Annotated in this window: 36 protein-coding genes and 1 tRNA gene; 11 read left to right on the plus strand and 26 right to left on the minus strand. The window is 64.7% G+C overall.

Annotated features, from left to right (window positions below; translation table 11 throughout):
* Positions 1–379, plus strand: a 379-nt coding sequence (locus JC607_RS21735) for a hypothetical protein (protein ID WP_233093074.1), incomplete at its 5' end; no start/stop codon positions are given.
* Positions 380–471: 92 nt separating this feature from the next.
* On the opposite strand, the gene JC607_RS21740 is transcribed toward JC607_RS21735, so the two are convergent.
* The 3 genes from JC607_RS21740 to JC607_RS21750 form a co-directional block, all read right to left on the minus strand.
* On the minus strand, positions 472–1,026 hold the full coding sequence (locus JC607_RS21740; RefSeq protein WP_198838873.1) for a hypothetical protein: 555 nt from the start codon (positions 1,024–1,026) through the stop codon (positions 472–474).
* 109 nt (positions 1,027–1,135) lie between these two features.
* Positions 1,136–3,064, minus strand: coding sequence for an acyl-CoA synthetase (locus JC607_RS21745; RefSeq protein ID WP_198838874.1), 1,929 nt, complete (start codon positions 3,062–3,064; stop codon positions 1,136–1,138).
* A gap of 146 nt (positions 3,065–3,210) precedes the next feature.
* Entirely contained in the window at positions 3,211–5,025 is a 1,815-nt protein-coding gene (locus JC607_RS21750; RefSeq protein WP_198838875.1) for an ABC transporter transmembrane domain-containing protein, read from the minus strand.
* A gap of 358 nt (positions 5,026–5,383) precedes the next feature.
* Between JC607_RS21750 and JC607_RS21755 the strand changes: the two genes are divergently transcribed.
* From JC607_RS21755 to JC607_RS21780, 6 genes are all read left to right on the plus strand, one after another.
* Complete coding sequence (locus tag JC607_RS21755; protein WP_198838876.1) at positions 5,384–6,262, plus strand: alpha/beta fold hydrolase; 879 nt, start codon at positions 5,384–5,386, stop codon at positions 6,260–6,262.
* Entirely contained in the window at positions 6,259–7,218 is a 960-nt protein-coding gene (locus tag JC607_RS21760) for a threonine/serine dehydratase (protein WP_198838877.1), read from the plus strand. The genes JC607_RS21755 and JC607_RS21760 overlap by 4 nt, the downstream gene beginning before the upstream one ends.
* A gap of 64 nt (positions 7,219–7,282) precedes the next feature.
* Positions 7,283–8,068, plus strand: coding sequence for a 3-oxoadipate enol-lactonase (pcaD, locus tag JC607_RS21765; protein WP_198838878.1), 786 nt, complete (start codon positions 7,283–7,285; stop codon positions 8,066–8,068).
* A complete protein-coding gene (locus JC607_RS21770; protein WP_198838879.1) occupies positions 8,061–8,756 on the plus strand; it encodes an alpha/beta fold hydrolase in 696 nt (231 codons plus the stop codon). Before pcaD ends, JC607_RS21770 begins: the two co-directional genes overlap by 8 nt.
* 132 nt (positions 8,757–8,888) lie before the next feature.
* Positions 8,889–10,124 carry a mandelate racemase/muconate lactonizing enzyme family protein gene (locus JC607_RS21775; protein WP_198838880.1) on the plus strand — a complete coding sequence of 412 codons (1,236 nt, stop codon included), beginning with the start codon at positions 8,889–8,891 and terminating at the stop codon, positions 10,122–10,124.
* A 112-nt stretch (positions 10,125–10,236) separates the two neighbouring features.
* A tRNA-Gly gene (locus JC607_RS21780) sits at positions 10,237–10,311 on the plus strand.
* 201 nt (positions 10,312–10,512) lie between these two features.
* Here the strand turns inward: JC607_RS21780 and JC607_RS21785 are convergent.
* From JC607_RS21785 to JC607_RS21795, 3 genes are all read right to left on the minus strand, one after another.
* Positions 10,513–11,166, minus strand: coding sequence for a methionine ABC transporter permease (locus JC607_RS21785; protein WP_092901793.1), 654 nt, complete (start codon positions 11,164–11,166; stop codon positions 10,513–10,515).
* 19 nt (positions 11,167–11,185) lie between these two features.
* On the minus strand, positions 11,186–12,247 hold the full coding sequence (locus JC607_RS21790; RefSeq protein WP_198838881.1) for a methionine ABC transporter ATP-binding protein: 1,062 nt from the start codon (positions 12,245–12,247) through the stop codon (positions 11,186–11,188).
* Between the two features lie 76 nt (positions 12,248–12,323).
* Positions 12,324–13,133, minus strand: coding sequence for a MetQ/NlpA family ABC transporter substrate-binding protein (locus tag JC607_RS21795; protein ID WP_198838882.1), 810 nt, complete (start codon positions 13,131–13,133; stop codon positions 12,324–12,326).
* 277 nt (positions 13,134–13,410) lie between these two features.
* Here JC607_RS21795 and JC607_RS21800 point away from each other — a divergent pair, with 277 nt between their 5' ends.
* The gene (locus JC607_RS21800) at positions 13,411–13,764 is read left to right on the plus strand and encodes a DMT family protein (RefSeq protein ID WP_198838883.1); all 354 of its coding nucleotides are present in this window, start codon (positions 13,411–13,413) and stop codon (positions 13,762–13,764) included.
* A 104-nt stretch (positions 13,765–13,868) separates the two neighbouring features.
* On the opposite strand, the gene JC607_RS21805 is transcribed toward JC607_RS21800, so the two are convergent.
* From JC607_RS21805 to JC607_RS21900, 20 genes are all read right to left on the minus strand, one after another.
* Positions 13,869–16,889, minus strand: a complete 3,021-nt coding sequence (locus JC607_RS21805) for a ribonuclease E/G (protein ID WP_198838884.1) — start codon at positions 16,887–16,889, stop codon at positions 13,869–13,871.
* A gap of 570 nt (positions 16,890–17,459) precedes the next feature.
* Positions 17,460–18,788 carry a sigma-54 dependent transcriptional regulator gene (locus JC607_RS21810; RefSeq protein WP_092901798.1) on the minus strand — a complete coding sequence of 443 codons (1,329 nt, stop codon included), beginning with the start codon at positions 18,786–18,788 and terminating at the stop codon, positions 17,460–17,462.
* 7 nt (positions 18,789–18,795) lie between these two features.
* Positions 18,796–20,571, minus strand: coding sequence for an ATP-binding protein (locus JC607_RS21815; protein ID WP_198838885.1), 1,776 nt, complete (start codon positions 20,569–20,571; stop codon positions 18,796–18,798).
* Between the two features lie 46 nt (positions 20,572–20,617).
* Positions 20,618–21,286, minus strand: a complete 669-nt coding sequence (gene purQ, locus JC607_RS21820) for a phosphoribosylformylglycinamidine synthase subunit PurQ (protein ID WP_198838886.1) — start codon at positions 21,284–21,286, stop codon at positions 20,618–20,620.
* A 340-nt stretch (positions 21,287–21,626) separates the two neighbouring features.
* Positions 21,627–23,270, minus strand: a complete 1,644-nt coding sequence (gene recN, locus JC607_RS21825) for a DNA repair protein RecN (RefSeq protein WP_198838887.1) — start codon at positions 23,268–23,270, stop codon at positions 21,627–21,629.
* 65 nt (positions 23,271–23,335) lie between these two features.
* On the minus strand, positions 23,336–24,196 hold the full coding sequence (locus JC607_RS21830) for an outer membrane protein assembly factor BamD (protein ID WP_198838888.1): 861 nt from the start codon (positions 24,194–24,196) through the stop codon (positions 23,336–23,338).
* Positions 24,197–24,442: 246 nt separating this feature from the next.
* A complete protein-coding gene (gene lpxC, locus JC607_RS21835) occupies positions 24,443–25,387 on the minus strand; it encodes a UDP-3-O-acyl-N-acetylglucosamine deacetylase (protein WP_198838889.1) in 945 nt (314 codons plus the stop codon).
* A gap of 242 nt (positions 25,388–25,629) precedes the next feature.
* On the minus strand, positions 25,630–27,429 hold the full coding sequence (ftsZ, locus tag JC607_RS21840; RefSeq protein ID WP_198838890.1) for a cell division protein FtsZ: 1,800 nt from the start codon (positions 27,427–27,429) through the stop codon (positions 25,630–25,632).
* 260 nt (positions 27,430–27,689) lie between these two features.
* A complete protein-coding gene (gene ftsA / locus JC607_RS21845; RefSeq protein WP_092898394.1) occupies positions 27,690–29,024 on the minus strand; it encodes a cell division protein FtsA in 1,335 nt (444 codons plus the stop codon).
* Positions 29,021–29,986: a cell division protein FtsQ/DivIB gene (locus tag JC607_RS21850; protein ID WP_198838891.1), complete on the minus strand. Its 966-nt coding sequence runs from the start codon at positions 29,984–29,986 to the stop codon at positions 29,021–29,023. The genes ftsA and JC607_RS21850 overlap by 4 nt, the downstream gene beginning before the upstream one ends.
* Positions 29,974–30,891: a D-alanine--D-alanine ligase gene (locus JC607_RS21855; protein ID WP_198838892.1), complete on the minus strand. Its 918-nt coding sequence runs from the start codon at positions 30,889–30,891 to the stop codon at positions 29,974–29,976. The genes JC607_RS21850 and JC607_RS21855 overlap by 13 nt, the downstream gene beginning before the upstream one ends.
* A 102-nt stretch (positions 30,892–30,993) precedes the next feature.
* On the minus strand, positions 30,994–31,926 hold the full coding sequence (gene murB / locus JC607_RS21860; protein WP_198838893.1) for a UDP-N-acetylmuramate dehydrogenase: 933 nt from the start codon (positions 31,924–31,926) through the stop codon (positions 30,994–30,996).
* A gap of 68 nt (positions 31,927–31,994) precedes the next feature.
* Positions 31,995–32,372, minus strand: a complete 378-nt coding sequence (locus JC607_RS21865) for a hypothetical protein (RefSeq protein ID WP_198838894.1) — start codon at positions 32,370–32,372, stop codon at positions 31,995–31,997.
* Positions 32,373–32,440: 68 nt separating this feature from the next.
* Entirely contained in the window at positions 32,441–32,686 is a 246-nt protein-coding gene (locus JC607_RS21870; protein WP_233093075.1) for a DUF2484 family protein, read from the minus strand.
* A gap of 67 nt (positions 32,687–32,753) precedes the next feature.
* Positions 32,754–33,110, minus strand: a complete 357-nt coding sequence (locus JC607_RS21875) for a hypothetical protein (protein ID WP_198838895.1) — start codon at positions 33,108–33,110, stop codon at positions 32,754–32,756.
* Complete coding sequence (gene murC / locus JC607_RS21880; protein ID WP_198838896.1) at positions 33,094–34,521, minus strand: UDP-N-acetylmuramate--L-alanine ligase; 1,428 nt, start codon at positions 34,519–34,521, stop codon at positions 33,094–33,096. The genes JC607_RS21875 and murC overlap by 17 nt, the downstream gene beginning before the upstream one ends.
* Entirely contained in the window at positions 34,518–35,609 is a 1,092-nt protein-coding gene (locus tag JC607_RS21885) for a glycosyltransferase (RefSeq protein ID WP_370584916.1), read from the minus strand. The genes murC and JC607_RS21885 overlap by 4 nt, the downstream gene beginning before the upstream one ends.
* A complete protein-coding gene (gene ftsW / locus JC607_RS21890; protein ID WP_198838897.1) occupies positions 35,609–36,772 on the minus strand; it encodes a putative lipid II flippase FtsW in 1,164 nt (387 codons plus the stop codon). The genes JC607_RS21885 and ftsW overlap by 1 nt, the downstream gene beginning before the upstream one ends.
* A 209-nt stretch (positions 36,773–36,981) precedes the next feature.
* Positions 36,982–38,055 (minus strand): glycosyltransferase family 2 protein, encoded by a 1,074-nt coding sequence (locus tag JC607_RS21895; protein WP_198838898.1) that lies wholly within the window; start codon positions 38,053–38,055, stop codon positions 36,982–36,984.
* Positions 38,056–38,115: 60 nt separating this feature from the next.
* Positions 38,116–38,679 carry a cytochrome b gene (locus tag JC607_RS21900; RefSeq protein WP_233093076.1) on the minus strand — a complete coding sequence of 188 codons (564 nt, stop codon included), beginning with the start codon at positions 38,677–38,679 and terminating at the stop codon, positions 38,116–38,118.
* A 222-nt stretch (positions 38,680–38,901) separates the two neighbouring features.
* Between JC607_RS21900 and JC607_RS21905 the strand changes: the two genes are divergently transcribed.
* The 3 genes from JC607_RS21905 to JC607_RS21915 all read left to right on the plus strand — a co-directional run.
* Positions 38,902–40,620 (plus strand): (2,3-dihydroxybenzoyl)adenylate synthase, encoded by a 1,719-nt coding sequence (locus JC607_RS21905; protein WP_233093077.1) that lies wholly within the window; start codon positions 38,902–38,904, stop codon positions 40,618–40,620.
* Entirely contained in the window at positions 40,617–40,868 is a 252-nt protein-coding gene (locus JC607_RS21910) for a phosphopantetheine-binding protein (protein ID WP_198838900.1), read from the plus strand. The genes JC607_RS21905 and JC607_RS21910 overlap by 4 nt, the downstream gene beginning before the upstream one ends.
* Position 40,869: 1 nt before the next feature.
* On the plus strand, positions 40,870–42,869 hold a 2,000-nt coding region (locus JC607_RS21915; protein WP_198838901.1), incomplete at its 3' end, for a condensation domain-containing protein.

Genomic DNA, 42,869 nt, shown 5'->3' on the forward strand with positions numbered 1-42,869 from the left:
AACAGACTGGATTCGTGAGGTGAATCCTACGCTGCATTTGCGCAACAAAGCCCCGCCGTCCACGAAACCGGCAGCAGCTCAGGGCGCCGATGTCTGCGGGAATTTGGTGATGAATAATCCGCAGGTATTTATGGCATTCATCAGCGAAGCAGATGCTGAGAATGCCGAGGCCGGAACCTTATCACAGCAGATGCCGGAAGCGCTGCTCAGGACCGGGCACAGTGCAGGTGATGCCGCGCTAATTCGGGATATCGTCGTTGACCACGCCCATGGCTACCGTCTGGCAAATGCGGCACAGAAAGACCAGTCCGTGTTAAGCGATCTGCGTGAAGGCTATGCCGCCGCAAGCCAATTGTTGATGGACAGGCTGATGGCATGACCGGGAAGTCCGCACAGCGCAAACAGCGATCCCGCCCCTGTCGGACCGGGATCGCTGATGGCGTCGCAAAGGTCTGCTCCCCCATCGCGGCATTACTGGAACGGGTTCGACGGTGCCGGAGGCGCGCTCTTGCCGGTGATTGCATCACCGCATTCCAAAAGCGACGTGATCGAGGCTTTCGACCCCGAAAGCGAGTAATTCTGCACCTCTTTGCCGTCTTTCGAGCGCAGGAACAGCTTGTTGCCCCCGGCGATCTCCATCACGAAACTTACCGCCGCATCGCTGTCGGGCAGGTTGAAGCTTACCGAATTCTGCTTGAGGCTGGCGGCGGTCAGATCCCAGCCCTCGCGCTTGTCGATCTGGACCCGCAGATCCGCGACCTGGCCTTCGGTGCCGAAATCCCAGGAGGTGGAAAAGAACTGCAGCTGGATCATCGCATCCTGAAAAATCCAGATCGCAAAGCTTTCCTTGTCGTCGCCGACAACGGCACGACAGCCGACCTCTCCATCATCCCAGCCATGGATATCGACCTTCCAGTGCTTGTGCTGGAACAGGATCTCGCTGGAATAGGCCAGCGCCGGCACAACCTGAGCCAGCGCAAGCAAAGCAGAAAGCGCGATACCGGAAACACCCCTGGCCAGTTTCATTCTGTGATGTCCTTCAACTGTCGTTCAACTGCCGTTCACAGGGGCGAGAGTGCTGCGAAAGCCGGGAATCATCAAATGAAAACTCCTGTCATAAAGCCGGGATGCCCCGTCATTCGGCCCATTCCCAGGGGCTGGTAAAGCCGCCGAGCACCGCATCGGCCTGCGCCTCAGTCACGCCATCCAATTTATCGACCCGGGCGACGAGGCCGCGTTTCTTGTCCTCGATCACAGACGTGACCCGCACCGCGAGCCCCGCCTTATCGAGGGCTGCGTTGAAACAGCGGATGATCGCCAGCCTTCGCAGATCGGGCTTAAAGACCTTGCCGACAGCGGTTTTCGGCAATTCCGGCAGGATCTCGATATATTTCGGCACTGCCGCGCGCTCGGAGATATGGCTTTCGGCATAAGTCATCAGCTCGGGCACCGTCACCGTCGCGCCCTTGACCAGTTCGACATAGGCGGCGGGCAGTTCCCCCGCATGCAGATCGGGCTGGCCGATGGCGCCGACAATGGCGACTGCCGGATGGCCACTCAGCGCCTCTTCGATCACTGCCGGGTCGATATTATGGCCGCCGCGAATGATCAGATCCTTGGCGCGGCCGGTGATGAAGAGGTAGCCGTCGCCGTCGATCCGGCCCAGATCGCCGGTGCGCAGGAACCGGCCTTCGGCGAAGAGATCCCTGTTCTTGTCGTCCTCGGTATAGGTCGAGCCCTCATAGACCCCGGGCGAGCCGACGCAGATCTCGCCGACCTCGTCGGTGCCGGCCTCGGTAAAGCCGCCCTCTCCGTCGCGGTTCAGGATCCGAACATGGCTATAGGGAAAGATCAGCCCGACCGAGCCGTTTTTCTTTACCCCCGCCGGTGGATTCACCGCCACCAGACAGGTACATTCGGTCAGCCCGTAGCCCTCGACAATCTCGACACCGGTTTCCTTCTTGAACCGGTTATACAGCTCTATCGGCAAAGGGGCCGACCCCGAGAACCCGGCGCGCAGGCTTGAGATATCGGCATTGACCGGGCGCTGCATCAGCGCGGCCAGGGCGGTCGGCACGGTGATCAGATAGGTGCAGCGGTAGCGCTCGATCAGCTTCCAGAGATTGTCAAAAACCCCCTCGCCCCGGTAGCCGGCCGGCGTGGGGAAAACGACCTGCGCGCCCGAGGAGATCATCGACATCAGGATCGGATAGACGGCGAAAACATGGAACAAAGGCAGCGGGCACATAACCACATCGGTCTCGCGGAACAAAAGCGTGCCGCCGATCCAGCCATTATAGATCATCCCCGAGACTTTGTGCTGCGCGACCTTGGGCATCCCCGTGGTGCCTCCGGTGTGGAAATAGGCGGCAACGCGGTCGGCGGGATCATCCTGGAAGGTCAGCCGGTCGCCGGGCTGACGCGCCAGCGCGGTGTGGAAACACTGCACATCCGCCGTATGCGCGACAGGGTTTTTCGGCCGGACCAGCGGCACGATGAATTTCTTCACCCCGGTCAGATAGGTCAGGAGATCAATTTCCAGCACATGTTTCACATTGGGCGCATGGCGCACGGCCTCGGCCACTTTTTGCGCGATATCTGTCTTGGGAAAGGCGCGCAGCGTCACCACCACCTTCGCCTTCGTCTCGCGCAGGATCGAGGAAATCTGCGACGGCTCCAGCAGCGGGTTGATCGGATTGGCGATCCCCGCAACCATGCCGCCCAAAAGCGTCACCGCCGTCTCGAGTGTATTCGGGAGCACATAGGCCACGACATCGGTCGGGCCGACCCCGAGCGCGCGAAAGAGATTCGCCGCCCGCGTCACCTGGTCATGCAGCCCGGCCCAGGTCAGGGTCGCATTTGCTGCCCCCGGATCCGAGAGCAGCTGGTAGCTGATCGCAGGACGCGCGCCATGGGCCGCTTTCACCCGGCTCAGCGCCTCATAGATGGTGCGGGGAACATCGCGATCCGCCCAGGGCATCTCGGCTTCAAGCGCCCTGAAATCGTCTTTCGTGGCGTAGACCTTCTGCCCTGCAGCTGCAGCGCCTGTCGCGGTTCCTGCCATGCCGTTCTCCCCTTCAGCGCCCCGTCTCCCGCGCGGCTCATCCCCGGAATGTGGCAACCGGGGCGAGGCTTGCCAACCTTTTTCGCCGCTTTTCAACGCAAGGTCAAAGCAACAGCCGGGTCAGGCATGGCGGAATACCTGACCTGTCAGGCTGCCAGCCCATCGGTGAATTGCAGTTTTGCCAGCCGCGCATAAAGCCCGCCTTCGCGCACCAGCGCGTCATGCGTGCCCTCGGCCACGATCCGGCCGCCCTCGAAGACAAGGATACGGTCAGCGCTTTTGACAGTGGCAAGACGATGCGCCACAACCAGCGTGCTGCGCCCTTCCGACAGGCGGCTGAACGCGGTCTGGACCGCATGTTCCGATTCCGAATCCAGCGCGGAAGTCGCCTCATCCAGCAGCAGGACCGGCGCATCGCGCAGGATCGCCCGCGCGATGGAAATGCGCTGGCGCTGGCCGCCCGAGAGCATCACGCCGCGCTCGCCCAGCCGGCTGTCATAGCCGCCGGGAAGCCCCATGATGAAGTCATGCGCCTGCGCGGTACGGGCCGCAGCCTCGACCTCGGCATCGGTCGCATCGGGCCGGCCAAAGCGGATATTGTCGCGCGCCGTCATCGCGAAAATCACCGGATCCTGCGGCACCAGCGCGATTTCGCGGCGGAAATCCTCGCGCGACAGGCTGTCCAGCGCGATCCCGTCCAGCGTGATCCGCCCGGATTGCGGGTCATAGAACCGTTCGATCAGTTGCAAAACGGTGGATTTCCCGGCCCCCGAAGGGCCGACCAGCGCCACGGTCTCGCCCGGGTTCACGGTGAAGGACACCCCGTCCAGCGCCAGCTGTCCCGGGCGGGTCGGATAAGAGAAGCCAATATTTTCAAAGGCAATCGCGCCTTTCACCGGGCGCGGCAGCGCCGCGGGCGTCGCAGGATCGCGGATCTCATCTTCGGTGTTCAAAAGCTCGACCAGCCGCTCGGTCGCGCCGGCGGCGCGCTGCAATTCGCCCCAGATTTCCGACAGCGAGCCGACCGAACCTGCCACCAGCACCGCATAGATCACGAACTGGATCAGCTCTCCGACACTCATCGTGCCGCCACGCACATCGCGCGCGCCGATCCAGAGCACGCCGACAATCCCCGCGAAGACAAGGAAGATCACGATCACCGTCATCACCGCCCGGGTGCCGATCCGGGTCTTTGCCGAAATGAAGCTCTCTTCGGTCACCCGGGCAAATCTGGCGCGGGTCGCCTCTTCATGGGTAAAGGCCTGGACGGTCTGAATGGCGCCAAGCGCCTCAGACGCCATGCCCGAACTTTCCGCGATCCAGTCCTGGTTCTCGCGCGACAGCCGCCGCAGACGGCGCCCCATCACCACGATCGGCACCACCACGGCGGGCACGATCAGCAAGACCAGCCCGGTAAGCTTGGCCGAAGTCAGCAGCAGCATCGCCATGCCGCCGATCAGCATCAGGAGATTGCGCAGCGCGACCGAAACCGAAGAGCCGATCACCGACAGGATCAGCGTGGTATCGGTGGTGATGCGCGAAACCACCTCGCCCGTCATGGTCTTCTCGAAAAACGATGGCGAAAGGCGGGTCACCCGGGCGAACACCGCCTTGCGGATATCGGCGACGACCCGCTCTCCCAGCCGGGTCACGACATAGTAGCGCAGCCCCGTCCCCAGAGCGAGCAGCGCCGCAATCAGCAGAAAGGCCGAGAAATAGGTGTCCAGAAGCTCGAGGTGATTGCCAAAGCCATCAACCACCCGGCGCACCGCCAATGGCAGCACAAGCGTGACCCCCGCCGTCAGCACCAGCGCAAACAGCGCCAGCAGCAGCATAAGACGGTAAGGCCGCAGGAAAGGTCGCAAGCCCCCAAGCGCCGAAACCTTGCGCGACGCACGCTCCTCACCATTGGCGGCTGAGCTGGTGGCAGCCGCACGGGCATTTGCTGGCTTACGGGCCATGGGGGCTCCTGTGGCTGGTCGGGCGGTGTCAGGCCGGTGACCCCGGATCCCCGGGGTGGGCGCAAACCGCCCCGGCTGGGGTTTAGGCAGGGAGTGCGATGAGAAAATGGCGACAGGTGTAGCAACGGTCTGGGGGGATTTACGGCTGAACCCCCCGCGCGGCAAGCGGCGTGATGCCGCGCCTGCGCTTTTTGCGCGGCCCCGGGGCCGTGAAAGCCCGGCATTCCAGGACAAACCCGGGCCGCCCCCCCTTCCCCCTGCGTCCCGCAGCGGGCAATCTCGTCCGGGGCCCTCCGGCCTCCGCCGCCCTATATCCCTGCCCCATCCGCAGCCAATGCAGACCCAGGAAGGAGATGCCATGCCAGACCAGGACAGGCTCAGTGCCGAAGATCCAACGGGCGAGACCCTGTTCTTCACCTGCCCTGACGGCGCCCGGCTGGCTTATTGCCTTGACGGGGCGGAGGATGGCCTGCCGGTCCTGTGCCTCGCGGGCCTGACCCGCACGAAAGAGGATTTCATCCCCGCGCTGCCGGCCCTGGCAGCCTGCCGCGTGATCCGGATGGATTACCGCGGCCGCGGCGAGAGCGATTTCACCGGCGCCGCAACCTATACAATTGCGCAGGAGGGCGCCGATGCGCTGGCGCTGCTGGATCATCTGGGGATCGCGCGCGCGGCGCTTCTCGGCACCTCGCGCGGCGGGCTGATCGGCATGGTGCTGGCCCAGCTGGTACGGGACCGGCTGATCGGGCTTTGCCTCAATGATATCGGCCCCGAAATCGCGCCCGCCGGGCTGTCGGCCATCGCGGCCCGCATCGGCCGTGCCCCCCAGGCCCGCAGCCTGGCCGAAGTGGCGCTGCAAATGGCCGCCAACAGCCCGGGCTTTACCGGGCTCAGCGCAACGGACTGGCTCGCCTACGCGGCGCGGCTGTTTCGCGAAGTGCCCGGAGGGCTGGCCCTGCGCTACGACCCGGCGCTGCGCGACGCGTTTCTCGCGGGCTATGACCCGACCCAGCCGCTCCCCGATCTCTGGCCGCAATGGGAGGCAAGCCGGGGCCTGCCGGTCGCGCTGATCCGGGGCGTGAATTCCGACCTTCTTTCGCCCGCGACAGTTGCGCGGATGCTGCGGATCCGGCCCGATCTCGCTGTCACCGAAATCCCCGGGCGCGGCCATGTGCCCTTTCTCGATGAGCCAGAGGCGCTTGCCGCATTGACCGCCTGGACCGGAGCCCTTGCATGAACATCACCATGATCGAAGCCGCCGCCACGCGTCTGCGGGGCCATGTGCTGCGCACGCCGCTGCTGAATGCGCCGCTCCTGGACCGGATCGCCGGCCGCCAGGTGTTTGTGAAAGCGGAATCGCTCCAGGTCACCGGCAGTTTCAAGGCGCGCGGCGGCTGGGCGGCGGTCTCGGCCTTGCCGCCAGGGACGCCGGGCGTGATCGCGATGTCCTCGGGCAATCACGCCCAGGGCGTGGCGCGCGCGGCCTCGGGCCACGGGATCGCGAGCGTGATCTTGATGCCCGAGGATGCGCCGCAGGTGAAGATCGCGAATACCCGCGCCTGGGGGGGCGAGGTCGTGCTTTATAACCGCGCGGCCGAGGATCGCGATGCCATCGCCACCCGGATCGCGACAGAACGCGGCTACGCCCTGATCCCGCCTTATGACCATGCCGAGGTGATCGCAGGTCAGGGTACGGTCGGGCTCGAGATCGCGGAACAGGCGCAGGAGGCCGGCCTGGCCCGTGCCGATGTGCTGGTGCCCTGCGGCGGCGGCGGGCTGTCCTCCGGGGTTGCGCTGGCTTTGCAGGCACGCGCGCCCGGACTGCGCCTGCGCACCGCCGAGCCCGAGGGCTTTGACGATATGGCGCGCTCGCTTGCCGCCGGCGAACGGCTGCGCAACCCTGCCCTGACCGGATCGGTCTGCGATGCGATCCTGACGCCCATACCCGGAAAAATGACCTTCCCGCTCCTCTCCGCCCTGGCCGGCCCGGGGCTTGTGGTCAGTGATTCCGAGGCGCTGGAGGCCGTGACGCTCGCCTTCCGCCATCTGCGTCTGGTGCTGGAACCCGGCGGCGCAGTGGCGCTTGCGGCGGCCCTCTTCCGCCCCGATCTGCCTGATCAGGTGATCTGTATCGCCTCGGGTGGCAATGTGTCAGAAGATCTGTTCCGCGATTGCCTCACAAAGGCCTCGTGACACATTCCAACATTTTGCACCCCTGACCGCCGGGCTTCCGGCAAATAAATTACAGATATCGAACATGCCCCTCATCTACCTGCCCGATCTGCGTCTCAATGCCAGCCTCACCGGCCCCGAGGACGGCCCGCCTCTGGTGCTGCTCCACGCGCTTGGCCTCAGCCATGAGATCTGGCAACCGCTGATCGACCGCCTGCCCCGGCACCGCATTCTCAGTTTCGATCTGCGCGGCCATGGCGCCAGCGACTGCCCGCCCGCGCCCTATAAGATGGGTGCGCTGATCCAGGACGCTGAACGGCTGATCGGGCATTTCGGCCTGAAAGACTGTGTGGTGATCGGCCTCTCAATCGGGGGCCTGATCGCCCAGGGCCTGGCGGTGAAACGGCTCGATCTCGTGCGGGGCCTTGTGCTGTCGAACACCGCCGCCCGCATCGGCATCGCCTCGCAATGGCAGGACCGGATTGCATTGGTGCGCCGCGACGGGCTCGCCGCCCTGCATGACGCCACGATGGAGCGCTGGCTGGGCCGCAACTGGCGCGAAAGCCCGGCGCTTGCCGGTCTCAGCGCCCGCTTCCTCGCCACATCCCCTGAGGGCTGGGCCGGCTGCGCCAGCGCCATTGCCGGCACCGATTTCTACGAGACCACCGCGACGCTGCGGCTCCCGACCCTGGTGATCGCCGGCAGCCATGACGGCGCCACCCCCGTCGATCTGATGCGCGAAACCGCCGATCTGATCCCCGGCCACCAGTTCCGGCTGATCCGCGGCGCCGGCCATATTCCCCTGGCCGAAAAGCCCGACGACTATGCCGACGCGATCCGCGATTTCCTGACCCGGATCGGGCATGGCTGACTTTCTGCTGGTCCACGGCGCGGGCTTTGGCGCCTGGTGCTGGCCCTGGCTGACCGAAGCTCTGGCCGGCTACGGCCACAGCGCCCGCGCAATCGACCTGCCGCGCGGCCCCGGGATCAGCCTCAGCGACCAGGCGCGGGCGATCTGCGACAGCCTCACCGGCCCCACGCTCCTCGTCGGCCATTCCGCCGGCGGCTTTCCGATCACCGCCGCTGCCGAAACCGATCCGGCCAAAATCCAGGCCCTCATCTGGCTCTGCGCCTATATCCCCGCGAACGGCAGTTCCGTCGCCTCACGGCGCCGCAGCCAGAGCGAACAACCGCTGCGCCCCGCCCTCAGAATAGACCGCGCCACCGGCAGCTACAGCTTCGCCCCGGAAAGCCTGACGCCGCTTTTCTTCCACGACTGCCCGCCAGAGGCCCAGGCTCTTGCCGCCCGCCATATGGCGCACGAATCCATTGCACCGCAGGAAACCCCGATCCGTCTCACCCCACGCTCACGGAACCTGCCGCGCTTTGCCATCACCTGCGAAAACGACCGCGCCATCCCAGCCGCCTTCCAGCACACCATGGCCGGCGCTGTCCCGCCCGATCACCGTTTCTCCCTCGCCTGCGGTCATGCCCCCTTCTTCGCCAGACCGAAAGAGACCGCCGCCCTCCTGCACCGGATCACCGCCCTCATCCCCTGATCCCGACGCCCCCTCGTCGCAAACCACCCTGGCCCCTGAAGAAATCCCTGCTACCTTCCTCCTGATCCAAATACTCCACGGGGGTCCGGGGGTGTGAAACCCCCGGCGCTCCCCAACCAGGAGACGCCCGTCATGATCCTGCAAGACCTCGAGATTTTCGTCGTCGCCCCGCCCGCGCCCGGCTGGGGGGGCCGCTACTGGATCTTCCCGAAACTCACCACGCGCTGCGGCATCACCGGATATGGCGAATGCTACGCCTCGAGCGTCGGCCCCAAAGCGATGCAGGCCGTCATCGAAGACGTCTTCACCCGCCATATGCAGGGTGAAAACCCCGAAAACATCGAACTCATGTATCGAAGGGCCTATTCCTCCGGCTTCACGCAGCGCCCCGACCTCACCGTCATGGGCGCCTTTTCCGGGCTTGAGATCGCCTGCTGGGACATCATCGGCAAGGCGCGCAACCGCCCGGTCTGGGCGCTGAATGGCGGGCGGATGAATGACCGCCTGCGCTCCTACACCTATATCTATCCCGCGCCAGGCCAGGACCCGACCGAATTCTGGGCCAGCCCCGACCAGCAGGCCGAGGCCGCGCTCCGCTATGTCGACCAGGGCTTCACAGCGCTGAAATTCGACCCCGCCGGCCCCTATACGATCCGGGGCGGGCACCAACCAGCTCTGTCCGACATCTCGCGCTCGGTCGCTTTTTGCAAAACCATCCGCGAAGCTGTCGGCGACCGCGCCGATCTTCTGTTCGGAACCCATGGCCAGTTCACCACCGAAGGCGCCATCCGGCTTGGCCGCGAGCTCGAGCCCTGGAACCCGCTCTGGTATGAGGAACCGATCCCGCCCGACAATCTGCTGGAATTCGCCGAGGTCGCGAAACAGGTCCGCATTCCGCTTGCCACCGGCGAGCGGCTGACCACCAAGACCGAATTCGCTACCCTGCTGCGCGCCGGCGGTGTCCGGATCCTGCAACCGGCGCTTGGCCGGCTTGGCGGCATATCCGAGGGTCGCAAAGTCGCGGCCATTGCCGAGGTCTATAATGCCGAAATCGCGCCGCATCTCTATGCCGGGCCGGTGGAATGGGCCGCGAATATCCATCTCGGCGTCACCATTCCCAATCTTTTGCTGGTCGAGACCATCGAGACCGGCGGCGCCTTCCATCAGCGCCTGATCAAAAACACCATCCGCTGGGAAGACGGCTATATCCTGCCCCCCGAAGGCCCCGGCCTCGGCATTGATTTCGACGAGGATCTTGCCCGCGCCCATCCCTATAGCGGCGAGAAACTGCATCTCCAGATGCAGGAGGCGCCCTGCTCCTACCAGGCCGAGAACCGGTTCGAAGGCGGCGCCCCCTCCGAGGTTTAACCTGCCTTCGCAACGGCTTAGCCACTGTTTTTGCGCAAGGTCACAGATTTTTACATTTCCCCTCTTGCGCCCTGGCGCAGGCGGGGTTAGATCACCGCCATCCGGACCGGTTGCGGGCGTAGCTCAGGGGTAGAGCATAACCTTGCCAAGGTTAGGGTCGGGCGTTCGAATCGCCTCGCCCGCTCCAGTCCAGGATCATCCCTTAAGATGTGATGTGAGAAAGCGGCCACAGGCCGCTGTTTTCATTTGTATATCCTCACCATTTCAATCTGCCGCACCGGTCATCTGCAGTCATCTGCAAGCGCCGTTGCTGATGCGCTGTGCAAAGCGCATCAGCCTGTATGCTCTCACTCAGCGGTGGTCGATGCGCCGTGCCAGCGCATCCCTCCTAACGGTGGTCGATGCGCCGTGCCAGCGCATCTCCGGCCCATTGCATGATCGACACCATCACAATCAGGATGATCACGACTGCGACCATAATCACCGTCTCGAACCGCTGATAACCATAGCGGATCGCGATATCGCCAAGCCCGCCGGCCCCGACCGCCCCCGCCATCGCAGAGGCGCCGATCAGCGTCACCATGGTCACGGTAAAGCCCGAAACAATGCCAGGCAGCGCCTCGGGGATCAGCACATCGCGCAGGATCGTCATCCGCGTTGCGCCCATCGCGCGGGCCGCGTCGATCAAAGCGCGGTCGACCTCGCGCAGGGACACTTCGGCGACCCGGGCGAAATAGGGCGCCGCCGCCAGCGTCAGCGGCACAATCGCCGCACCGATCCCAATGGCCGTGCCCACGATCAGCCGCGTCAGCGGGATCGCTGCCACCAGAAGGATGATGAACGGCACCGAACGGAGCGCATTGACCAGCCAGCCAAGACTCCGGTTGATCAGCAGGTTCTGAAAGATACCGCCCTTGTCGGTCGTCACGAGGATCAGTGCCAGCGGCAGGCCAATCACGAAAGACAGCGCGCCGGAAACGCCGGTCATCACCACCGTCTCCCACATCCCCTTGACCAGCAGGTCGAACATCGGCCGCGTCATCGCCCAGCCCAGCAGCGTCTCAAACAGTTGCGGGGACATAGCCGAGCACCTCGATTGCGGTCGTTTCCGGTTTCAGCTTTGCCACCACCGCAGCCAGCTTGTCCTGATCATTGGTCCCAAGTGCCAGAAATAGCCTGCCATAAGGCTCGCCCTGAACATCATTCAACCCGCCATGCAGCAGCCGCGCGGGCTGTCCCGTGATAGCCTCGACCCCGGCCAGAAGCGGGCGGCGGGCATCCGGCCCGTAGACATCAACGCGGATCAGCGCCTGATCCCCCTCGGGCGCGATCTGCGCCACCAGATCCGCCGGCAGGACCGGCGAGAGGCCCCGGAGCAGGCTGCGTGTCGTTTCGGTCTGCGGGCTGGCGAGCACCCTGGCCACCGGGCCTTCCTCGACGATCCGTCCCGCATCCAGCACGAGGACGCGATGGGCGATCTGGCGCACCACCTCCATCTCATGGGTGATCATCAGGATCGTCAGGCCGAGCTGGCGGTTCACATCTTTCAAAAGCGTCAGGATCTGTTGCGTGGTCTCGGGGTCGAGCGCCGAGGTCGCCTCATCCGACAAAAGCAAAAGCGGCTCGGGCGCCAGCGCCCGCGCGATGCCGATCCGCTGTTTCTGCCCGCCCGAAAGCTGCGCCGGATAGACATTCGCCTTATCGGCAAGCCCGACCAGATCCAGCAGTTCCATAACGCGCTTGATCCGTGCGGGACGTGCCAGGCCTGCGATCTTCAGGGGCAGCGCTACATTCTCGGCCACGGTCTTCGCGGATAACAAATTGAAATGCTGGAAAATCATCCCGATGCGGCGGCGCACCGGGTTCAGCGCCTGTTCCGACAGCGTCGAGATATCGGTGCCATCGATCACAACGCGCCCCGCCTGCGGCCGGTCAAGCCCGTTCAGGCAGCGGATCAGCGTCGACTTCCCCGCGCCAGAGCGTCCGATCAGCCCGACGATCTCGCCCCGTGCCAGCGTCAGCGATATATCGTCCAGCGCCGGCCGGTCATTGAACCGCCTGACCACATGATCCAGCTGCACCGCCGGCACATCCGCGCCCGCCACTTTCCCCGCCTGCCCCATCGGCACCGCTCCTTCAATCAGTCAGGGCGCCCGAAGCTGATCCGGGCGCCCTGATCGGTGTCACTTAACCCAATTCTTACCAGGCGGGAACTGCCGCGCCTTTGTAAGCATCGGCATAAGCCGCCTTGACCGCATCGGACTGGAAGGCTTCACGCAGTTTCGCAACCCATTCCGCATCTTTGTCAGCGGTGCGGATCGCGATGAAGTTGGTATAGGGGTTGTTCACACCCGATTCCTCGGCGATCCGGTTGTCGAGCAGGTCAGCCTTGGCCGCCCAGTCAGTATTGACCACCGCCGCGTCAAGGTCATCAATCGCGCGCCCGACCACACCGGCATCCAGCTCGCGCAGGTCGAGGTTTTTCGGGTTCTCGGTCACATCGATCACAGTGGCCAGAATACCGGCCTCCGGGTTGACCTTGATCAGGCCCAGCTGCTCCAGCACCTTGAGCGCGCGGCCGCCATTCGACGGGTCATTCGGCACGCCGATCACAGCGCCATCCGGCAGCTCTGCCAGCGAAGCATGTTTCTTCGAATAGACCCCGATCGGGAAGATTGCGGTGTCGACCTCCGGGATGATCTCATAGCCATGCGCGGCGATCTGCGCTTCGAGATAGGGCAGATGCTGGAAGGCATTGGCGTCGATCTCATTGCGGGCCAGCGCCTCATTCGGCTGGGTATAATCGTTGAAGATCACCGTCGAGATATCGAGGCCCAGCGGCTTCGCCTGTTCCGCGACCACGGCCCAGACCGCTTCATCCTCGCCCCCCATGATCCCGACCTTCAGCGCGGCATTCTCCGCGAAAGCCGCCAGAGAAAGCGCGGGGGACATAAGGGCGGCAGCGGCAAGCGTCAGGGCCGCACGGCGGGACAGGGAAAAGAACGACATGGGGTCAGCCTTCAGAAAATGAAACACGGCGCGAAAAGCCCGCCGCGAGCTGAACGGAATATCATTCCTGCCGCAAAAAGGTGCAACCCCTGCGAAGAGAACATTGTTTTGATCTAAGCCGCATTGGCAAGACAGAGTTGTCGCTTTCCCGCTTGCCGCAGGAGTTTGCGCCGGCCCGCGATTTTGCCCGCCGAAGGCCCGCGCGAATCCCCCTTCCGATGCCTCGGGCCGCGCAATAGGGTCAGCCGGAACCTCCTCCGCATCTCCGGTGTCAGACATGCTCAATCTTCCCGTTCCCCTGGTGACGGTCCTTTTGCTGATCGCCTCGAATATCTTCATGACCTACGCCTGGTATGGCCATCTGAAAGACGGCGCCTCTCTGCCGATGTTCAAGGTCGTGCTGATCTCCTGGGGCGTCGCCTTCTTTGAATACTGCCTGATGGTTCCGGCGAACCGCATTGGCTACACCTATTTCAACGCGGCACAGCTCAAGACCATCCAGGAGGTGATCACCCTCGCGGTTTTTGCGGCGTTTTCGGTGCTCTATCTCAAGGAATCCCTTGGCTGGAACCATCTGATCGGCTTCAGCCTGATCGCTCTTGGCGCGTTCTTCATCTTCCAGAAATGGTGAAGCCCCCCCGCAGATAAAGACTGCATGGCAAAGGCCGGGCGGCAAAGACCGGGCGGCAAAGAAAAAGGGAGCCTCGCGGCCCCCTTTTTTAATCTCTGCGCGGATCAGCGGCCCTGCGACCACCAGCCTTTTTTGCGCGGGCGGTCATCATCGCCTTCCGCGTCATCGGCCAGACCGGCATCAGTGACCGGGGCCTCACCCGCATCCGCCACACCGGCAATGCCAGGATCTGCCGCCATCCTCGCCGGAACCAGTGCCGGAGAGGCCTCAGCCGGGCCACCTACGGGCGCCTCGGGCGCGGCTTCCGCCGGTGCGGCCTCAACCGCTGCAACCTCAGCCCCCGCAACCTCAACACCTGCGACTTCGGCCTCATCGGCTTTCTTCGACCGCGACCGGCTGCCTGCGGCTTTCGGCTTCGCCGCTGCACGGCTGCGCGCGGGCTTCTTCCCGGATGCCGGCTCAGCAGCACCGGCTTCAGCAGCACCGGCCTCCAAAGCGACGGCCTCAGGAGCGGGTTCCCCCCCGACAACCGCTGCGCTGGCTTTTGCCCGGCTGCGGCGCTTCGGTGCCGGGGCGGCGGCAGGAGCCTCCGCCTCAGAGGCCACAGCTTCGCCAGCCACGACCGGATCAGTCACAGCGGTTTCAGCCACAACCACCACAGTCTCTGCCGCATCGGCCGCCGCTGCAGCAGCCTTTGCCGCCGCGGATTTCGACCGCGACCGCGTCGCCCGCTTCGGTTTCGCCGGCGCTGCGGCTTCTGGCGCCACAGCATCGCTCACGTCACCGGCTGCGGTCTCCGCATCGGTGCCGTCAGCGTCATCCTCATCCGAGCCTTCTTCATCCGACTCGTCGCCCGCATCAGAGCTGCCCTCGGCGCCCTGACCATCACGGCCACCCCGACGACGGCGACGACGACGGCGCTTCTTCTTGCCGCCCCCTTCTCCGCCTTCCGCCACAGGCTCGGCCCGGACTGGCGCCGCAACCGCAGCTGCCTCTTCCGCGACCTCTTCTTCCTCGTCCAGGATCTCGTCGACCAGATCCTCGTCTTCCTCCTCGACCAGATCGCCCATCAGCCCGGCATGGCCGGAGATGACCTGGCTCGGCTCGGGCAGGCTGCGGGTCGCGGTCTTGAACTTCTCCAGCTCGAAATCGGGCGAGACGAGGGCCGGGTCGGCCTCCATCCGCACTGCCATACCGTAGCGGGATTCGATCAGCCCGATATGTTCGCGCTTATGGTTGAAGAGATAGTTGACGATGCCAATCGGCGCCTTCAGCAGCACCTCTTTCGAGCGCTTGCGCGTGCCCTCTTCTTCCAGTGCGCGCAGGATCGTAAGGGCCATGCTGTCATCCGAACGGATCAGCCCGGTGCCATGGCAATGCGAGCAGGGCTGCGTGGTCGATTCCAGCATGCCCGGACGCAGCCGCTGGCGCGACATTTCCATCAGGCCAAAGCCCGAGATCCGGCCAACCTGGATCCGCGCACGGTCGGTTTTCAGCCGGTCTTTCAGCCGCTTCTCGACTGAGGCGTTGTTGCGCCGCTCTTCCATGTCGATGAAGTCGATCACGATCAGCCCGGCCAGATCGCGCAGACGCAGCTGGCGGGCGACCTCGTCACAGGCCTCAAGGTTGGTCTTGAGCGCGGTATCCTCGATGGATCCCTCTTTCGTCGCCCGGCCCGAGTTTACATCGATGGCGACCAGCGCCTCGGTGATGCCGATGACGATATAGCCGCCGGATTTCAGCTGCACGACCGGGTTGAACATGCCGCCGAGATAGCTCTCGACCTGGAAACGCGCGAAGAGCGGCATCGGCTCGTTATAGAGCTTCACCTGTTTCGCATGCGCCGGCATGATCATCCGCATGAAGTCTTTGGCGGAACGGTAGCCCGCCTCGCCCTCGACCAGCACTTCGTCGATCTCGCGGCTGTAGAGGTCGCGAATGGTGCGTTTGATCAGATCACCTTCCTCATAGATCGCGGCAGGCGCGACCGAGCGCAAAGTCAGGTCGCGGATCTGTTCCCAGAGCCGCATCAGATATTCATAGTCGCGCCGGATCTCCGGCTTGGTGCGCTTGGCCCCGGCGGTGCGGATGATGAGGCCCGCGCCTTCCGGCACCTCCAGCTCGCCCGCGATTTCCTTCAGCTTCTTACGGTCGGCCGCCTGGGTGATCTTGCGCGAGATGCCACCGCCCCGCGCGGTGTTCGGCATCAGCACGCAGTAACGGCCGGCAAGCGAGAGATAGGTGGTCAGCGCCGCGCCCTTGTTGCCGCGCTCTTCCTTGACGACCTGAACCAGCATGATCTGCCGGACCTTGACCACTTCCTGGATCTTGTATTTGCGCAGGCGCGACCGGCGCGGGGCGGCGATCTCTTCCGAGACATCCTCTTCCGCGATGGTCTCGATCTCATCGGCGCTGGCAGCGGCGTGATGGTCATGATCGCCATGATCATGCTCGCTGTGATCATGATCTTCATGATCATCCCCAGGCGCGTCATCGCCACGGGCCTCGTCGCCCGCATCGTCTTCGCCCGCATCGTCTTCGCCCGCCTCAGCTTCACCGGCATCACCGTTACCGGCAGCCTGTTCGACCGCAGCCTCTTCGGACGGCGCGACAGCATCGGCCCCGGTCGAGACCAGGCCCTCAGCAACCGCAAGAGCGGAAGCGCCCTCCTCGCCCTCACCGGCCGAGAGATCGATCACATCCATCTCGCTGTGCGAGGCCACAGCCTCACCTGCCAACGGCGCCGAAACGCTGGGATCGGCGGGCGCGCGCTCGGCCCGGGGCGCCGGCTTGCGACGGCGGGCACGACGGTTGTCCTCTTCCTCTTCCTCACGCGCCATAGCGCGTTCTTCGGCGAGGAGCGCCTGGCGGTCCGCAACCGGGATCTGGTAGTAATCCGGATGGATCTCGGCAAAAGCGAGGAAGCCGTGGCGGTTTCCACCATAATCCACAAAGGCCGCCTGGAGCGAAGGCTCCACCCGCGTCACCTTGGCGAGGTAGATATTCCCCGCGAGCTGGCGCTTGTTTATTGTTTCAAAGTCAAATTCTTCAACTTTGTTTCCGTCCACCACAACAACCCGGGTCTCCTCGGGATGGGTGGCGTCGATAAGCATCTTCTTAGCCATGTTTTTCCATTGCGCCCCGGTGGCATAAAGACCCCCGGCGGCCCTGAGACAGGGCCGGAGAGCAGATCATACGGTTCGGGGCGGCTTGTCTGAGCGCGGACGGCGGGCGCGAACGGGCTCAGCCGGCCAATCAGGCCGGTATCGCCAATCGTTACACTGCTCACGCGCCTCATCGCGGTTACGTCCTGGGGGTTCAGGCCCCCACCTTACTGGCCAGACAGGCACTTCATGGGGAAGCGCTGGTCCATCTGGCAATGTGCACAGCCTTACGGCCGATCCGGCTCCCGGTCATGGGGCGGCGCGGAACGCCGCGCCATGCCCCGCAAAGGGGAGAGAATTTCTTTGACCGTTACAAAACGGCCATAGCGGGCAACTTACGATCAAAGCTGACTGAAGGGCAATGAAAATCTCTCGCCCGGCATATGACACCTGCCCAAAGAGAGGGGGCGCTGCCCCCGTCGCCCGTACCGGGCGCCTCCCCCGGAGTATTTAAATCAAGAGGAAGCCCCATTTCCTCTTGATCCAAATACTCCCGCCGGAGGCATCCGCAGCCGGCAAAGCGCGCGGCGTTCAGGTATAATCCGAACGCTGCAGGTTATATTTCGCCATTTTCTCATTCAGCGTGCGGCGCGGCAGGCAAAGCTCTTCCATCACCGCCACGATCGAGCCCTTATGGCGGCGCATCGTATTGTCGATCAGCATGCGCTCAAACGCTTCGACATATTCCTTCAGCGGCTTGCCTTCAGTGGTCATCGCCGGGCCCGAAGCTTCGTTATCGGCCATCAGCAGGGATGCAATCGAGCCGGAGCCGCGACGGTTCTGCAAGACCGCACGTTCGGCGATATTCACCAGCTGGCGCACATTGCCCGGCCAGGGGGCCTGCAACAGCTGCGCCGCCTCCTGCGCGGTGACCTGGGGCGCATCACAGCCATATTCTTCGGAAAACTGCTCGGAGAGCCGGGTGAAGAGCTGAAGGATATCCTCGCCGCGCGCCCGCAAAGGCGGCAGAACGATGGTCATCGCGCCCAGCCGGTAGAAGAGATCGGGGCGCAAAGCCTGTTCCAGAGTCAGATCCTGCGCCTGCTGGTTGCGGATCGCGATGATCCGGGTTTCGGGCGGCAGGCCCTGATCGTTGATGAAGGTCAGAAGCCGCGCCTGCAGGCCCTGGCTCAGCGCTTCGATATCTTCCAGCAGGAGCGTGCCGCCCCGCGCCTCTTCGACCAGCGGGATCGCGCCATCCTCGCCCGGGCCAAAGAGTTTGGCGGAAAGCTGATCCTCGGACCAGGCCGCGCAGGAGATCGTCACGAATTTTTTCGAGGCGCGCGGCCCCACCGCATGCAGCGCATGGGCGACAAGGGTTTTGCCGGTGCCGGTCTCGCCATCGATCAGGACATGGCTGTCGGCCTGGCCGAGATCGAGGATATCCTCGCGCAACCGCTCCATCGCCGGCGAGGTGCCGACCAGCTTTTGCATGATCGTGGTGCCATCGGCCAGCTCGCGGCGCAGCGCCCGGCTGTCCAGTGTCATCCGCCGCGCATGGGTCGCCTTTTTCGCCAGTTCCGTCATCCGGTCCGGGTTGAACGGCTTTTCCAGGAAATCGAAGGCGCCGACCCGCATCGCCTCCACCGCCATCGGCACATCGCCGTGCCCGGTGATCATGATCACCGGCAGGCCGGAATCGAGGCTCATCAGTTTCTTCAGAAACGCCATCCCATCCATGCCGGGCATCTTGATATCCGACACCACGACGCCGGAAAAATCCGCGCCGATGGATTTCAGCGCATCTTCCGCCGAAGGATAGGTCTCGGTGTCAAAGCCCGAGAGCGCCAGCCACTGGCTGATCGATGCGCGCATATCCGCCTCGTCATCCACGATCGCCACTTTCATCGCGCGTGCCATATAGACCTCATTCTGCTGCTTGTCTTGCGTCGCCAAGGATCGGGAGCTGCATCTCGAAGACAGCGCCTCCCTGCGCCCCATCCTGCGCTTCGCCATTATGGGCGGTCAGCCGGCCGCCCAGATCGGTCACAATCCCGGATGAGATCGCGAGGCCGAGCCCCACGCCTTCGCCGGGTTTCTTCGTCGTGTAGAAAGGCTCGAACAGATTATCGAGATCGATGATCCCCGGCCCGTTGTCGCGCACCGTCAGTGTCGCCGTCTCGCCGGCGGCGAGCAGCAATTCGATCTGCGGATTGGGAACCTCGCGCAGCGCGTCGAGCGCGTTGCGGAGGAGATTGATGATCACCTGTTCCAGCCGGATCCGGTCTGCCATCACCATGACGGGCTGGCGCGGCATGCCGCGCACGATTTTGACGACGCGGCTTTTCAGCTGCGGCTCCATCATCGCCAGCGCCGAGGAGACACAGGCGCGCAGATCCACCGGCTCGAAGGCCTCGCCGCCTTTGCGGGCATAGGATTTAAGCTGGCGGGTGATCGATCCCATCCGGTCGATCAGATCATCGATCCGCTGGAAAGACGACAGCGCCTCTTCCGGCCGCTTGCGCTGCAACAACAGCCGCGCGCCGGCGAGATAGGTCTTCATCGCCGCCAGAGGCTGGTTCAGCTCATGGCTGACCGCCGCCGACATCTCGCCCAGAACCGCCAGTTTCGACGATTGCTCCAGCGTCTGCTCGGCAACCTGAAGGTTCGCCTCGACCTTTTCGCGCTCGGCGATCTCGCGTTGCAGCCGCACATTCAGCGCCCGCAGTTCCGCCGATTCGCGGGCCAGCGACCAGGAGCGCGACCAGGCCCGCCGCGTCAGGAAGTAGAACGCAATCGACATCAGGATCGCGAACCCCATGATCTCAAGCGCGAGGATACCATTCACCCTTTCGCGGACCTGGGTGTAATCGGTGAAAGTCACGATGCGCCAGCCGCGGAACGGAATACGCGCCTCGGTCTTCATCACCGGATCGCCCTGCATCCAGGCGTCGGTGCGCGGCCTTGCCCAGTCGGTCGAGGCCTGGATCGCGCGTTCAAACGCGCTTACGGGTTCGCCACGGGCCATGGCCTCATTCAGCGGGCGGCCACGCCAGGAGGGCACTGTGGTCAGAATGACGGTGCCTTCGGAATTCGTGACCACCACCGCGTCATTCAGCCCCGACCAGGCGCGCTCATATTTCAGCAGATCGACCGAGACGACGATGACGCCGAGGATCTTGCCATCCGAGCGGATCGCCCGGCTGTAGCTGAAATCATAGCCGCCCGATTCCCGCGGGCTTGAGGTGAAGATCGTCTCATTGGTGCGTTGCGCATCAACGAAATAGCCTTCCTGGCGGAAGTTCGACCCCAGGATATTGCGGTTGGTCGCGCCCACCACGCGGCCATCGATATCGAGAAGCCGGATCGCCGCCACGCCGATTTCCGCCTGGAGCGCGATCAGTTTGGCCGAGGTGCGCGAGAAGTTCCCGTCTTTCAGTGCCGCGATCAGATCGGGGTCGCGCGCCAGCAGCAAAGGCACCACCGAGGTGCGCTGCAGTTCCGAGACAAGGTTGCCGGAATAAAGCGCAAGCCGCACATCCGAGCGGTTGCGGTTGGTTTCGGTAAACCGCTCGGTCAGCCAGCGATTCGAGACCAGCACCACGCCAATGGCCGCTACAACCAGCGCCAGGATGACAAGCTTTACCCGCCAGGGAAGACCCTGTGGCTTGTCATTCGGCTGTGTGCTCTCGCTGCGAAACATTGCGCTAAAATAGGCGCCGCGCCGGGTTGCCTCAAGGCGATGGGGGTCAGGCCAGCGCCAACCCGCCCATGAGCGAGGCGAAAAGCGCCGCGCCGTCTTTCGACCCGTGCAGCGGCTCGAAAGCGCGTTCAGGATGCGGCATCATGCCCAGCACGCGGCGGTTCTCTGACAGGACACCGGCGATATCGCCCATCGAGCCATTCGGATTGTCGCCATAGGTAAAGGCGATACGGTCCTCGGCCTTCAGCGCCGCCAGCGTCGCGTCATCCACGGTGTAATTGCCGTCGTGATGCGCGATCGGGACGCGGATTTCGTCGTCTTTCCGGTAATTTGCGGTAAAGGCCGATTGGGTGGTCGCGACCTTCAGCGTGATGGTGCGGCAGATATATTGCAGGCCCTTGTTGCGCATCAGCACACCGGGCAAAAGCCGCATCTCGGTCAGGATCTGGAAACCGTTGCAGATGCCGATGGCGTAACCGCCGCGCTCGGTATGGGTTTTGACCGCCGCCGAGATCGGCGACTGGGCCGCGATGGCGCCGCAGCGCAGGTAATCGCCGTATGAGAACCCACCCGGGACGCCGACAATATCGGTGCCCGCCGGAAGGTCACTGTCCTTGTGCCAGACGCGGGTGACATCGAAGCCGGCCTTTTCAAAAGCAACGGCAAGGTCACGGTCGCAATTCGAGCCGGGAAAGGTGATGACGGCGGCTTTCATGGGCGCACTCCGATGGGCACAGGGTTGGCGGCGGTGCCCTTCCTTACTGCGAGCCCGCCCCTTACTGCAAGCCCGCGCCTCACTGCAGACCTGTGGCCGGCTCCGGCCTCGGGGCCTGGCTCAGCCTTTGCGGCGCAACCGGCGCTCGAAGGCCTCCTGCGAGGGAAAGATCACCGGCAGACGCCAGGCGGTCAGAATGGATTTGAGGGCAGTCATGTTCTGGCTCCGACGGATAAGGGCCTCCCGGGCGCAAGATAGCAGCGCGGCCCTGCGGCGAGAACCCTCAGCCCGGCAAAGCCGTTGGTTGCGGGCTGCATGTCTGACGTTGCGTCAGGGGAGATCAGGCGCTGATCAGGCTGCGCGCGGCCTCGCGGGCGGCGTCGGAAATGGTATCACCCGAGATCATGCGGGCGATTTCCTCGACGCGCTCGATGTCGGAGAGCGCCACCACGGTTGAGAGGGTGACGTTGTTTTCGACCCGCTTTTCCACCCGCCAGTGATGTGCGCCAAGGGCCGCGACCTGGGGCGAATGGGTGACGACCAGCACCTGGGCCTCATCGGCAAGCGCGCGCAGGCGCCGGCCGACCGCATCGGCGGTGGCGCCGCCGACACCGCGGTCGATCTCGTCAAAGATCAGCGTAAGGCCGGTCGCGCCGCCGGTGAGGCAGACTTTCAGCGCGAGGAGAAAGCGCGACAGCTCGCCCCCGGAGGCGATTTTGTTCAGGGGGCCCGGCGGCGCGCCCGGGTTGGTTGCCACGGTGAAGGTGACCTGATCCTGGCCATCGGGGCCAGGATCAGCGCCGGTGATCACGCTGCGAAACACCGCGCGCTCCATCTTCAAGGGCGCGAGCTCGGCGGCCATCGCGGCATCGAGCCGCTCGGCCGCCCGCTGCCGCAGGCCCGTGACGCGGGCAGCCTCGGCCTGATAATCGGCATCGGCTTTGGCCAGAGCCGCAGCGAGGCGGCCCAGCCCGGCCTCGCCCGCATCAAGCGCCGCGAGGCGGGCGGAGAGATCGGCGCTGTGACGCGCGAGATCATCCGCCGGGATGCCATATTTGCGCGAGGCCGCGCGGATCGCGAAGAGCCGCTCTTCGGCAGATTCGAGCGCCGCCGGGTCGAAATCCAGCGCATGCAGCGCGGCCTCTACCCCGGATTGTGCCTCGGAAAGCTCGATCATCGCGCGGGACAGCGCGGCCAGCGCCTCGTCAAGACGGCCCGCCGCCTTGTCTGCCGCCGCCTCGAGCCAGCGGGTGGCGTCGCGCATCCGGCCCTCGGCGCCCTCTTCCGACAAGGCCCCAAGCGCCTTGGCGACATCTTCGCGGATGCGGCCCGCAGCCTGCATCAGCCGCCGCTTCGCATCCAGTGCCGCTTCTTCGCCCGGTTCGGGCGCGAGCTTTTCCAGCTCGGCCACGGCATGGCGCAGAAAATCCTCTTCGGTCTTGGCCCGGGCAATCTGCGCCTCAGCCGCCACGATCGCCTCGCGCGCGCTGCGGCGCGCCGTCCAGAGCCCGCGCAGGGTTGCGAGATCAAGGCTGCCAAAGAGATCGAGCAAGGCCCGGTGTCCGCGCGGGTTCAGGAGCCCGCGATCGTCATGCTGGCCGTGCAGTTCAACGAGCGTTTCCGACAGCCCCCGCAGCACCTCGGCCGAGACGCGGCGGTCATTGGCCCAGGCCTGGCGGCGACCATCGGCATGGGCCAGACGACGCAGAATAAGCTCGCCCTCGGTTTCCACGCCGGCCTCTTCGAGGATCGCATGGGCCGGATGCCCGGCGGGCAGATCGAAAATGGCCGTGACCTCGCCGCGGTCGGCGCCCTGCCGCACCAGATCGGCGCGGCCCTTCCAGCCCAGCACCATGCCAAGCGCATCAAGCAGAATCGACTTGCCCGCCCCGGTCTCGCCGGTCAGCACATTGAGCCCCGCGCCGAGATCCAGCGTGAGGCGGTCAATGATCAGAATGTCGCGAATGTCGAGCGAGATCAGCATGACAGGATCAGCATTTGAGGACTGGCCTTGATCGGCGGGGACGCATCACGCCCCCTGCCCGACCGTTACAGCCATTCGCCACGGACCATCTGACGATAGGCCTTCGACAGCCAGCTGTCGCCCTTGACCTCGGGCGAGAGGCCTTTGCCTTTCAGCAGATCATAGCCGTCCTGGTAGAAGGGCGAGGACTGGTAGTTATAGCCGAGTATCGCACCGGCGGTCTGCGCCTCGGCTTCGAAGCCAAGCGCCAGATAGCATTCGATCAGACGATAGAGCGCCTCGGCGGTATGGGTCGTGGTCTGGTAATCCTGCACCACGGTGCGGAAGCGGTTCAGCGCGGCGGTGTAGTGACGGCGCTTGAGATAATAGCGCCCGATCTCCATTTCCTTCGCCGCGAGATGGTCGAAGGCGAGATCGAATTTCATGATCGCCGAAGTGCTGTATTCGCTGTCCGGATAGCGTTCGATCACATCGCGCAGGGATACCAGCGCCTGATAAGTCAGGCCCTGGTCGCGGCCGACATCCTCGATCTGATCATAATAGCTGAGCGCCATCAGATAGGCCGCATAGGGCGCATCTTCATCATCGGGGTAGAAATCGAGGAAGCGCTGCGCCGCGGCGCGGGCCTCTTCGTATTTCTTCGTCTTGTGATTGACGAAAGCCTGCATGATCAGGGCGCGGCGGGCGAATTCCGAATAGGGATAGAGCCGTTCGACTTCCTGGAAATACATCAGGGAATCACCGGCGCGGCGGGCTGTTTCCAGCTCCAGCTCGCCCTTGCGGTAGATTTCCTCGGCATTGAGGGCCTCGAGCGACTCGGTCTTTGAGGCTTTGCCGCCACCGCAGGCCGAAAGCGACACCGTGAGCAGCAAGACTGCCCCGATCTTCAGCGCCGGAATGCCTGATCCCGGTCCCTTGCCTGCCATCTTCCGCTTATCCAAACCTGACTTCCTTGCCCGGATCCGCCACGTCGCGACCGGGATAACCCCCTGCCCCAGACCGATGGACCCGGTTTACCCGAGGCTCATCCTGGCGATTTGCCTGTGTCCTAGCACAGAAAAATCGGTTGCGCAAAATGCCTTTCTTATCCGCCATAAAGCCGCCTGCCTGCGAGGTGGGAGAGCCGGCTGAGCCAGTTTGCAAGGCCGGTCCGGTCACTCCATCGCCCGCAATCAGGCCGCGCGGCGGCGCGAGGACGGCAGATCGCCGCGATGAACGCCGATTCCAGGCAGTTTCCCGCCGATGCCGCTGCTGCATTCCTCGATCCGGAAATTGGCCGGGTCTGAGAACAGCGCGCGCAGGAGGCGATTGGTCAGCGCGTGACCTGCACGAATGCCGGTGTAGCGCCCGAGAATCGGACCGCCGGCAAGCGACAGATCGCCCACAGCATCGAGCATCTTATGGCGCACCGGCTCGTCCTCATGGCGCAGACCGCCGGGCGAAACCACACGGTCACCGTCAAACACAACGGCATTGTCCAGCGTGCCGCCAAGCGCGAGACCACGCTCGCGCATCGCATCGACATCGGCCTGACGGCAGAAGGTGCGGCTGTCGGACAATTCGCGCACGAAAGCACCGTTCGACATGCGCAGATGCCGTTCCTGGGTGCCGATGGCGGCCTCGGCAAATTCGATGCGGAAATCGATTTCCAGCATATCGGCGGGCTCGAGACGGGCAATCGCCTCGCCTTCGCGCACTTCAACCGGTTTCAACACACGGATGGCGCGGATTTCCGAGGCCTGTTCGCGGATGCCGGCTGCCAGAAAACCCTGCACGAAAGGTTCGGCCGAGCCGTCAAGGATCGGCACTTCGCCGCCGTCGATCTCGATCAGCGCGTTATGGATCGCGCAGCCGGCAAGGGCCGCGGTCAGATGTTCGATGGTCGAGACCGAAACTCCATCGGCATTCTCGACAAAGGTGCAAAGCCGCGATGGCGTCACCGCCGACCAGATCGCCGGGATATCGGCGCGCAGCCCGCTGGTTCCGGCCAGAATATCGGTGCGGCGGAACCAGATGCCGTGATCGGCCGGAGCCGGGCGCACCGTCATGCGCGCAGACTGCCCGGTGTGGAGACCCACGCCGCTGAAGCTGACTGCCGTGTTCAGTGTGTTTTGCACCCTGGTGCCTCTTTCTCTCGCCGTCTGGTCCTGCATCAGGACAATCAGAACGGGTCCGCCGCATTCCGGGCCCTGGGAGAAACCCCACGCCTTCGTTAAGATTAGTTAGTAAATGGTGAGGGGGATCACAATTCACCTTTTGCAACGGTTTGTGACACTGTTTGCGACTGCGGCAAGGCGATGATTTCAAAAGAAAAAGGGCCGGTTTCCCGGCCCCTTTGTAACATAGGATTCTGCTCGTTTCAGTTGGCCTGTCTTCTGAGGAACGCAGGAATCTCGATCTTGTCCTGATCGTTGCCGGTCTCGCCTTCGTCATCATAGGCGGTGACCGGAGGTTGTTGGCGATGCGACTGGGCCGGGCTGCGCTCGGCCTGGGTGCCACTTTCAAGATGGCCGGCCATGCGGTTGATCAGCGAGCCGATGCCAAAGCGCGGGCGCGCGGCCTGCGCAGGTTCCTGGGCAAGCGGCTGCGGCTGCGGCTGCGCCTGACGCGGGTTTTTCTGCACCGCATTGGCCAGACGGGCCAGCGCAGCCGGGGTCGGCGTGCCGGGCACATGCGGACGCGGTGCGACGAAGGACCCGGCTTCGGCTTCGATCGAGGCAGGCGTCGGACGGGCCGAGGTCATACCGGCCTGGCCGGCGGTCGGGCGCGGACGATAGACCGGCGGCGGCACGTCATTCACGTGGCCGTGGTGGTCTTCGTTCTCATAGCGCGGCTCGAAATCATGGCCATGGGACTCGCCGGCGCCGAAAAGATCTTCGGTATGCGCGCTACGCGGCGCCGCAGCAGGCTGGGCGGGCGCATAGGCCGGAGCGGGCGCGTAGCCCTGGGGCGGTGCCGGAGCATAGGCCGCAGGCTGCGGAGCCGGCTGATGCGCAACGGGTTGCGGTGCGGCCGGGGCGTGCGACATCGGTTGCTGCGCGGCGGGCTGCCAGTTCTGCTGCGGTGCGGAGGCGGCTGGCACGAAGGCCACATCCGGCACATCGCTGTGACCGGCGCCATGGCCCGGCTGCAGTTGCAGCGGCTGCGCCATCGGGCGACGCGTCAGGGGTTGTTCGGGCTTCAGCTGCTGCCCCGCGTCGATGCCGGTGGCCACGACCGAGACGCGGATGCGCCCTTCCATCGTATTGTCCAGCGTCGAGCCGACGATGATATTGGCTTCCGGATCGACTTTCTCGCGGATGATATTCGCGGCTTCGTCCAGTTCGAACAGGGTCAGGTCATGGCCGCCGGTGATCGAGATCAGCACGCCTTTGGCGCCATTGAGGCTGATTTCATCAAGGAGCGGGTTGGCAATCGCCTTTTCGGCGGCCTGAACAGCGCGGTCATCGCCATCGGCCTCGCCCGTCCCCATCATCGCCTTGCCCATCTCATCCATCACCGAACGGACATCGGCGAAGTCGAGATTGATGATGCCCGGGCGGACCATCAGATCGGTCACCCCTTTGACACCCTGATACAGGACATCATCGGCCATCGCGAAGGCTTCGGTAAAGGTGGTGCGGTCATTTGCCAGACGGAACAGATTCTGGTTCGGAATGATGATCAGCGTATCGACGACCTTTTGCAGCGCCTCGATACCCTCTTCGGCCTGACGCATGCGCTTGCCGCCTTCAAACGAGAAGGGCTTGGTCACGACGCCGACGGTCAGCACGCCCAGCTCACGCGCGGCCTGCGCGATGATCGGCGCCGCGCCCGTGCCTGTTCCGCCGCCCATACCGGCGGTGATGAAGCACATATGCGCGCCGGCCAGATGGTCGACAATCTCTTCGATGGTTTCTTCGGCGGCGGCGGCCCCAACCGACGGACGCGCCCCTGCGCCAAGCCCCTCGGTCACCTTCAGGCCCATCTGGATCCTGGCATGGGCCATGGACTGCTGCAGCGCCTGGGCATCGGTATTCGCCACGACGAATTCGACGCCTTCAAGCTGCTTGTCGATCATATTATTGACCGCATTGCCGCCTGCCCCGCCCACACCAAACACGGTAATGCGCGGCTTCAGCTCTTCACGCTGGTTCGCCATCGTCAGATTGAGTGCCATGGTTCCGCCTGTCCGTTTTTTCCCAGGTCAACATCAAGGTTATCGCCCGTAAACCTTAATGAGCCGTTTTTGTGATCGTTACGCCGAGATATTCTTTTCGGCTTTGCCCTGCCCGTCCCGGGGCGCGGCATACCGATTTGACTTCCGAGTCTATCGACATCGGCCAGGGAGGTCACGGAAAAAATAACTTAATCCCACAAAATATGGGGTATTTCCTGCCCCGATCGGCGGGATTTCGCGAGTGACGCTGTATCCTGGGGTTACCAGTTGTCCTTGAACCATCTGAATGCCCTGCGCAAAGACCTGGCCGGATAACGTTCAGCGGGAACTTCAAAATCCCACCACTCATCCTGCGGATGTGCCGCAAAGAGGCAAAGCCCCACCGCCGAGGCAAAAGCCGGCCCGGTCGCAGCCTGCGGCAGCCCCTGGACCCGCAAGGGGCGGCCCAGACGGACGCGCTGCCCGAGGATGCGGTTCGCGAGCATATCAAGCCCCGGGATCTGGCTGCCGCCGCCCGTCAGCACGATCTGCTGCGAGGGCAGATGGTCGAAGCCTGCCGCATCCAGCACCGTGCGCGCCTCTTCGAGGATCTCCTCGACACGGGGGCGCATGATGCCGATCAGCTCGGTGCGCGAGATGCGGCGCCGGTCTTTCTCCCAGTCGCCGCTTTCGCCGCCCAGCTCGATCATCTCGCGGTCATCCATGCCCGTGGCAAAGAGGCCGCCATGCCGGGTCTTGATCTTTTCGGCATCGGCCGCCGGGATATAAAGCCCTTTGGAAATATCCGCCGTGACGTGATCGCCGCCCATCCGCACAGAATCGGCATAGATCATGTGTTTCTTCATGAAGATCGAGACGCCGGTCGCACCGCCGCCCAGATCGATACAGGCGGCGCCCAGTTCCTGCTCATCTTCGACCAGCGAAGAGATCGCCGAGACATAGGCAGAAGACGCGATCCCCGCCAGTTCCAGATCACAGCGCTGGATGCAGTAAAGCAGGTTCTGAATCGCGGAATCTTCCACCGACAGAAGGTGCATGTCGCAGGCCAGCCGGTTGCCGATCTGGCCGCGCGGATCGGCAAGACCCGAGCGGTGATCCAGCGCGAAATTCACCGGCTGCGCATGCAGTACTTCACGACCCGGCCCGATATCGGGCACATCGCAGGACGCGAGCACGCGGGCGATGTCATGTTCGGTGACGACATTGTCTTCAAGATCGATCTCGCCCGCCAGCCCGTAAGAGCGCGGCTCGGCGCCCGAGAAACAGGCGATCACGTGATCGACACGGACATTCGCCATTTTCTGCGCCGCCTGGACGGCGGTGCGGATGGCGCGCTCGGTCTCGTTCATCACCGAAATCTCGCCGAACCGCACCCCGCGCGAGCGGGTGGTGGCGGCGCCGATGATGCGGAATTTCGACTGGCCGGCCATCGGGCCGACGCCCTCGACCTCGCGCAGACGGGCTTCGCCGTCGAATTTCAGGATGAGGCAGGCAATTTTCGAAGTGCCCACATCAAGAATGGCAATCACGCCCCGCTGCATGGCAGCCCGGCGCATGTTCCGCATGACGCGTTGGGTCTGGTAGAGGTCGGTCACAATTCGGTCTCCACGGTTTCGGGCAGGGGCTGAAGGCCTTTGGCGCGACGAAGCTCGTTCATCGCATAGGTGGTGAGGCGCAGGGTCGGACGGTTCGGCAGCCGCAGATCGACAGCCACCAGATCGCGGGCGAGCATGTCCTGCGCCTGATCCAGCGCCAGCAGACGTTCCAGCGCGCGCACCGGACGGTCTTCGGGCAAAAGAATGCGCTGGCCGCGATCCAGCACGATATCCCAGCGGCGCTCGCCCATCCGGACAAGACCCCGGATCCGGGGCGCAATCGGCCCGGCGGCGGCAAGGATCTCCAGCGCCTCAGGGGCTGCGGCATCCGCCCCCTCGCCCGCGATCAGCGGCAGGTCGTCGCGGTCAGCCCGTTCAAAAAGGCCTGCGACCCGGTGACCGGTCTCGTCAACCAGCGAGAGCCCCGAGGCCTGGCGCCAGACGAGGACAGGCTGGCGTTCGGTGATCAGAACCGAAAGCACGCCGCCCGACCGCACCCGCAATTCCACCCCCTTGACGGCATCAAGCTCGACCACCCGGGCGCGGGCGGCTTCGAGATCCAGGTCAAACGAGCTTTGCGGCAGGTTCAGATCCAGCCGCGCGCGCACGGCATCCGCCAGCTCGACCGAGGAACCCTCGATCGAGACCAGCGTCACCATGAATTCCGGGCGGCTCTGGAATTTCTCACGCAGGTCGGTGAAGACCTGGACCACGCTGTTGCGGCGGTCTTCGCCCGACATATAGACGCCGGCCATCGCCGCCACCGCAAGAACCGGCAGCCCGACCCGCAGGAAAGCGCGCAGGTAAGGCGTCAGCATCACCCGCTGCATCCGGTAGGCCCAGAGCGAGGGCGACGGATCATGCGCCACCTTCTGGCGCGTCAGCGGCGGCTCGGCGCGACCGAACCCCGGCTGGCGGCCATGGCGCGCGGGGCGCAGGCGGAAGGGGATCAGCGATCGCATGACGCGTCCTCGACCAGCCAGGAGCAGAGTTCGGGGAAGGAAATCCCCTGATACGCCGCCTGTTCGGGCGCGAGCGAGGTCGGTGTCATGCCCGGCTGGGTATTGACCTCAAGAAGGATCAGCCCCGCAAGGCCACGGCTTTCATCCCAGCGGTAATCGGCGCGCGACAGGCCACGGCAGCCAAGCGCCCGATGCGCCTTCACCGCGATGTCGAGACAGGCGTCAGAGATCTCTTGCGGCAGATCCGCCGGGATCACATGGCGTGAGCCACCCGCCTTGTATTTCGCATCATAGTCATACCAGCCATCGGTGACGATATCGGTCACGCCAAGCGCGCGATCCCCCATCACGGCAACCGTCATCTCGCGGCCCGGAACATAGGTCTCGACCATCACCATCTCGGGCATGGTTTCCGCCAGACGCGGCGCATTCGATCCGGGATGGACCAGATAGACCCCGACCGAGGAGCCTTCATTATTCGGCTTCACAACATAGGGCGGCGGCAGCACATGACCGGCCTCGACCGCGTCGCGCGACGCGATCACGCTTTCGACCACCGGCAGGCCAGCGGCGCGAAACACTTCTTTCGAGCGGGTCTTGTCCATCGCGAGTGAGGAGGCCAGCAGGCCGGAATGGGTATAGGGGATGCGCAGCCATTCAAGAATGCCCTGGACGCAGCCATCTTCGCCCCAGCGGCCATGAAGCGCATTGAACACGGCATCCGGGCGCAGCTCGGTCAGGCGCGCGGCCAGATCGCGGCCGGCATCGACCTCGATCACCTCATAACCCGCCTCACGCAGCGCCGTCGCACATTCCGCACCCGAGGAGAGGGAGACCTCTCTCTCGGCAGACATGCCACCTTTCAGAACCGCCACGCGGGGAAATCTGCCCGATCCCGCCGCCATTTACTGCCTCTCGGGGTCTTGCTGACCCCTTTTTGTTATTCCCGGCTTTATCGCCGCTTTGTTACCCGGATCACATGCCTGGATCCAGGGCCTTGACTCTTGTCAGCGACCTGGTTCGCCAACCCGCATGATTTCCCATTCTAGCGTGATCCCGCTGGATTGGAACACCTTTTTTCGCACTTCTTCCCCAAGTGATTCGAGATCCGTGGCCGTAGCGCCACCGGTATTGATCATGAAATTGGCATGCATCGGCGACATCTGCGCCGCGCCGACCGATGCGCCGCGCATTCCGGCGTCATCAATCAGCTTCCAGGCCTTCAGCTCATGGCTGTCATCCGCCCGGCCCGTCGAGGAAAACCCGGCCGGATTGCGGAAGGTCGAGCCCGCCGTGCGCTCTTTCGTGGGCTGCGAGGCGTCACGTTTCGCGAGCTGCTCTGCCATCCGCGCGGCCAGCGCCCCGGGGTCGCCTTCGGGTGCGCGGAAGGTGGCCGAGATCAGCACGGCGCCCTCCGGCAGGTCCGACTGGCGGTAGCGCAGGTTCAGCTCCGCCGCCGGCAGAACCTTCGTCTCGCCCTGGCGGGTGATGATCTTCACCTCCTCCAGGTGATCGGCAACATATAGCCCGTAACAGCCCGCATTCATCCTGACCGCGCCGCCGATACTGCCGGGAATGGTGCGCAGGAAGGTCAGATCCCGCCCGGCCTCGGCCGCCTTTTTCGCGACATGCGCGTCAAGTGCTGCGGCACCGGCAATCACCCGGTCACCCTCGATTTCAATCCCGTTGAACCCGCGTCCGAGCCGGATCACCACAGCACGCAGCCCGCCATCGCGCACGATCAGGTTCGACCCCACCCCCATCGGGAAGACCGCAATCTCCGGGGGCAACGCGCGCAGAAATTCGGCCAGATCCGGCTCATCCGCCGGCTGGAAGAACCAGTCCGCCGGGCCGCCGACCCGAAGCCAGGTCAGGTCGGCAAGCGGGCGATCAGCGGTCAGCGGGCCGCGCGGGGTGGGGAGAGCCAGAGCATGTGTCATGGGGCTCAGCTATCCGCGAAGCCCGGCTTTGCGCAAGGGGGTGCCCATGGATCAGCGCCGCCTGCAGATCAGCCCTGGCGGCGTTTTGCCCGGATCTGCAGGAGTTTCCGCACCATCACAACAACCACGACCGCTCCAAGCGCCACCAGGGGCAGCCATGGCAGGGCCTGGACAAGCAGGCCCTCGCCGGTGCCGTCGCGGCCTCTCCCCCCGGCGCCTCCACCGTTCATGAGCCACACGAGGGGTGCCAGCAGCACAAGTATCCAGATCGCGAAGAAGTCGATGATATTGCGCGCCTCGAGCGCTGCAATCGCCGGGGGCAGCGCCACAATACAGAGGATCAGGATCAGCCGCAGCGCAATGCCAGAGGCCTCCCCTCTGACAAAGGGGATCACCACCAGCAACAGCATCGCGACTGAGACCGGGATAACATAGGAGAGCGGCATGACGGACCCCAGGCTGGACGCTGGCCACACTATTGCCAGGAGCTTTGTCCGGAATATGGCTTTCCGGCTCAGCCCGTTCTGCGCATCGAGCGCCAGAACCAGATCAGCGGCCAGCGCATCACACTCGCGCCCCCGATCAGGAAGACAAGGCCCCAGACCGGGCCGTTGCTCCATGTCACCCAGCCCAGCAGCGGGATGCCGATCACCACCAGCATCATCGCCGCGCGGATATGTTTGTCGCGGGTGGGAAACATCGCGATCACATTGGCCAGAACCAGCCAGAGACAGGCCAGGATCAGGGAAAGGTCAATCATGGCAGCCCCGTGCATTCGGGCGCGTTGAAAGGCGCCTTCGGTGTCATCAATGTTACAGTCGGGCCCGTCACAGGCTATCCACCAGCGTGAGGGCGAGAATACAGAGGTGAAGGACCGCAAAACCGATCCCCACCGGCATGGAATATGCTGCGATCACGCCGATGATCAGCCCGATCCCGGGCCCGGCCGCCAGCCCGATGGCGACCAGCATCTCGCCGAGACCGGCCAGATAACTGCCGGTCGCAATGGTCGAGAGCCAGACGAAAAGCCCTACAAGCCCCGCCACGACCAGCAAGGCCAGGATGACCGTAAGTTTCCATCCGCGCCTCCAGGCCGCCCATGTCCCCGCCGCGCTCGCCCAGGTGGCGACGAAGAAGGCGAGGAGCGAGACGGCCACCTCCACCCGCTCAGGCCGCCTGACCAAGCAGTTTCGCCGGCAGCCCGTTCGCCCAGGCCGAGATGGTCCCGGCGCCAAGGCAGACAAAGATATCGCCCGGCCGCGCCTGTTCGCGGAAGAGCCGCGCAAGATCCGCCTCGTCGATCACCGCGCGGGCGTGACGATGGCCATGCGCGATCAGCCCGGCCACGAGATCATCGCGGCTCGCGCCAGGGATCGGGTCTTCGCCCGCCGCATAGACCTCGGCGATGCCAACCACATCGGCCTCGTTGAAACAGGTGCAGAAATCATCGAACAGGTTCGAAAGCCGCGAATAGCGATGCGGCTGATGCACCGCGATCACCCGCGCGCCCGGGGTGCCGGATACCGCCTGGCGGGCCGCTTTCAGCACGGCGGCAATCTCGACCGGGTGATGGCCGTAATCGTCGATGATCGGCACCCCGCTCACCTCGCCCACCCTGGTAAAGCGGCGGTTGACCCCGGCAAAGCCCGCCAGCGCCGCGCGGATTTCTTCTTTCTTCATGCCCAGATGGCGGGCGACAGCCACCGCCGAAAGCGCGTTCGACACATTATGGTCGCCGGGCATCGGCAGCTCGCACCCTTCGATAACCGAGCCTTCGCCCTCGTTTTGCAGCTGGATGTCGAAGCAGGACATGCCCTTTTCGAACCTGAGATTCACCGCCCGCACATCGGCCTGGGCATTGAAGCCAAAGCTGATCACCCGGCGGTCGGCGACGCGGCCGACCAGCGCCTGCACTTCGGGATGGTCGGTGCAGCAGACCGCCACGCCATAAAACGGGATATTCGAGACGAAATCGAGGAAGCCCTTGCGCAAAGCCTCGATGGTGCCCCAGTGCTCCATATGTTCGGGATCGATATTGGTCACGATGGCGATGGTCGCGGGCAGCCGGTTGAACGAGCCGTCAGACTCGTCGGCCTCGACCACCATCCATTCGCCCGCACCGGCCCGCGCGTTCGACCCGTAAGCATGGATCACGCCGCCATTGATCACGGTCGGATCAAAGCCGCCTTTGTCGAGCAAAGTCGCGACCATCGTCGTCGTGGTCGTCTTGCCATGGGTGCCCGCGACCGCGATGTTTGACCGCAGGCGCATCAGCTCGGCCAGCATCTCGGCGCGGCGCACCACGGGAAGCTTGCGGCGGCGCGCCTCTTCCAGTTCCGGGTTACCGCGTTTGATCGCCGAGGAAATCACCACGACCGAGACGTCTTCGCCGATATTCTCGGCCCGCTGCCCCTCATGGAATTCAGCACCAAGGGCCACCAGCCGGTCAGTGATTTTCGACGCCTTGCTGTCAGAGCCCTGCACCCGGTAACCCAAAGTCAGCAGGACCTCGGCGATGCCCGACATGCCGATGCCGCCGATGCCGACGAAATGGATCGGCCCGAGCTCCAGCGGGAGTTTGGTTGCGGCATTCATCTTTTATCTCCTGCGAGCTCTTCGACCAGCGCCACCAGAGTTTCGGTCGCATCCGGGCGGCCACAGCTCAGCGCATTGGCGGCCATCTGCCGCGCGCCCCGGGGATTTCCGAGGACGGCGGCGACTTGCGCGCTCAGGCTGGCGGGGTCAAGCAGTTTCTCAGGGATCAGCACCGCTGCCCCGGCGTCAACCAGGCCGCGCGCATTGGCGGTCTGGTGATCGCCCGTCGCGGCAGCAAAGGGGATCAGCACCGAAGGGCGCCCGATCACCGAAATATCCGCGACCGATGAGGCGCCGGACCGCGAGATCACCAGCTGCGCCTCGGAAAGCCTGCGGGGGATATCGTCGAAAAACGGCCTGATCTCGGCGCGGATCCCGGCCTCGTAATAGCCGGTCTGCGCCCGTTCGGCATCCTCGGCCCGGGCCTGATGCGCCACGCGCAGATTGTCGCGCAGGCGCCCGGGCAGCAAAGCGAGTGCCGCGGGTACCACATCCGAAAGGATGCGCGCGCCCTGGCTGCCACCGATCACCAGCAGGCTCATCGGGTAGTCACCCGGCTCGATATAGGGGGCGCCGGCGCGTTCCAGGACGCTCGCGCGCACCGGATTGCCGACAGGCTGGCCCTCGACGCCCTCAGGCAAGGCGGTCGGCCAGGTGCCGCAGGCGACAAGGTCAACGCGTCTGGCAAAAAGCTGGTTCACCCGCCCCAGCACGCCGTTTTGTTCATGGATCATCCGGGGACGGCGCAAGAGGAACGCCGCCGACAGCGCCGGTATGGTCGGATAGCCGCCAAAGCCCACCACGACAACGGGCTTGTCGGACAGCATCTTCACTGCCGCCCCGATCACGCCGCCCGCGATCCGGAAGGGGGCTGCCAGTTTCGCCACCGCGCCGCCGCGCGCGAAAGTGGCCGAAGACACTTTCTCGACAACCACCGCTTTGGGAAATCCGCCGGCATAGCGCGCACCGCGCTCATCGGTCGACAGTCTGACCCGCCAGCCGCGCGCCAGCATGGCCTCGGCCAGGGCCTGGGCGGGGAACATATGCCCGCCGGTACCCCCGGCCGCGATCAGCAGCAACGGCGCCATCAGCGCCTCCGCCCGAAGAGTTCCGCCATCCGGTCGCGCGGCCTGGTCCGGGTCAGCGCCAGAAGCATCCCCACCGTGATCCCGGCGGCGATGATCGAAGAGCCCCCGTAAGAGACGAAGGGCAGCGTCATGCCCTTTGCGGGCAACAGACGAACGGCAACGCCCATATTGATCATGGCCTGGACGCCGAAGATACAGGCAAGGCCCGATCCGGCCAAACGGGTGAACGTGTCACGTTCGGCGGTCAGCCGCACCAGCGAGCGCACCACGACGATCCCGAACAGCGCGAGGATCACGAGGACGAGCACAAGGCCATATTCCTCGGCCGCGACCGCGATGATGAAGTCAGTATGCGCATCGGGCAGCGACCATTTCACCTGGCCCTCGCCGACGCCGACGCCGAAGAAGCCGCCTTCCTGGATCGCGTTTGCCGCATAGCCCAGCTGGGTGCGCGGATCGACCTCCGGAGACAGGAACCCGTCGATCCGGCGGGCAAAGTGTTCAGACGCGCCATAGGCGGTAAAGCCGCCGAATGCGACAATGCCGATGACGGATGCAATCAGCACCATCGGCGCCCCCGCGATGAAATAGATCACGCCCCAGGAGAAAACGATCAGCGCCGATTGCCCGAAATCAGGCTGCATGGCCAGAAAACCGACCACAAGGCCGAGGATCCCGAAGGAAATCAGCTTGCCGGGTGGCCCGTTGATATCCTGGGCCGCCGCCATCATCCAGGCGGTGACGATCACGAAACCTGGCTTGAGGAATTCAGAAGGTTGCAGCGAAAAGCCGCCCAGCGACAGCCAGCGAATGGCGCCCTTGCCGTGATCCTGACCGACGAAAGGCAGCGCCATGACAAGCACCAGCGCGATCACGAAACCAAGGATCCCAAGCCGCCGCACCACCGCAGGTGGCATGGTCGAAATTGCCAGCATCACCACGAGCGCGATACAGCCGAAAACCGCCTGACGCTGCACATAGAAGAACTGGTTCAGCTCGTTCCGGCTTGCAAGCGGCACCGAGGCCGCAAGGCCCAGCAGCAGCCCGATCCCGAACAGCATGAAAACCGAACACATGGTCCAGCGATCAACCGTACGCCACCAGCGCGGCAGCACAGGCTCGCGTATAGCAACGGGTGAGGAACCATAGACCATCTCAGTCATGGGGAGCCGCCTCGATAAATCGGTAAACCGAATTTCTGCCTCTGGCCCGGGTGTCCCCCCGGGTCCGTAATGTGAAACTCTACCGGCAAAGAGGCCGGAAGGCCAGCGAAAATCCGGCCGGATTGTGGCGGCATCTGCTGGCTTTTACCTGGCAGGCGGGGGTCGTCCGGCGCCATGTCTCAGGTCGCTTCAGCCCGGCCCGTTTGACGTCAGGCCGCTTCGTCAGGGTCGCTCGCCAGACGCTGATATTGCTGCAGGAGACGCAGATCTCCCGCGGGGCCAAGAGCCTGGCTGCCGGCCGCATGCAGGCAGGCTGCCCAGAGCCGATAGCTCCCGGCCTGCCGGATCAGCTGGTCAAAGCGCGCGCGATGCCAGGCGACCGCCGCTTCATGTAAAGGGGCCACCCCCGGAAGCGCCATCAGCGCGGCGACCTCTTCGGCCAGCGGCGCCGCAAGCGCGAGGGCTGCGGTATTTTCGTGATTGTTGAAATTGCGCTCGACCCAGTAATGCAGGTCGATCTCTTTCTGGCTGCGATTGGGCAGGCCGCGATCTGACTTCACCACAAAAGCCGCAGCCGAGCGCAGCGAATAGTGGTGCATTTCGGCAAGGTCACGATAGCCGGTCAGCGGGATCAGCGACAGCCGGCCGTCCTGGCTCAGGATGGGGGATAGTGCGCGGCCGCTGCCATCAACCCAGGCTGCCGGCCCCTGCCCTGCGCGGCGCTGCGGCCGATGCACCCCCGGGCGCTGAAACGCCGCTGGCCGGAACAGGCTTTTGAACAATGTTGCCGCAACCGGATGCATCATATCGGGCGGCGCCGAGCGAAGGAACTGCGCCGTCACCGGCCGCTCTTCGAACCCTGCGATACCGCCCGCACCGAACAGACGCCAGGCCAGGGCCACCGCCTCCGTCCCCTCGGGCAATGCCGCGATCAGATCGGCAAAACGGCCATTGCCGCAATGGATCACCGGGAATTCATCGACATCCGAGATCAGCATCCAGTCGGCGGCCTTGCGCTCCGGCCCGGCCCAGATCGCCTTGAGCGCGCGCCATTGCACGCTGGCAGCTTTGCCTTTCTCAGAGGCCAGCGCGGCCATCGGCGGCTGCGGCAGATGGCGCAGCACGCCTGCCTCGGCCAGAGCTTCCAGCAGCCGGTCGGTCCCGTCGCGGCAATCATTCGAGGCGATCACAAAATCGCTCGCCCCGAGCAGCCGGTGCCAGGCGAGCCATTCAATCAGATAGGGCCCTTCATCGCGGACCGAGGTGGCACAGAGAATACGCATCTTTCATGCGTCGCGCAGATCCGGCGGCGGAGCAAGCCCCCTCACCCGGGCCGCGCGCCCTCAGCCGCCGCGCAGGGCCTTTTTGCCGGCCATTTTCGCCAGCGTGCCGTCTTTCCACATCGCCTCATGCAGGCCGACCATCGCGATATGGCCGATCAGCAGCACGCCAAAGACCCAGCCCAGTTCGCCATGCACGGCATCCCCGAAAGCGACCATCCAGGCTATGGGCTCGTCGCGGGTCGGAAACAGCGGGAAGCCAAAGGGTGAAAAGCCGCGCCCCGAGCCGAAAGCCCGCGCCAGCGCCGCCAGCGGCACGATCAGCATCACCAGATACAGGATGCCATGTCCGGCTTTGGCCGCAATGCCGATGAACCCGCGCCCATGATCGGGCCGGCGCCCGGCATTCGCGAAAGCCCAGGCCACCCGGATCACGATCAGCACGAAAACCGCAGTTCCAACCGGCCCATGCGAGCCGACAAGGGCGCTGTCCCTTGGCGAGACGCCAAATCCCACCTTGAGGATCATCGTCATGAACTGCCACAGCACCAGGGCCGCGACCGTCCAGTGCAGCGCACGGGTCACTTTGCCATAGGCGCGGGGCGTGTCTCGCAGGGGGAGCCTCATCCGGGTCATGCTCGTTATCTGTTTCATCTGGTCTCGCAGCGCGGGTCTTCCGTTCAGGGTTCTGGCCGCGCCTTTCTTACCGCCTAAGGGATAATGCTGCACCTGCCAACCGCCAGAGGTAAAGTTGACTATTTTCCCAGGTGGCTTTATCCCGGCCCAACGAGCGTCATCCCGGCCCGCCGGACATGCCGCAAAACGCCGTCACTGTTCCGCAGGTGCGCCATGACCGAAGCCCCCCGTCCTGATGTGGCCCGTCCTGATATGGCCCTGCCAGATGTCGCCACTCCCGATGCTGCCGCGCCACGCCAGACCTGGCCCGCAGATCTCGCCGCGCGCTACCGCGAAAAAGGGTATTGGCGCGGCGAAAGCTTCGGCACCCTGTTGCGCCGGCTCGCGGCCGAACACGGGCCACGGATCGCCGTGGTCGGAGGCGAAACCCGGCTGAGCTATGCGGATCTGCTGACTGCCGCCGAACAGGCGGCACGGGGCTATCTGGCGCTTGGCCTGCAGCCTGGCGCGCGCGTGGTGGTGCAGCTTCCGAATATCGCGGGCTTCTTTCCTTCGGTCTTTGGCCTGTTTCTGGCCGGGCTTATCCCGGTCTATGCCCTGCCCGCGCATCGGCGGACAGAGATCGCGCATTTCATCGCCCGATCGGACGCGAAAGCCCTGGTGATCGCCGACAGCTGGGAGGGGTTTGATTACCGCGCCCTCGCCCGTGAGCTGCGCAAAGAGGCCGCAGGCCTCGAGGTCATTGTGATCGGCGAAGCGCAGGAGTTCACCAGCTTCGCAGATCTTGGCGCATCAGGTGAGGGCGCATCAGATCAGGACGCAGGCGCGCTGCCTGAGACCGATCCGTCCCGGGTGGCCTTCATGCAGATTTCCGGCGGCACCACGGGGCTGTCGAAACTGATCCCGCGCACCCATGACGATTACATCTACAGCTTCCGCGAAAGCGCGGTGATCTGCGGGCTGACCCCAGACAGCGTCTATCTCTGCGCGCTGCCGGTCGCGCATAATTTCCCGATGTCATCGCCCGGCGTGTTCGGGGCGCTGTCAGTGGGCGCGAAAGTGGTGCTCAGCCCCAACCCCGCCCCCGCCACCGCCTTCCCGCTGATCGAGGCCGAGCGGGTCACCATCACCGGCCTTGTGCCGCCGCTGGCGCTGTTGTGGATGCAGGCGGCGCCGGGATGCACGCATGACCTTTCCAGCCTCGAAGTGCTGGGCGTGGGCGGCGCGAAATTCATCCCCGAAGCGGCGGCGCGGGTGCGCCCCACGCTGGGCTGCACCCTGCAACAGGTGTTCGGCATGGCCGAGGGGCTGGTGAATTATACCCGCCTTGATGACCCGGAAGAGATCATCATCTCGACACAAGGCCGCCCGATCAGCGAGGATGACGAGGTGCTCGTGCTGGATGATGAAGGCCAGCCGGTCGCCCCGGGCGAGGCGGGCTACCTCCACACCCGTGGCCCCTACACGATCCGCGCCTATCACAACGAACCGGCGGCCAATGCCCGCAGCTTCACCCCCGACGGGTTCTACCGCACCGGCGACATGGTGAAACAGCTGCCCGGCGGTTACCTGGTCGTCCAGGGCCGCGCCGGCGACCATATCAACCGCGCCGGCGAAAAGATCTCGGCCGAAGAGATCGAGGATCACCTGCTGGCCCACCCGGCCGTGTTCGACGCCGCCGTGGTCTCGATCCCGGATGCTTTCCTGGGCGAGCGCAGCTGCGCCTTTGTGGTGGTGAACCCAGGCGCCGAACGGCCAAAGCCCGCCGCCGTGAAGGCCTTTGTCCGGGGGCGCGGTATCGCCGCTTTCAAAGTGCCCGATGAGGTGGTTTTCGTGACGGAATTCGCCACCACCGCCGTTGGAAAGATCAGCCGCAACAAGCTGCGCGCCGAGCTGCGCGCGCGCTATCTGGAAGAAGAAGCCGCAAAATGACTGTTTCCGGTGAGACTGTGACCCTTGAAAAGATGCGGGCCGATATTGCGCGGCTGATCGACCTTGACCCCGAAGAGATCGGCAATGACGACCACCTGCCCGACCTGGGGCTGGATTCGCTCCGGCTGATGCGGCTCGTGAGCGCCTGGGAACAGGCCGGGCTGAAGGTGGATTTCGCGGTTTTTGCCGAAAGCGCGACGCTCGGCGAATGGTGGGAGGCGATCTCGCACCTGCGGGCGGCTGGCTGAGATGGCCCGGGATGTTCAGGAGACGCGCCCTCTGACCGAGGCGCAGGAGGGTCTCTGGTATTTCCAGGCGCTCGATCCGGCCAATCCGATCCTGAACACCGGCCAATATCTTGAACTGACCGGCGCTGTCGATCTGGCGGCTTTGCGCGAGGCTGTGGCGCGGACGGTGCAGGAGACCGAGGCGCTGCATCTGCGTTTTCGCGCCGGGCCGAGCGGGCCGGAGCAATGGCTGGCCCCCGGCGGGATCGCCCTGGGCGAGGTCGATCTGACAGCCCATCCGGATGCCGGAGCCGAGGCGCTGGCGCGGATGCAGGAAGACAGCGCCCGCCCCCTTGATCTGGCGCGAGAGCCGGTGGCGGCCTTTACCCTTTTCCTGCTGCCAGACCGGGTGTTTCTCTATGAACGCATCCATCACCTCGCGACCGATGGCTATGGGATGGTGCTGGTCTCGAACCGGATCGGCGAGCATTACGGCCATCTGACCGGCGCGGGGCCGGCGCCGCTGCCCTTCCCGCCGCTGGCGCGCGCCGATGACGAGGATACGGCCTATCGCACCGGCCCGCGCCGGGCGGCGGATGCGGCCTGGTGGAAGGCGGAAATGGCCGATGCGCCGGTGGTGACAAGCCCCGGCACGCTGGCCGGTGAACGCGCCGTCAGTGCCCATGACTTCCGCCGTGAAAGCCTCTGGCTGCCAGACACGCTGACCGCAAAGCTGGCGGCGTTTTCCGAGACGCATGACCTTGGCTGGCCGGATGTGCTGACCGCTTTGACCGGCGCCTGTCTCGCGCGCTGGTCGGGGGTGGATGGTGGCGGTGGCGAGGCGGTGATTGGCATGCCCTTCATGGCGCGGATGGGGCGCAAGATCGCCCGCCTGCCCTGTATGGCGATGAATGTCCTGCCGCACCGGATCCGCCCCGAGGAAGAGGCACCGCTGGCGGAATGGCTGGCAAGCGAGGCGCGGCGGATGCGCGAGGCGCGCAAACACGGGCTGTACCGCTCGGAACAGCTGCGCCGCGATCTGGGGCTGATTGGCGGGGTAAGGCGGCTGCACGGGCCGCTGGTCAATGTGCAGCCCTTTGACCGGCCTCCGGTTTTCCCGGGGCTGGAGTGCCGGCTGCATATTCTGGGCGCCGGCGCGGTCGAGGATCTGACCTTCACCTTCCGGGGCGATCCCGATGCAGGGATCCTTTTTGAGACCGACAGCAATCCGGGCCTGTACAGCGCCGATGAGACACAGGGTCATGCATTGCGGCTGGTGGCTTTCCTGGAGGGAGCCCTGGCGGCAGAGCGGCTGCGGGATGTGCCCTCGGCCAGCCCGGCAGAGATCGCGGCGCAGGACGCAAGGGCGGCGGCGGGCCGCTGTGATCTGCCCGATGTCACCCTGACCGACCTGATAGCTGCGCAGATGCGGGCGACACCAGAGTCGCCGGCGCTGCGCTTCGGCGCGACAGGGCTGAGCTACGGCGAGCTTGATGTGGCGAGTGCCGCGCTGGCGGCAAAGCTGCGCGCGCGGGGCGCCGGGCCGGACCGGATCGTGGCCGTGGCGATCGAACGGTCGCTGGAACTCTCGGTGGCGCTGATCGCGATCCTGCGGGCCGGGGCCGCCTGGCTGCCGCTCGACCCGGATCACCCGCCAGAGCGCCTGGCCCGGATCATCGCCATGGCACAGCCGGTGCTGGTCATGACCAGCGAGGCAATCGCGCCGCTGCTGCCGCAAAATGCCCCGATTTTCCGGCCTGTGGACTGGCCCGCTGAATGGCCCGCAGACGGGGCCACAGACTGGCCCAGAGACTGGCGCCCGGACTGGCCTGCAGACCGTGCCGCAGACTGGCATGAAATCTGGCCCGCAGATTTGCCCCGAAATCAGACGACCGGCCCGATCCTGAATCCCGGCTCAGGCCCGGGCGACAGCGGTGCGACAGCGGTGAAGCATCCCGGCTCTGCCGGGATGCTTCCGGGGGCGGAGCCCCCCCCTGCCCCCCCCCGGAAGCATCCCGGCTC

This window comes from Paracoccus sp. IB05 (assembly GCF_016405985.1).
Classification (GTDB): Bacteria; Pseudomonadota; Alphaproteobacteria; order Rhodobacterales; family Rhodobacteraceae; genus Pseudogemmobacter.

What these genes read in the sequence shown, in the direction of transcription:
- JC607_RS21900 (WP_233093076.1), bottom strand. Translation starts at nt 38,679, where the DNA reads ATGAGGCTCCCCCTGCGAGACACGCCCCGCGCCTATGGCAAAGTGACC.
- JC607_RS21865 (WP_198838894.1), bottom strand. Translation starts at nt 32,372, where the DNA reads ATGCCGCTCTCCTATGTTATCCCGGTCTCAGTCGCGATGCTGTTGCTG.
- JC607_RS21885 (WP_370584916.1), bottom strand. Translation starts at nt 35,609, where the DNA reads ATGGCGCCGTTGCTGCTGATCGCGGCCGGGGGTACCGGCGGGCATATG.
- JC607_RS21910 (WP_198838900.1), top strand. Translation starts at nt 40,617, where the DNA reads ATGACTGTTTCCGGTGAGACTGTGACCCTTGAAAAGATGCGGGCCGAT.
- JC607_RS21795 (WP_198838882.1), bottom strand. Translation starts at nt 13,133, where the DNA reads ATGTCGTTCTTTTCCCTGTCCCGCCGTGCGGCCCTGACGCTTGCCGCT.
- JC607_RS21855 (WP_198838892.1), bottom strand. Translation starts at nt 30,891, where the DNA reads ATGGCGGCGGGATCGGGCAGATTTCCCCGCGTGGCGGTTCTGAAAGGT.
- JC607_RS21740 (WP_198838873.1), bottom strand. Translation starts at nt 1,026, where the DNA reads ATGAAACTGGCCAGGGGTGTTTCCGGTATCGCGCTTTCTGCTTTGCTT.
- JC607_RS21810 (WP_092901798.1), bottom strand. Translation starts at nt 18,788, where the DNA reads ATGGCACGCGCGATGAAAGTGGCGATCGTGGATGACGAGGCGGATATG.
- ftsZ (WP_198838890.1), bottom strand. Translation starts at nt 27,429, where the DNA reads ATGGCACTCAATCTGACGATGGCGAACCAGCGTGAAGAGCTGAAGCCG.
- JC607_RS21850 (WP_198838891.1), bottom strand. Translation starts at nt 29,986, where the DNA reads ATGCGATCGCTGATCCCCTTCCGCCTGCGCCCCGCGCGCCATGGCCGC.
- JC607_RS21830 (WP_198838888.1), bottom strand. Translation starts at nt 24,196, where the DNA reads ATGGCAGGCAAGGGACCGGGATCAGGCATTCCGGCGCTGAAGATCGGG.
- JC607_RS21800 (WP_198838883.1), top strand. Translation starts at nt 13,411, where the DNA reads ATGCTCAATCTTCCCGTTCCCCTGGTGACGGTCCTTTTGCTGATCGCC.
- JC607_RS21785 (WP_092901793.1), bottom strand. Translation starts at nt 11,166, where the DNA reads ATGACGCGGCCGATGTTCGACCTGCTGGTCAAGGGGATGTGGGAGACG.
- JC607_RS21870 (WP_233093075.1), bottom strand. Translation starts at nt 32,686, where the DNA reads ATGATTGACCTTTCCCTGATCCTGGCCTGTCTCTGGCTGGTTCTGGCC.
- recN (WP_198838887.1), bottom strand. Translation starts at nt 23,270, where the DNA reads ATGCTGATCTCGCTCGACATTCGCGACATTCTGATCATTGACCGCCTC.
- purQ (WP_198838886.1), bottom strand. Translation starts at nt 21,286, where the DNA reads ATGAAAGCCGCCGTCATCACCTTTCCCGGCTCGAATTGCGACCGTGAC.
- pcaD (WP_198838878.1), top strand. Translation starts at nt 7,283, where the DNA reads ATGCCCCTCATCTACCTGCCCGATCTGCGTCTCAATGCCAGCCTCACC.
- JC607_RS21805 (WP_198838884.1), bottom strand. Translation starts at nt 16,889, where the DNA reads ATGGCTAAGAAGATGCTTATCGACGCCACCCATCCCGAGGAGACCCGG.
- JC607_RS21895 (WP_198838898.1), bottom strand. Translation starts at nt 38,055, where the DNA reads ATGCGTATTCTCTGTGCCACCTCGGTCCGCGATGAAGGGCCCTATCTG.
- JC607_RS21775 (WP_198838880.1), top strand. Translation starts at nt 8,889, where the DNA reads ATGATCCTGCAAGACCTCGAGATTTTCGTCGTCGCCCCGCCCGCGCCC.
- JC607_RS21750 (WP_198838875.1), bottom strand. Translation starts at nt 5,025, where the DNA reads ATGGCCCGTAAGCCAGCAAATGCCCGTGCGGCTGCCACCAGCTCAGCC.
- JC607_RS21790 (WP_198838881.1), bottom strand. Translation starts at nt 12,247, where the DNA reads ATGGGGCAGGCGGGGAAAGTGGCGGGCGCGGATGTGCCGGCGGTGCAG.
- murC (WP_198838896.1), bottom strand. Translation starts at nt 34,521, where the DNA reads ATGAATGCCGCAACCAAACTCCCGCTGGAGCTCGGGCCGATCCATTTC.
- JC607_RS21745 (WP_198838874.1), bottom strand. Translation starts at nt 3,064, where the DNA reads ATGGCAGGAACCGCGACAGGCGCTGCAGCTGCAGGGCAGAAGGTCTAC.
- JC607_RS21760 (WP_198838877.1), top strand. Translation starts at nt 6,259, where the DNA reads ATGAACATCACCATGATCGAAGCCGCCGCCACGCGTCTGCGGGGCCAT.
- JC607_RS21770 (WP_198838879.1), top strand. Translation starts at nt 8,061, where the DNA reads ATGGCTGACTTTCTGCTGGTCCACGGCGCGGGCTTTGGCGCCTGGTGC.
- ftsW (WP_198838897.1), bottom strand. Translation starts at nt 36,772, where the DNA reads ATGACTGAGATGGTCTATGGTTCCTCACCCGTTGCTATACGCGAGCCT.
- JC607_RS21905 (WP_233093077.1), top strand. Translation starts at nt 38,902, where the DNA reads ATGACCGAAGCCCCCCGTCCTGATGTGGCCCGTCCTGATATGGCCCTG.
- JC607_RS21815 (WP_198838885.1), bottom strand. Translation starts at nt 20,571, where the DNA reads ATGTTTCGCAGCGAGAGCACACAGCCGAATGACAAGCCACAGGGTCTT.
- JC607_RS21755 (WP_198838876.1), top strand. Translation starts at nt 5,384, where the DNA reads ATGCCAGACCAGGACAGGCTCAGTGCCGAAGATCCAACGGGCGAGACC.
- murB (WP_198838893.1), bottom strand. Translation starts at nt 31,926, where the DNA reads ATGACACATGCTCTGGCTCTCCCCACCCCGCGCGGCCCGCTGACCGCT.